We start from the raw sequence: 54,111 nt of genomic DNA, 5'->3' as shown, positions 1-54,111 counted from the left end.
TCAACATCATCACCAGCCTCAAATCCCTAAGGGCAACGGCAACATTATCACCTGGATTAAGTACTATAGCGGGCGCGCCGGTTATGATTACAGACTCCATACAGCAATAAAAGCCAATAGCACTATTTTAGTATTATAACTAACTTAGTATTATTTTAGTCATTATGAAATAATTAACTCAATACGACCTACTCACAACTATAGTATTATACCCTAATAAGTGCGGTATATTTTCATTAATATAAATATATGGGTATACTGGGTATACTAATAATACCATAAAGCTTTAAAACTTATGAAAGTATCTAAAGGGCTGTATGACGTCCCGTCTAGGTATTTCTAGATCTGCGTTAATTGCGATAATAGTTGTTGTGGTTGTAGTGGTTGTGGTCGGTGCCGTGTTGGGTTGGTATTACTCAACGGTTAGTCATAAGCCAAGTGCGCCACCGACTCCAACGCCGACCACTGTTGAGTTTTTAACGTGGTGGGGTCCTGAAGATCCCCAGGGCCTGGATTGGATTGCTGGTAATTTCTCGAATTATTACCCAGGATATTCAGTTGAGTACTACTCAATACCTGGCGCTGGTGGTACGAATGCTAAGTACGTAATACTGGGTATGTTGGAAGCGGGCAAACCACCGGCAAGCTTCCAGGCGCACTTCGCACCTGAGGTTCTCTCTTACGTTGAGATTATGCCTCATGGACCGGCAGACTTCGTGAACTTCACACCAATAGCTATACAAACGGGCTTATTAAGTAAGGGCGTGACCGAGGCCGTACTTGCGGGTATGTTTAATGGAACGATGTTCGCATTGCCGACAAATGTTCATAGAGGCGGCATGCTCTACTTCAATCCACAGGTTTTGGCTGAGTATGGTTTGCCTATCCCGACTACCATTGAGCAGCTTGCCAATGAGACACTGTACCTCGCATCCCACGGCATGACCTGTATTTGGATTATTCCTGGTGGTGATGGTGGCTGGGATCAACTCAACCTTTGGGAGTACATATTCCTTGGTTTGGCTGGTGAGAAGTACGGGCCTGCCACGGCGGCTCAATTAATGAATGAATTCCTGTACGGCACACTAAACCTTAATGACCCAGCAATAGCAAGCCTAATAAATGAGACAGACCAATACTACCTACTATTCACGAAGTACGACTGCCCAGGATGGCAAACAATGACGTGGTCATCAGCCTAGCTACATAATACAGGGCAAGGCAGCATTTCAAGTAAATGGCAACTGGGTAACCGAGTATGCATATATTTGGTATCACACAATAACCTACCCGGCAATACCGCCATACACATCATGGACAAACATAACACTAATGGAGGAACCATTCCCAGGAACACAGGGTATTTACGTATTAGTGATAGACTCTGTCGCAGTACCTGCTTATGAGAATCCGTACGAGAGCGCCGCTATTAAATTGGCAGAGTTTTGGGATTCATACATAGGTATGGAGATCTGGACCTCAAGCGGCAAGGGTGTAATTATTTGGAGCAACGGCACCGACTTCTACCCAACGCCAGCCCAGTGGTATGATTACGAGCAATTAATATCAACACCACCTAACCAATTCACAATCGCCCCCAGTGATGGTGGTTTGTTTGATGATGTATTTAGTAATCTAAATACGTATGTTTCAAGTCTTCAGCAGGTTGGTGCCAGTTATATACCAACATTCAATAGCTTTTTGGTCTCTGCAGAGCAGGAGACATACAATGAGTGGATGGCTGCTGTTAAACTCGGCGTAGCTACATGGGCTACCCAGGACACCCATTCGCCAACTACCTACCACCATGGGTCAACCCAACAACATACCACTACCAACCATACACACCCTGGTGGCAAACAAGCGGCTAATGACCTAACTATACCTATAAAACTTAAAAATAAAAATCCCTTATTTTTATCAATGTCAAAACAATCACTAATAATGGCAATACCAACATTATTCTTTGGAGGTTTAATCGTGTTTCTACTAATATGGAACTTCATACTATCACTCGAAAACTGGTCACTATTTAATCCAACCCCAAAATTCACGGGCCCGCAATCATATCTATACCTATTCACTCAAAACTTCTTTTATACATCAGCACAACACACTCTACTCTTTACCGTTGGGCTTGTGGCTATTGGCGATATACTCGGTTTATTACTTGCCGCCCTGCTTTATTTCCTACCCAATAATGCACAGCGAGCCGTGTACTTATCAATATTTATTTATCCGATAGCAATACCACCGACCGCAACCGCCTTGGTTTGGTTGTGGCTATTCAATCCGCAGATTGGTGTAGATTGGTTATTGGCAAAGCTTAGCTTACCAGTAATACCTTGGTTTGCAACGCCATTAAACACTCAACTAGCTCTAGTATTAGTTGAGGTATGGGCTTATACGGGTTTAGCCGTACTCTTTTACTTAGCCTCATTCCTAAGTGTGGATAAGTCAATAATCGAGGCCGCGAGATTAGATGGCGCATCCAGCTTTAACCTACTATTTAGAGTATTGCTGCCAAACTCAATGAATGGTTTTATAATATCCACGGCACTGCTATTCCTATTTTCGCTTAGGATATTTGATATTCCATTCATAATGAGCGGTTCAGCAACAAGCCCAACATTAATGACGCTGGTAACATACATCTATTATTTATATGCCTACTCTGAGTATTTCTCAGCAGCAGCCGCATTAGCCACTCTCGTTGCTATAATTGCCGCTATTGTGATTATACCATACGCATTACTCGGACTTAAGAGGTGGGTATTCAGGAGGTGAGTGGTATGAACAATAAGTATGTCATCAGGGTTATTAAGTATGCCGTACTTCAAATAGTGACGGCCATATTCGTCATCTTATGGTTATTACCATTGTACGCCATGATAGTTGGCGGCTTCAAATCAAACATGGAGGCTGCCTCAGCCCCAATTCTATTGCCGCCCACGCAATTCTCGACGGAGGCTATTACTTTGATTGGGTTGGCTTCGGTACATTAATTGGGCTTGAGTTTCCCATGATACGTCAATTACTAATCACTGTACCAGTGGCGTTGGCCTCTGTGATTTTAGGTAGCATGGGTGCCTACTTTTTCTATATGCAGATGGAGAGGAGACCGTGGGTTAGTAATGTTGGTTTCTCAATAATTTCACTAGCCACATTTCTACCTGCCAGACGTTGACCGTACCGCTAATAGAATTGACATCATCGTTAGGTATATACCAGACGTATTGGGGCCTCGCCTTTGCGTACTTCATATTCTACTTACCAATGTCAGCGCTTCTAATGTCGATATTCCTACCTGTCGTACCTAATTACTTAATAGAGAGCGCCAGGCTCGATGGTGCCCGTGATTGGTCCATATTCTGGCACGTAATATTCCCATTGATTCTGCCAGGGTTCTTATCAACATTGATATTCGTATTCCTCATGGTGTGGCAGGACTTCTTCACGCCATTAATAATAGCCACAAGGCCAAGTCTATACATGTTACCGGTGGCCGCTAGGCAATATGTTGGAGGTTACGCAATACTTTACAATAGATCATTTGCGGCTGGAGTCATAACATCATTAGTACCGCTTATCATATTTGCCTTCCTGGGCAGGTACTTTATAAGAGGATTAGCAGCACTCGGTGGTGGCGCTAAGGGCGTTTAATGAATATAGAGTTGAAGGTTTACTAATTAAAATAGGTAAAAACATTTCACCCACGAAAAATTTAAAGTAAAGTATCAACGTAATAAATTTAGCACTATGGTTACTGTTAGAATGGAGGGACTGACGAAGTACTTTAAAAAGGGAAAGAATATAGTTAAAGCTGTAGATCATATAACCTATAAAATAAGCGACGGAATAGCCTTTGGCATTCTCGGTCCAAGTGGTCATGGAAAAACAACGTTACTGAGATTAATAGCTGGTCTTGAGATACCCACAGACGGTTATGTTTACTTCGATGATGAACCTATGTCGGCGCCAGGTAAAATAGTTGTTGAACCTGAGAGGAGGAATGTTGCCATGGTCTTCCAAAACTGGCTTTGTATCCTAACATGACGGTTTACGATAATATAGCCTTTCCGTTAAAAATGGCTAAAATGAGTAAGCACGAAATAGATAAGAGGGTTCGCGAAATCGCCGAGGAACTTGAACTTACACGAGTCCTTAATCATTACCCAAAGGAGATATCGGGTGGGCAAATGCAAAGGACAGCGTTGGCGAGGGCTTGGTGAAGAATCCTAAGATTTTGCTTTTGGACGAGCCGTTTAGTAATTTAGATGCAGCGTTGAGAGATAGTGCAAGGGCCTTGGTAAGGAGGATACAAAAGGAACGTAAATTAACAACAATAATAGTGTCTCACGACCCTGCCGATATATTCTCAATAGCCGATGCAGCTGGTGTGATAATAAATGGAAAGTTCGCCCAAATAGGGAATCCAGCCGATATCTACAATACGCCAGCTACGACACTAATAGCAACACTCAGCGGTGACATAAACCTACTCTCTGCTAAGGTAGTTGAGGACATAGCACTTATAGCCAATCTAAAAATACCGCTAAATAAAGGATTGATTAATTATAATGAGGTTATAATCGGCCTTAGGCTGATGAGATGAAATTACTTACAGAACCGCAGGATATACGTGGTTTCATTGATGTTGGTAGGGTAAGGGTTAAGGTATCAAGCTATACCCTAGGTGTTTTTAGAATAGTGGTGTCTCCAATATCTGATGAAAACATAAACCTCATAGTGGTGTCCGATGAACCAATAGAACCGGGTAGGGAGGTCCACCTGCTCATTAAGCCTGATAAAATAAAGATCTTTAATAAGGAGGAGAAGTTAATATATCCCGAACTAAAGAATATAGTGACGGCATAGCTAATGCAGAACAACAGAACTTTAATCATAGTTAACAATCCTGGTCTCACGCCCGCCCATAGGCAGGAATTAATGAGTAAGTTACGGTCGATAGGACTTAGGATAATCAATATAAGGGTGGCGAGTAATCATATCGAGATAGATTTATACATAAACAATAACGATACAACCACAGAAAAAAATACAAGCGCTCGGTTTCATCATTAAAGAAACAATAAATATAAATGAGGAAAACGAAGAATTAAATGAGGAATACGCCATTAGGAAGTACGCCGAGTTATTCAATGAGGAGAGGTTTTGGGAGGCCCATGAGGTGCTCGAAAAAAAATCTGGCGTAGGAATAAGGATGAGGGTATACGGGGATTAATAATATTGGCGGCGGCTTCGTGAAGCTCCAGGAAAACAACCTAGAGGCGTTTAAGAGGTTAATCACTAGGGCGAGGGAGTTGATCACAAAAAAACCAAATACCCTACATAAATAAGGAGAAGTTACTAAGAAAGGTGAATAATGCCCTGCTGGTAACGAAGCCCTTCAAGATCGAGAAAGAGGACTTAGAATCGATACAAAAAGCTTAAAACCTAAAGTGGCGTGTCTCAAATCGCGGCCGTAGTCTAGCCTGGTCTAGGATGGCGGCCTGCCGAGCCGCAGAACCCGGGTTCGAATCCGCGGCCGCACCAAAATACCTTTCCGTTACTCATTACTCGTTTACAAGCCAGTGGGTGATCATGATTAAACTAGGATGGTTGATTACCAACTCATCGCCCTCGAGGAAATCGGCAATGAGCAACTCATGCTAATCCTTGAATTACTTAATTAAGTAATTCAAGGAATTATTCCGTGAGCAATTCCTGGTGCCTAAAGTAATTCATTAAGAATGTACTCCAGCCCAGGGATCCTGGGCTATTCGCAATCCTCTCATTCAAGACTGTTTAATCAGTAGTGATGATGGTTCCAGAGCGCCGGTGCTCCAGTGCTCCGGAGCACCAGTGCCCATGCATGTAAGCCGGTAATTACGGGTATTATCCAACGCCTAATAGGCTTAATTAAGCCCCAGGCGGGCTTGGCGCTGATGGATGAGCTAGAATTGAGCCTACTCCTGGAGAGCCTCAAGCGAGGCTTTGTGATCAAGGGTAGGACTGTCGCCAAGCTCGGTAGGCAGTGCGTGATTACGCTCCCGACTGAGTATAATGAGTTGTGGGGGTACTTAAATGAAAAGGGCGTAAGGATTACGGTGATCATTAAGATTGAGACTGTGGGTGGGTCAGGCTCAGTATAGTTATTTAAGGCCTGGGGCCAGCCAAGTATTGGGGTTGCCTATGGGCGTCCTGAGGGTGATTGGCTTGGTATTCCTCGGGCTATTCCTACTCGCCCTAGCCCTAGTCATAGGGGCTGGAATACTATTCCTAATAACCCACACGCACCAAATCCAAACCACAAACCAAACGAGCCCACAATCACCACAATACCCAACCACTGGCCTAGCCCTGTCCCAGAACTACCCAGCCGGCCTAGTATACCTCGGGCCAAACACCACAGCACTCACCGCCTACTACTGCGTGAACACAGCAATACCAAACACCTACTCAATACAACTCAACGCCCAATTGAGTAATGGGTACTGGATACAGGACGTGTACTCGACAATGGCGTATGAGGTGAATGGGGTTTGGGAGCCAGGCTTTGGCGAGGATGTTTGGTCGCCACCAGGGAACTGTGTTACGGAGAGTAATGGTGTAATATCATGCCAATCAAGCCTAGTATCCCTCTATAGTGTTGTTGTTTATGGAGCCACTTGCGGGTGGCTCATCATAGCCATTAAGAATGGCATCGCCTATTTTGGATACAGCCTTGACGGTCTCAACGCCCACTGGTACTACACCTACCCAGTGGGTAATGCCACGATTGTGCCTAACCTAGGTACTCAACTCGTAGTTGGTGGCTATGGTAATGGTGAGTGGGTGAACTTCACGAACGCCAATATTGTACTAGCCCTCTACTACTGGAATGGCACTACTTGGCTTCCAGCCCCGAGCACTGCCTATAGTATGGTTGCGAGGAACCTCCCACCACAGTGGGTAAATCCCAATACGGCAAATACTGAGGAGGCAGTATACAATGCCTGGGTGTATTGGGACAATGGTAGGGCCATCGTCTCATGGCCCGAGCCGGTCAATCAAACGCCTCAAGTCCCAAGCCCTGGCTTCACTCCTTGAGGATGGAAGAAAAGAGGGGTTTGATTTTAAACGCCCCTGGCGAGCCCAGGGGTGCCTACCAACCGAGGCTTATTGGTGATGGCACTGGGTATAGGTTGCCGGGCTTCAACAAGTCCTGAGTGATTGAGTTACTTGTCGGGGTAACGACCCATATTGTTTGCCCACCTGGATTACCACTATAAGTCGTCACGTAATTACTCGGTACAGTCACTGTACTGCCAGGGCTCGCCTGTACTGGCTGGTACGAGCCGTAGACGCCGTAGGCCTGTGACGCTTGCCCCAATTGATTGCCGGTATTGGCGATGTCATACCCAGCAGCGTAGGTGGTCTCGCCAGCACTCATAAGCCCATTGTCAATGACACCGAGGGCATGAAGAGTAGTGTGACCTGCATACGGCCCTTGTACGAGATATGCGTGAGGGAGACCCTGCTATACTCAATGTTGTGCAATTATACTTTATTACGGGGCCCTGTCCATATGAGTCTAGGAACTCGCTTGAGGATGGGCTAAGGAGGATACTTAATGAACTTGGGGTAAAACGTCCAGGTATTAGTTGGGATTTTTTTAAGGGGTCTCGTTAGGAATGCTGATTTGCTCGAGGTTGTGAGCAATGCAGGTGATGAAGGTGCTAATGCAAGGTGTGTGGTTTATCAATAAGCTACGATGCGTGTCTTCGATAGATTCACGTAGTGTGTCCTTGGGAGTGCCCTATGTACATATATTTAAGGAAGTTATTGGTGTGGAGATGCTGGGCTTGAACATAGGTTTTTAATAATATGTATTTTTCCGCAATTGCGTGAAAATACTGGAGATAACCCGCGACGAGGTACCTAAGGACCCATTGATTATTGTGCCGATTGGTCCATCGAACAGCATGGACCCCATCTGCCCTTAGGTACTGACTCCATAATCGCTGATTATGTCGCTAATGAGATAGAAAGTAGAATACCAGATAGGGGCTTGCTTTACCCATTGATAGCGGTTGGTTCCTCAATGGAGCACGCAGGGTTTGCGGGGACACGTGGGTTCATTTTGAAAACTTAGTTCATTATCTTCTTGACTTTATCGAGAGTGTTTCCGCGTGGGGACCTATTGGCGTTGTTTTTGTTAATGGGCATGGTGGTAATGTCGATGCGTTGAATATCGTGGTCAAGGAATGGAATTACTCAAGGGTTAGGCCTAGGGTTTATCATTACTACCTATTCAATAGGCGTGTTATTGAATATATAATGAGGTATTTCCCATCCTTCGGCCACGCAGATGCAGTTGAGTCATCATTAATCGCTGCAATAAATAAGGACCTTATTAGGTGGGATAGGATCATTGATACCGAGGTTGGTGGTAACATAAACGTTTTCAGAACTATTGACGTTAGTAAGACGGGCATTATTGGTTCATTGCGTAGGGACCTCGTAAGGCCTGAGATTGGTTCTGAGATACTTAGGTTCATGGTTAATGACTTGCTTGGTCAGATTCGAGTTATTTACGGTATTACAATTAGCAATGAGAGTGGTAATGCCTAAAACGGTGTAATCATTATACCCAACAACACATTTTTAACAATCATGCATTAAATATAGGCTTAGTCAACGAAGTAATTAATGACAGCATTAATTGAGAAATTCCTGAAAGTATTCGCGAGGAGGGGTAGGTCGATAATACTCGCTTATGATCACGGTATCGAACATGGGCCAACGGACTTCCTCGATAATCCAGACTCCGCAGACCCTGGGTACATACTTAAACTGGCGCGTGAGGCTGGGTTTGACGGTGTTGTTTTCCAGAGGGGTATTGCGGAGAAGTACTATGATGGTAGTGTACCACTTATTGTTAAGTTGAATGGTAAGACGAACCTATACAATGGTGAACCAATATCAGTGGCTAACTGCACTGTTGAGGAGGCCGTAAGTCTAGGCGCATCTGCCGTGGGTTACACGATATATCCAGGTAGTGGTTATGAATGGAAGATGTTTGAGGAATTGGCTAGGATAAAGAGGGAGGCTGTTAAGTTCGACATGCCACTGATTGTCTGGTCATACCCAAGGGTGGTAAGGTCACGAACGAAACGGCGCCGGAGATTGTGGCCTATGCGGCCAGGGTAGCCCTTGAGCTCGGTGCCGATGCAATGAAAATAAAGTACACTGGTGATCCGAAGACCTTTGCCTGGGCCGTTAAGGTTGCTGGTAAGGTCCCAGTGTTAATGTCGGGTGGCCCTAAGACGAAGACTGAGGAGGAGTTCCTGAGGCAGGTTGAGGGTGTTCTTGAGGCCGGTGCCGTTGGTATTGCGGTTGGTAGGAATGTGTGGCAGAGAAGGGATGTGTTAAAGTTCGCTAGGGTTCTTTCGGAGATCGTGTATGGAGGTAAGAAGGTTGTTGAGGCGTTGGGTGAGGTTAAATGAAGGTGGGTATCCTCACTGGGGGTGGTGACGCGCCGGGGCTCAACATAGCCGTGTACACACTGACTAAGTTATTGGAGGGTAGGCACGAGGTTTATGCAATATTCCATGGCTGGAGGGGAATACTGGATAAGGAGGTTAGGAGGGTCAGGTCTAAGGACCTAATAGACACCGCGTTTACTGGTGGTACATTCATTAGGACCTCAAGGACGAACCCCTTCAAGGATGAAACTAGGGCTGAGACCTTTGCTAAAAATCTCAGGGAACTTGGCCTAGACGTGATCGTGGCGATTGGCGGCGATGACACGCTGAGCGCCGCTGCCCAGACGCAGGCGAGGGGTTTGGCTAACGTGGTTGGTATTCCGAAGACCATCGATAATGATGTTTACGGTACGGATTACACAATCGGCTTTGACACGGCAGTTAACGAAGCCATTAGAGTTACTGAGTCCTTCAAGACAACGTTGGTTTCGCATGAGAGAGTTGGTGTTGTTGAGGTTATGGGTAGGGAGCTGGTTGGATAGCCCTATTTACTGGGTTGCCACGATGGCGGACTTCGTCTTAATACCCGAGAGGCCAGTTGATTGGGATATCGTGGCCAGCAGGATTAAGGAGATTTACGGGGATAGGAGGTGGGCCTTGGTAATTGTTTCTGAGGGTATTAAGGAATACGGTGGCCCCAGGGATGAGTTTGGGCACTCGAGACTTGGCGGCGTTGGTAATGAGTTGTCTCAGTATATAGAGAAGGTTACGGGTATTGAGACTAGGGCTGTGATTCCAGGCCACATAATTAGGGGTGCGCCGCCGACGGCGTTTGATAGGGTATTGGCTGTTAGGTTCGCCACGGAGGCCTTTAATGCAATTGAAAGTGGTGACTTCGGAAAGATGGTGGCCTATAGGGACGGTGATATAGTCAGGGTACCAATAACCGAGGTACTGGGTAAGAATAGGTTAGTTAGTGGTTATTGGATGAAGCTTTATGAGACGTATTGGGGAACTTAAGCGCATTGTCTTTTCCTCATTATGTAAGTCTTCAAATACTCAGCATGACTCCAAACAAGTGGGGTTACTGAAACGGGCAATCCCCTGAATGGGTCAACCTGCTCAGGTAGTAGGTTCGTTGATGTCCTAACCCTGTTAACCCACGATATGAATTCCCTAGCCCTATAGCAATCACCCTTGGCCATGTAGTACTGGGCAACCCAGAGCGTGGTTATTATCCATGGATTACCGGGAATACCGCTGTAGTCGCCGGGAACCCTTTGGTAGTAATCACCCTCATAACGGGCGATACCTCCTATGGGCTTAACCCAAAGCCTATCCACAATAACCTTGACACTGCTCTCGAGCATTGGCTCATACACGTCGAACGCGTTAAAGAGGAATACACCCATTATGCTTGCATCGACTGTCCTGTCAACCTCCGTTATCTTGCCATCATCAATCCTGACAGACCTATAAAACACGCCCCTCTCCTTATCGAATAGGTAGTTCCTGATTGCTTCTCGAATCTCCATGGCAGTCTCCTCCCACTTACTGGCGCTCTCATACTCACCAAGCATCTTAGCCAAGTTGCTGGCCGCGAGTAGTCCTGCGTATACTGAAGCCACCGTATACGTATGCACACCGAGCCTCTCCTCCCATAGGTCGTAGGATTCGAGGGGTAATTTCAGCTTCTCATCCCTAAAATTAGTCATGAAGTTGGCGGCCCTGGTTATCACATCATAGACCTCCCTAAGTAAGTCGTAATCCCTCGTCCTCTGGAAGTAATGCCAGAAGGCGTAAATCACGGTTGCTGTCTCATCCTCCTGAATATTAAGTGACTTCCTACTTCTGGCAGTCCATGGGTGCCAGGTAGAACCCCAGGTACCACTTGGATTATACTTCTGGAATAGGAAGCCCTCGCGACCAAAGAGCTTAAACACTAAGGAATAAAACTTCTTCGTGAACGTGTAGTAACCCGCCATGTCAAGGGCCATGGCTGCAAATGCCGCGTCCCTAGGCCATAGGTAACCATATGTGTCCAGATTAAACTTTATTATTGATGTATCCAGTGAGGCGGGTATTGAACCGTTAGTACCAACATGGCCGAGTAGAACTACAATACTTTGCGAGGCTAATTCATCATCGCCGTACTCCGAGGCCACATTACTCCAGTAATTTACTGACCTGCGAAAGTAGGTCTCCACGTTATTCCTATCCCTAAGTTCAATTATCATCCTCATAACCCTCTCGTAATTATCACCTGCCACTATGAAGTAGTAAAACTCGGGACTCGCTATGGATATTGCGGAGGCCACGGAGCCCTGGGCTATTGGGTTCTTACTAAGTACGCCATCCTCACAGTCGGGGAGTACTACATTGAGGTCCCTCCTACCCGTGGTGTACTCATAGATTGGGTTAGTTGATGCTATGCCAAACCACGTAGTTCCCTTATAATGGAACACGGCATCTAATGATGGATCATAGAATGCAGTATCCCCCGCCTCATAATCGTTCAGCTTGAAATCGTGATAAAAGATTACCCTGACGAATCCAAGTCCCTTAATCGATACATGCCTAGCAAGTACTGGCTGCGGTATTAATACCGTATCCTCCATGTGTATTTTAAGCCCATCCCACTGGGCGTGAAGCTCAGCCTTTGAGCCTGACAACATAATCTCCTTATTACCGATGCCCTCAAGCCACGTGAATTTACCATCATGCCAAATACCAATCTTAAACCTGCCGCCGAAGGAGTGGTGATGATGCTGGCCAAGTAGTGGGTAGTAAACGTCCCTCATGTAGTAATTCTCATCGTATAATACAGCTAACGAGCCATTACTAAGGAACACTGTCCTCATACACTTAGTGTTGTGTTTAGGAAAATAATTAAGCATTATTCAGGAGTTCGACAGTAAATCATTACCGAAGGCATAACTTGTGAAATTAATGTTTCGCTTTGGGCCTGAAGAACCGCCGTGATTATATAACTACAGCGACTCTTCATATCCAAGGCATCACATTTTACTTAAAAATAAGATAGCCTATCCCTATCGATGTACCAATATGTCTTATTACCGACATCGCTTATCACGACCCCGAGCCTTCCAAGTTCGTTCCTAATCTCATCGGCTATATCGAACATTTTCTTAGCCCTTAATTGAGCCCTGATTCTTATCAACGTATCTATTAATGAGATGAGTGATGGTGGTAACCTTGTCCTGTTTAATATTCCGAGAATGTTTGCCAAATCACTGAAGGCCGTTAATGCATTGGTTAGGGCGTTCTTTGAGAAGTGCTGTGTGTTGTAGATGACTGTGGACGTAATGTATCTGGCGAAGTCCATGAGCGCCGCAACGGCGCCGCTTGTGTTTATGTCGTTGTTCATGGACTCCTCGAAGGAATTAACGAAGCCATTAACCCTACTTAGTAATTCAGCGTCCTTGTCGCCCACGTCGGGGGCCTCATTTATGACCTCGGTGAGCATGTCATAGGCCGCGTATACGCTCATTAATGAATTCCTGACCTGGTCCAGGGCGTCTGGGTCGAAGTCCATCGGCTTCCTGTACTGGGTCATGGCGTAGTAAAGCCTCAGTACCTCACCGTCATGTTTCCTCAATACGTCCATAATAGGTATGATGTTACCGAGGGACTTACTCATCTTCTGGCCTCTAATCATCACTAGACCAACGTGTATCCAGTACCTAGCGAAGTAGTCAATTCCGAAGTAAACCCTGGCAATGGCGATCTCATTCTCGTGGTGCGGGAATATTAGGTCCTGCCCACCGCCATGTATGTCGAAGGGTACGCCAAGGTACTTACTGGACATGACCACACACTCTAGGTGCCAGCCAGGCCTACCTGGGCTCCATGGGCTATTCCACCAGGGCTCACCCTCGCTCCACGATTTCCAAAGCGCGAAGTCCAGTGGGTTCCTCTTACCAGGCTCGGGCTCAACCCTGGCACCCGCTATTAACTCCTCGATTTTCTGCCCTGAGAACTCGCCATACCTAGGTACCTTGGTTATGTCGAAGTACACGGAACCGTCAGGGCTCACGTAGGCCAGGTTCTTACTCACTAACTCCTGAATCCACCTTAGCATGTCGTTTATGTTCTCGGTGACCCTTGGGTATGCATACGCCCTCTTTACGTATAGCCTATCCATTGCGTCAAAGAACTCCTTAATGTACCTACTGGGTACCTCATACCACCTATTAATTAAGTCACCACCAAACTCCTGCCTAGCCCTGTTGATTATCTTATCGTCAATGTCCGTGAAGTTAGTCACAAACCTAACCTCAACACCTAGGTACTCCAGGTACCTCCTAAATATGTCGTAGAACACGAATGTCCTCGCATGCCCAACGTGCATTGAGTCGTACGGCGTTAGCCCACACACGTATATCCTGGCCAGGCCTGGTCGTAGTAATGCTATTTTCTCAAAGTTCCTGGAAGCAGTGTTGTAGGCCATTATTGGCAATTCCCTCGAGTTTACATACATGCCCTTGCCGGGCAAATAATGATCACCAAGCACAGTTACTATTAGTATTAATAAGCATAACTTGGTGAAGAAAAATTATTTTTACCTTACACAGTAATTAACTAATGCAAATGACTGCCGAGGAGTTGACGGTTCTCCTAATACTTAAGAAATATGGAAGAATGGGTAGGTACTCGCTGAGCGCCATTTCGGGCATGGGCGAGGGCGTTGTAAGGCGTGTATTGAGTGAGCTTAAGGGTCAGGGCGCGATTAGGGTTATGAGAGGTGGGCTGAATTAACAGGTAAGGGTGAGGAGATACTTACTAGGTTGTTACGTGATCTCGGTATTGACGAGATAAAGGAGGTTACAAAGTTCTCCCAGGTATTTAAGTGCGAGTGTAGGAGGTGCTACGCATCAGTAATTAGCCGTAGTATTAATGAGGATTCCATCATAAGGCTTAGGGACATTGCGATAAAGAATGGCTCCGACGCAGTGTTATTCCTTAAATACGTGTGCCCGCAAAATAGGTTCCTAATACTCAAGCTTAATAACTACCTCGATGAATTGTCGCAAGAGGCCTCCATGGAATTAAGCAAGTTAGATAGCATTTCATGCAATAAGTATGCAATTGTACTATGCGGTAACGAGAATTACCAGGTAATAAGGTCGTTAATAAACACGGTCATCAATGTTTAATATTTTACCTACGCAGTCGCCATTACCCTTTGCGATTCGTATTGTTTAACTAGGTTTTCGATAGCATTTACCAATTCCTGCTCGTAGTCAATAAGCTTCTTATACTCCTCATTCCTAACCTCCATCCTAAGCCTAGGCAGCCTCTTAACCGTATCCAACTCCCTAAGTGCTGAGGCAGGTACTCCACGGTTAATCGCCTCAAGCCCCTTCCTATAGAACGTTATAATGAGCCTAAGAAGCCAGTACTGCTTTGGCGGTAATGACCTAACATCAACCGGGTGATAAGCATCCTGCTTTAGGAAACCCTCCCTAATTATGAATGCGGCATTTAACAAGTGCTTCTCCTGCTCACTAAGTGCCTCAGTACCGAGTATCCTAACAACCTCCTGAAGCTCGGCCTCCCTGGTCAGTATCCTCACGGCCTCGTCCCTAAGCTCCCTCCAGTCAGGCGCCACATTCTTCTGGTACCACTCAGCCACCGTATCGACGTACCTACTGAAGCCATTAACCAATTAATGGCTGGGTAATGCCTCGAGTAGGCAAGCTTAGCGTCCAAAGGCCAGAAGGCCCCTACGAATCTAAGTGTGTGGCTTGTGACCGGTTCCGTGAAGTCACCACCAGGTGGTGAGACCGAGGCAGCTATCGTAACCGAACCCAACCTATTACCCTTACCAAGAGTCACAACCCTACCAGATCTCTCATAGAACTCAGCTAACCTGGTTGGCAAATACGCTGGGAACCCCTCCTCACTGGGCATCTCGCCGATCCTCAGGGCGACCTCCCTCATTGCCTCAGCCCACCTACTTGTTGAGTCAGCCATTAGGAATGAGTCATAGCCTGATCCCTGAAGTACTCGGCAATGGTGACGCCCATGTATATGCTCGCCTCCCTAGCCGCCACGGGCATATTGGACGTATTCACTATGATCGTTGTCCTCTCCATCAATGGTCTGCCCGTGTTAGGGTCAACGAGCTTGAGCAACCCCTGTAGCGCATCCGCGGCCTCGTTTCCACGCTCACCACAGAGCACCGGAAACACTAACCTAGCCTCACTATACATTGCCAGCGTCCTTATTGTTACGGTCTTACCACTGCCGAATGGCCCAGGAATCGCGGCCGCACCACCAATGGCTATTGGGAATAAAGTGTCTACGGTCCTAATACCCGTTATCAATGGCTCAACTGGCGGCAGCTTTTCCCTAAATGGCCTTGGCCTCCTCACGGGCCATTTATGCCACATCTTGACCTTCACCGTGCCCTCCTTGGTCTCCACCTCTGCAATCACGTCTTCGATTGTGTACCCACCCTCAGGGGCTACGTACTTAACAACACCGCCGATCCTATATATCGGTGGATAGAGGATCCTATGCTCAACAAGTGGCGTTTCTGGGACAACGCCGAGTATGTCGCCGACCTCAACCTCATCGCCAACCTTAACCTTTGGTATCCACTTCCACTTCTTACTGAGATCCAGTGGCGGTGCCTTCTCATAGTTGATACCCCTCGCAACAAAGGGTCTCTTCGTTAGGTCAAATATTAATGGCAGTGGTCTCTGAACGCCATCATAAACCCTATTTAGTATGCCGGGACCAAGCCACGCACTAAGTGGTTCCCCAGTCCTAGTGACTGGTTCGCCAGGTTTCAGACCCGTAGTTTCCTCATAGACCTGGATAAAAGCCATGTCACCTTGGATCCTAACTACCTCGCCGAAGAGGCCGAGCTCGCCAACAAAGACTAATTCATAGAGTAGTGCTCCAGGCAATTCAGCCTTAACAACAGGCCCACTTATGTAGACAATCCTACCCTTGCTCGATGACACGGTAATGCTAGAACTCATAGTATTTAAAATTAATTCTACATCATTAATGGCTCATCCTGATGATGCTAGACGCGCCAGTAAGGTCTTTATTTGATGCTCCATAAGCCCGAGCCTAGAGTCGAGCGTTGCATCGACCCTGACCGACCCATCCATCGAAGAAACAACCGCACCCAATATGTCCTCATTCGTCGTATTTACAACGGCATTAAGGCCGAGCTCTGATATTAACTCCCTAGTGATGCTCTCATCAGCCTTGCTTACCATTATCATTAATTCCCTCGAACCGATTATTGATACTGCCCATAATATTGAATTTTTAAGAAATCTCTTATAATCATTAGTGCCTCTCATTGACTTAATCCTATCCCTAATCCTCCTAACAACCTCGTCGTATGCACCCTCAAGAATTCCAAGTTTTTCCTTTTTCTCCTTCATCATCTCGTCATAAAGCCTATATTCCCTTTCCATGTTCAGTTCCTTATCAATATTCTCAAGAGCACTTGAGTACTTGTTAATAACAGCCTTGACACCATCAAGTAGCTCGGCCTCAGCCTAAGCCTAGCATTATTACTCCACTCATTGATCTCGTTCTCGAGTCGTGTAATAATACCGTTAATCAATCGCTCAGTAAGTTCCTGCTCAGACACGTGGCAAGGTTATTTTACGAATTTAAAAATTTTCCTTTCCTTCCCTTAAGAATTAATTTACGGCCATTAACCAAGTACGTGCAATTGCCAATGCTTACATAAAACCAGCAATCCTCCTTAATAATAACCTTTATAGAATTCGTCAATGTCAATACCTTAATAGTCTTGGTGGTCTCATCAATAACAACACCGCTAATGCCGTTTAGAGACTCATTCCTGCAGTTGATGGTCTCTATAAACCTGAATAATAATGGCTTACTCATTCACCCGCCTTAACCGACCTCCTAGCCTCCTCATTCATTATGGTCAATATTCTGGCGATGGCCCTCCTAACGGTCCTAACCCTGCCAGGGTTTTCCAGGGTACCACGCTCCTTCTGCGTCTGCAGCTTAAGCAGTTCATTCCTTAAGTCATTGAGTAGCTTAGCCCTATCCTCAGGCTTCATGTTCCTAATGGTCTTCGCATTAAGTCTCTGCCTGCTCGCCACCCTCACCACCCTGTACCTGCTGTGCCTGGGCCTCGGCAGTTACCTCCCTGCTCGGCGGTTTTATTTGGAACTCATCGCTAAACCTAATTGGTGGCGTTATCCTAACCTCAATACCGTAAAGGCCCGGCTTCAGTAGTACCTGGCCAACGAACCTCTGAACCTTGGTCCTCGAATCATAACCATTCTTGTAAATAACTCCATACACGTACTTCTCAAACCTTGACCTCTCACTCGTCAACTTGCCACTAATCGTTACCTCGGCACCCTTTGCGCCGCCATCCATTATCTGCCTAATGGCTATCATACCGGCCCTCCTGAACTTAACGCCCTTGGTCATTGCCCAGGCAATCCTATTGGCGATGATCTTGGGGTTAAGCTCTGGGTTCTGTATCGGGGTTACGTCGATTATTGGGTTCTCAACCTCAAGCTTCCTACTGAGTAGCTCCGTCAATTCCTTGACAATAACGCCCTTCCTACCAATTATCCTATTTGGCCTCTCGGCATAGATAATTATCCTAGTACCAAGCGGGGTCTTCAGTACGTCAGAGTCAACGTAGCCCTGCTTAGCCAGTCTATAGTTTAGGAATTCCTTAACCATCCACTCCTTAATCTTATCCTGCAGTATCTTCTTATATACGGGAATCCTCCTCTGCGCTTGACTCATTCAGGTAAACCAACAACCCTATGCCTATTTAAGATTTTTGTCATTCATTAGCCCTAGATAGGCTCAAAACCGGCGATATCCGTCATGGAACCCCTCCTCTCATTCTCAGGCCTAAACACGGGCCTAACCTTAAGCCCAACCCTAACGTTACCTGGCTCAACATTAATTATGTAGTGAACAAGGCCGCCAGTGACCCCTGGGAACTCTATGAAGCCAATGATCACAGGCTTAGGCAACTTATTTCCGTATGAGTCCTCGTAGACCACGGTGTAGGTCCTAACAACACCCACAGGCGCTATCTCAACTAATTCCTTAATCTCGGCAAAATCATGCTGACAAAAGGCCTTTGGGGGCATTAATAACCTACCACAAACTGGGCATTTACCGGCGAGCAATTTACCGGCCTTAAGGCCTCAAGGAACTTAGTACCTATTGGACCGGCCGTATACCTATAACCCTGCTCGATTGTATGGAGCCAATGCCTAATATCCCTATTAACATTTATCTTCTCGAAGGACATGCCCATCACCTCACAGGCTCGAAGCACTCAATATCAAGAACAGAGCCCGCCCTTTGATTAGCCGGCTTCCACCGAGCCTTAACCCTCATGCCAAATACCTTCATTGACTTAACATCCTCAGGGTCAACACATAGGTAATGCATTATGCCGGGGAACCTATGCTCACTAAACTCCTTGCCAGGCACGTCGAGCTTAATTACACCAACAACCCTAGGCTCCTTAAGCGGCTCCCTCGTAGCACTTATGTAACTAACCACTGCAGTAATTACTGTGCCCTCATCCTTAACCTCAACCCAACCATCCACAGGCTTGAAGCAGTACGGGCAGTACATCTTTGGCGGCACAAACACGTGACCACAGCTGCTGCAGTACGTGCCGTAAATCTTACCATTCTTTAAACCCTCAAGAAACCTTGAATAGGCAGTGCCGGCGGTTACATTGTATTGAAATGACTTAGTCCACACCTCATGAGGGTAGTTCTTAATGTCGCTCTCCTTAATCGGCGTACCCCCTACCATAGCTTAGGTAATTAATAAGGCTGTATTTAAGGATCACCCTAACATCACAAAGGCCTTATAAATTACTGATGATGCCGGTATACGGTGATGAGGAGGCATTTGCCTGATAAATGATTGACCGCCGGAAATGCTGATTAATGACTTGGGAAAGCTCTCATTACGTAATTAATGGCGTCGTTGCGAATATCAACCATCCTAATAGGTAGTTCATTAATTCTAACCCTCCTAACCATCACAATCGTTGCTATGGCACTAGCTATCATACTGGCATAGCCACCCACCCTGGCCTTAATCCTAGGCATTAATATTGATAATTCCTGGTCAAGCTCCACAATATCCTCATCACTAAGAAAGCCATTACTCCTTAGGTAATTAATGAACCATGAATACACACCATCTAGAATGAGCTCCCTCCTGATACCGTGCTTAGTACCTACATCATTGGCAATGCCGTATGGATCAAGCAAAAACACAACACTATTTATTGGCAATCCTCTTCTAATTACATTGATTATGCAGGAGACCTTACTATCCATTTCCCTAGTCATATCCACAGTGGTTGGGTAACAACGCAGGAACAGCTCCGAGTATGCTTTATCGATTTCAACGGGTGAACCAGCCACGTAACCCACTGTACCTAAGTCCCACCTGGGCATCGCAAGGCCTACGACCCTACCCATTACTTGGATTGAGTGTTAGAACTTAAAAAGTAAGTTAGTTAGGGTTCTCACGACTATGAGCGCTGTGGCCAAGGCATTGACTAAGATCGTGGTATGCCCACTATGTGATTACATGGGTGAGGATGTTAATAAGGTAGTTGATGCAATAATCAAGGCGTCGCCAAGGCCCAGGCTGAAGTGCCCAAAGTGCGGTGCTGAGTTGATGCAAACTCCTTCGTCACCCACATGCGCAGGCATGGCAGGGTCGGCGGTAAAACAATAACATGTGATATATGTGGCGCGAAATTGAGTGGTGAAGGGGCATTCCTTAGGCACATTAAGGAGCACTTGATAGTTTCGGTTAGGCGTAATGGGATGGATGTTTACTACTGCCTCGTGTGCGGTCAGGAATTCATAACGAAGAACTCCGCGATAACGCACCTAATCAAGAGGCATGGTCTCGAGTGATTACGTGTGAGCTTACTTTGGGACTTCATAATTACGTTACTGATTATTTGGCCTCCGTACGTCGCCAATGCAACGCCCGTAATTGCCAGTAAGGTGTTTAGGCGTAGGACGCCCATAGATCTTGGTAGGAATTTCATTGATGGGAGAAGGCTTTTTGGTGATGGGAAGACTTATGAGGGTTTCATCACGGGTCTATTGGCTGGTTTCGTAATTGGTGAGTTTACGTACATCATGGTAACCAGGGCTGTAAATATCGCCTCAGAACTCCCAAACTCATTGGCTGTATTCGTAATGTGCATTGCGGCTTTACTGGGTGACTTGCTCGGGGCGTTCATTAAGAGGAGGCTTGGCTTGCCCCGTGGGGCACCGGCGCCATTGCTTGACCAACTTGACTTCCTACTGGCGGCATTGCTGGCTTTATGGCTCGTTCAACCAAGCGCCTTAAAGGTGATTTACGTGGTGATTGCCGTATTGATAACGCCGCCGATACACTTAGCCACAAACACAATAGCTTACCTCCTAGGGCTTAAGAGGGAGCCTTGGTGATGATGTAATTAACTTTAAAAGATGCCTTATAGATTGAGAACGCGTGCGTGCAGTAGTACTTGGTGATGAACACACGGTCTATACCTTCAGGTTACTTGGGTTTGAGGGTAGGGTAGTTGGTGAAAGCGAGAATATACTATCAGTGATTAGTGAGTTAAGTCTTGAGGAGGGTGTTGGCGCGATATTGATAACGAGTAACCTCGTGGATAGGGTTAGGGAGGACTTCGATAAGATGAGGATGAAGATGAGGAAGCCCATGCTCATTGAAATACCGTCATTTAAGGAAATGAGGTTTAAGGAGGTAAATTACCTGGCAATTCTCCGAAGTGTCCTTGGGATTTAGTGAATCATCAATATTAACGCAAGTATCAGGTAGGCCACAATCGTTACTGCCATGGCCCCAAGAGACAAAAACCTAAACCTATGCATGTAGTTATTATTCCTCAGAAGCATTATTGATGCGTATGTGAGCATGATATCCGTTATCAACACACCTATCGATAAAACTAATCCGTAAGGTTCCTTGGTATCGTAAATGATTATTAATGGTGATATGAAAACGGCAATTAACGTGAATACTACCGCCAGAACCAATGCTGTTCTGACCCCGTGAACATTGGCCACAGTCCTGACACCAGCCCTGACATCACCCGCAACATCAATGGCGCCCTTAACCAACTCCCTACATCGTGGCCAGGAAGGAAACCATGAGGAGCAGATAGGGTAGGTTGAGTGTTGGTGGTGTTGATGTGGCTGCGTATAATCCATATATGAATGTTAGTGATGACGTTAACGCCACAAGGAGATTGTTCACGACAATGACCCTCTTCAACCCATAATTATAGGAAAAACCAAGTACTATAGCCATGATTAGTATGACGATACTCCAAACCATTAGGTGGCCGAGCGCAATACCCAGCGCATTCAATAGCACTGCAATAGTTACGGATAATAGTGATAATACCCAGGCTTCCTTAATGGTGACCTCGCCACGTACAAGTGGTGCGTCCGGCCTATTGATCTTATCCTCCTCAATATTGTAAATGTCATTTGTTGCGAAGAGAAATACCTCCGTAAGTAACGATGAGAGGAAGAGTAGCACCATGGCCACGCTGCTCCTACCACCGGCTACTACGTATGACGCAATGGTGATTAGGCTTGTTAATATTCCATGCTCAATCCTGGAAAGCCTAATAAGTGCCCTTAGGTTCACGGTATACGCCAAAGAGAACCAGCTTATTAAGTTAGACCGTATTAAAACGAGGGTGAGTAGACATACTGTATTCCAAACATCTCGGCGATGTCCTTATCGATTGCCGCAACATCCTCTGTACTAACCTCCTTAATGTCGTACTTGCCCAATGCGGATACCAGCATCTGCATCTCCTCCTTAACAGCCTCTATGTAGTTTAGAACGCCCCCCTCGCCCTTAACCATCGCCGCTATGAGGAACGGCCTAGCCATGTAAGCGCCGCTGGCTCCCAGGGCCATGGCCTTAACCACATGCGAACCATTGTAGAGCCTGCCGGCGAGTAATAGGGATATGTCCGTTATACCTAGCCTCCTGGCATCACGTACCTTCTTAAGAGCCACTATGGTTGGGTAGCCCAGGTCCTTCATGGCCACTGAAGCGCCATCCCAGTACCTCCCTCCTTTCCATCAATAACCACGGCGTGGGCGCCCTCCTCATGGGCTATGCTAATGACTCTATCCACGTCCCTATATGGGCCAAGCTTGATCCAAATCCTCGCCCTTGGGTATGCCGTCTTCATGAACCTAATCATACCCTGAGTATGTCCTCAGTGTACGTGCCAGGCACTGAGTACCTGGTTATGAACTTATCCTTAACCTTCTCAGGATCCACCTCAAAGTGGTACTTAGCCTTAAGCCTAATTGCCTCCTCCCTCGGGATCTTAATTACACCGCCAAGTCCAGGCTTTGCCCCCTGCCCCATCTTAATCTCGAAACCAACGAGACCCTCCTCTATGTACGGCTCAACATCCTTATCACTATACACCTTATTCCAAAGCTCATCATACGCATCCTCCACGTTCTGCTGAATAATAACCCCACCATACTTATCAACATTCGTTAAGTACGCCATCAACCTCTCCTTAAAGCTTGGGTGACCCCTCGTGTACCTCCTCGAGTAGCCCCTAACCGTGGCTACGTTCTCCCCAATACCCATGACAATACCCGCCTTAGCCGCTGCCCTGGCGATCTCAAGGCTAAACTTACTGGCCACTGCCGTGGAGCCCATTGAACCGACGACTATGGGCATGGAAACCTTAAAACCACCCAATGAACCTTCTAGGTTCACGTCCATGAAAGTGGGCTCCCGAAGAAGCTCAGCCATCTTCTCAAGCCTTTTTGGCGTAAATGCCGGTGGCAGTAATATTATTGAGTTATCCAGGGTCTTAACCCTTGGAAATCCCCTCTTATCGTAAACCCCTGAACCAAGCAACGCCGATCCATACGTAGCCACCTCCCCAAATGGGTAAACTGCACCGCGACCCTTAAGAGCCTTAAGAGCGATCTCATCGAATGGGTAATCCTCAATAAACTCCTTAAGGCCTCTAATCGACACCCAATAAGCCCTAAGTCTTACGATTAATCGGGCAATGTCAATTATCATTGAACAGCAATGCCCTGATTTATGTTTAAATACTTGTTTGTCTAGATAACAATATAATTCGGAATTAAATAGTAATATTAATTATAGATTTCAGAGATTTCTAGTTGATATAATTCATACTTATTGGAATATTAAGTTAACTGAAAATGACTGCTTCACGACCAACATAAAATAATTATTAACATTAGTGACTACTTCCTTAAAGAAACAATGCTTTTAAGCTCGGGTATTACCTATTGAATTATGGCAGTAATTAAGGCATTTATAAGACGACTAGTCACAAAATGGGGCCTTAGCTCTGACGGATATTCAATGACGTACCTGACCTTGGTCTCGTTATTATCCATTAACCGGGCATCCTATTGGTCAATACCGAGTAATATGAGAGCCTCTATGGTGCATTGTCTATGGTTATGAAACTACGCTATCCATACCAAAACCCCGTTGATGCGCTGCTTAATTACCTGAAAGTACGCCCTCACGATACGTTCCTAATCAACGAACATGGCCTATCATTAACGTATGAGAATCTTTATAAATCGTCAGCCAAATTAGCCAACTCCTTAGACATACTTGATGTTGGTTATGGGGATAAGGTTGCCGTAGTTATGAACAATAGTATCGAGGCCGTAATCTCATTATTTGCAGTATGGATGCTTGGCGCATCGGCAGTTCTCATAGACCCATTAACCATATCTGAGGATCTTGATTACCAACTAGGTGATTCGGTTCCTAAGGTCGTCATTACCGATAAATCGGTCATTGAGAGGAAGATCGCCGTTTTATCCAAGTATAGGGTTGTTGGTGTTGGCGTCTCTGGACAGGGTGTATTAAGCTTTCAGGAACTACTAGGCAGTGGTTCCATAACAGGCTTTAGGCCGGCTGAGGTTAGGGGTGATGATGTTGGATTAATCTATTACTATGCGGGTATTGCTGGAAGAACAATGCAGGTTTGGCATACGTACTTTAGCCTATATTCAGGGCCTTACGCGTTTGGTGAGGCGATAGGACTAAGCCCCAAGGACTCTGTACTTGTAGTTGCCCAGCTATCCCACATACTCGGTCTTACTGGCTCATGTCGGCCTTCGTGAGGGGGGCCAAGGCCGTTATTGCCAAGTACTTCGATGCCAAGGACACGCCTGAGTTAATACGTAGGTATGGAATAACCGTGTTTGCAGGTGTGCCTTTAATGTTTGACCAGATACTTAATAATCCAGTACTTAATAATAAGGACTTAAGCCCCAATGCATTATCGTCATTGAGGCTAACCCTCTCGGCAGCTGCGCCATTACCACCAGCGACCCAGTTAGGGTTTTACCAGAGGTTTGGTGTGCCGCTTGTGCAGTTCTACGGCTTAACTGAGGCGTACGTACTCACAGTACAGCCGATCAAATATAAGGATGTGACTGGCATGGTTGGCTCGGCAATACCAGGCGCCGAGTTAAAGATTGTTGACCTAAACGACCCATCCAAGGAGTTGGGCGTGGGCAGTGTTGGTGAGTTGGCGGCAAGGGCTCCCTGGGTGATGAAGGGTTACTCGGACCCTGATGACACGAGGAAGGCCTTTCATAATGGTTGGTTATTGACCGGTGACTTAATGGTTATGGATGATGAGGACTTACTTTACTTCAGGGGCGTTAAGAAGATGATGATTAAGTACAAGGGTTACCCAATATTCCCACGGGACCTGGAGATAATATTGATGAAGCACCCAGCCGTTAAGGAGACCTACGTAACCGGTGAGCAAGCCAAGGACCCAAGCATTGGTCAATTACCCATGGCCTACGTAGTACTGCATGATGAATATAGGGTAAGGTGTCTGAAAAGGAATTGATTGATTTCGTAAATTCCAGAGTAGCGTTTTATAAGAAGCTTAGGAGGGTTTACTTCGTAGATAGGCTACCCATTAAGTAATCATTATGGCATTGAATTAAAAATTAAATTGAAAATTACTGTCCCCTCCAAATAACTTCACCAATGTCATTAGGAACCTTATAACCAGGTAATTTACCGAGGCATCCCTAAACTCGCCACTCCTTAACATTCTGAGGAATGCCTTAACACTATCCTTCTCAAGCCTATCAATGGGTATTGCGAAGTCATAACTCTCCCAACCAAGTGGTATGAAGTCGAGACCATACATAGCCGCTGCCGCCCTAATGCCAACGCCGGCATCAGCCTTACCCTGGGCCACGGCCGCCGCGACTGCCGTGTGCGTCTTAACCTCATAGTAATAACCATTCACCTTCCTCACTAACTCCTCGAACTTAACACCCATCTTACTCGCTACCTCCTTCAACTTCAGGTCTAGTAGAAATCTTGTGCCAGCGCCCCTATTCCTATTAACAATCCTCACATCACCTCTTAGCAAGTCCTCAACACTCCTTATGTTCTTGGGATTGCCCCTGGGCACTATCAATCCCTGCTCCCTGAGATAACCCCTAATTAAAACGGCATTATTAACACTGTACTTAACCATGTACGGCACATTGTATTGACCAGTTTCCTCATCAATGAGGTGCAGACCAGCCACATCAGCCTCACCGCGCTTAACAGCGTACAGCCCACCCATCGAACCAACATTGATTACCCTAGCCCTAACAAAGCCCGGCAGCATTGGTATTAACACGTCAAGTCCAAGGTCATGACTACCAATTATGTATAGGTTAGCCGGCATATACTGATGAGTGAATAGGACCACCTCCACCTCATCACCACTCTCCAGGTACTCCACGGTTTCGGGAATGGCTATGTAACCATCAGCGAAGGCCAACGTGCTTATGGCGCCTGACTCAGCAGGTAATGGGTAGGCCACTATCCCATGACCCGTATCAACTAGGCTAACTGGGTAAAGAGCCTCCTACCCTTCGCGCCATCAGCCTAATAGCCAACTTAGCCTTAACCCTGACCTCATCAACACCCGTGCACAGCATCCTAGCCAGTATCGGCTTAACTATTATGTTGAATATCATCAACGCCGAACTTGGGTATCCAGGTAGGCCAATAACCAACTTATTATCCCGTGACACGGCAACTACGGTGGGTTTACCAGGCTTTACCTTGAGGCCATGGATTATTATGCCCGGCGGCCCTATCTCATCGAGTACCCTATACGTTAGGTCCGCAAGCCCTGCGGAGGTTCCTCCTGACAGAAGCACTAGGTCGCTTATGCTCAATGCCCTATTCACTGCATCTCTCATCTCATTAATGTTATCCCTAACAATACCCATGATCATCGGTTCGGCGCCCATTGATCTAACGGCGTGGGCTATCGTATACGTGTTTATATCATAAATCTTACCACGACCTAACTCCTTACCTGGACTAATCAATTCATTACCCGTGGATATTACCGCAACCCTAGGCCTCCTAAACACCTCAACCCTGTCAATACCAACGGCCGCAAGCAGGCCGACCTCCCTCTCCCTAATTACGGTGCACCTCCTAAGTATTAACTCGCCAATCATCACGTCAGAGCCCGCAGACATCACATTCTCACCAGGCGTTACTGAGCGGTATATCACCAATTCATCACCACTACGTTTCGTATACTCAACCATAACTACCGCATTGGCGCCAGGGGGCATTGGGGCACCAGTCGCTATTTCAACCGCCTCGCCATGATTAACCTGCGGTAGTTCCTCAGCCCCTGTCTCAACATCACCAACGACTTTCAATCTGGCTGGGTTGAGTTCATCGGCTCCAAACGTATCCTCAGCCCTAACCGCGAATCCGTCCATCGTAGCCCTATCGAATGGTGGTACATCAATACGCGAGTACACGTCCTTCGCCAAGACCCTCCCATAACTCTCCTCAATACTTACAACCTCGGCTCCCAGCGGCTCAATCTTAACTGTGTTAAATACCTTACTTAATGCCTCCTCAGGTGTTAGTAATTCATGAAATATTATTCTCTTACTAACCTCAGTCATTGGGCTTTATCATAATGCAGTACTTTAATAACTTATTAGTCCACTGAAATTAATTGAATTATGCATTAATTGCGCTATTAGATGGGTATTTAAGTGGGCAGTCGTGATCACGTGGTGATGAGCAGGTTAACGGGCGCATGGCTAGTACTAATGCTTATTTTCTCAGTAATAGGCTTGTTTGCATCGTCTGTGGTTATATATACGTATTATTACCTACGTGAATTACCACCACTCTGTACAGCATTCAAATCCCCATTCCCAGGAATAACCATTGACTGCGAAAGAGTACTCTCAAGTAAGTACTCAGACATAGGCGGGGTACCGCTTGATCTACTCGCGGCCATTTGGTTTGTAGTAAACATAATACTTGTGATAATGTATGATCTAGGTCCAGTTAACCTGGTATCATTGTCCATAAACACCCTATTTTACTGGAGATTTCTCGGCATAGTCATAGTACCATACCTAATATTTACCGAGACCTACCTACTCCATGCCCTATGCATCTACTGCACAGTGATGCATGCAATGATAATAATAGACTTTACCATAATAACAATATTCTTCACCAGAGTAAGGGGTAAAACTATTGGGCATTCATGATCAATGACTTAATATGTCCGGTATCGCCATGAGCATCTCCCTAACATCCCTGTAGGAATACGTAGGCTTAACATTGGATAGATCAATATCCCACACATCCATTACATATCTTAACCTCCTTTCCCAATCACCTACAAAAACCGTCATTAAGCCAAATGAAGCGGGATAGTAAACATCGAAAAGTGGGTTATCACCAATCATTACCTGGGCCCCATTAAAGAATTCGCGGCAATTCTTAATACAACCGACCAGGTCTGGCGTCCTAATGCCATCAATGAACCTAGAAAACCCTAACTCCTCAATAACCACTGATTGATACTTATACAACCCATTGGTTGCAATAACTACTTCATGCCCCAGATCCCTAATTAACCTTAGCAATTCCAAGGAACCATCAAATGGCTTGAAATCGCGCACGTGCTTCATCAATACGTCGCTCACGTTGATATCTATGGATACCCCGAATCTACGGGCAACCTCAGCAAATATGTGATCCCAATCAAAAGCCTTATTGTGAATTTTCTCATTAACTCCTTGTTCAAGTCTTTCGCGGCCCTGTAAATAATCCTCCAATCCACGTTGGCTTTACCAGCTATCCTCATACTAATTTCCTGGAACACGGGGTCCCACGCCTCGAGGGGCAACAAGGTACCATCTAGGTCAATAAGAACAAGCACAAGCTCTTGGTTAACTCCAGGCCCTTTAAGAAAAATATCCCTGGTTTCACTCCGTTTCATGGTAATTGAACGAGGCTTTTCATTGTGATTCTTTATTAAAGTGATTAGTGCATAGGCCTGTGATGGCCATGAAAGGTGAGGTCTCAATAAGGGAGGTAGAAATAATATCGTTTGTTACCCTACTGGCGCTAACTCTAGTACTAACTATGGTCTTAACGGCACACCCACTACTGGCCTCTGGGTCGACTAACTCCACGAATTCCACAGTAAGTGTTAATGCAACGACCATAAGTAATGCTACTGTAACCAACGTAACCACATGCCCACCCGGCCTACTCACAGCCGTGCAGGCCAACCTGTACATTGACGACATGTGGTTAATGAGGACTGGCGCCAACATGAGCAGTCTCAATACCACATCACTTATCGCAACCAATACCACAGGCCTTAATGAGACCACCATAAACGGCACATTCACAGGATCCAATACGACTACGTTGAATATGACCACGTCCAACATAACGGGCTTCAACTTAACACCTGCAGCACTGCAGAATATTACTAATTACTATGTTAGTAAGGGTGAGTGCCTACTGGCACTTCAATTCCTCGTGCACCTTAGGCACTACTTAGTCCATGAGTACGTGCTTGAGAAGCACGCCGAGATAATTAATAGAACACTAACCTTTAGGTTGATGTTACTCAATGAGACACTAACAAGGCTGGAGCAGCAGGGGTTATTAAATAGTACACAGGCAAGCGAGGTCTATAGTCTGTTGAGTCAGTTGAGAGGTGCTATAGTCAGTGGCAACTACTCAGAGGCAGCTGCACTACTTAGTGAGTATAAGTCATTAATTAGTAATGTAACCAGCCAGTACTATGAGGAGCAGAAGATCGCTTCGCCAACAGGGTTGATCATGAACTTGAGCACTATTTAATGCAGATAATAAGTGGTTCCATGACGCTAAATGACACCTTAAACCAATTGGCCATGCTTGATCATGAGCTAGGTACTTTGACGAATATCACTGGTCTTAATATAACAAGCGTTAAGGAGCTTCATGAGCTATATAAGGAGCTTAAGGCAATATACCATTAATTCAGGGTAACGAGACTGCCCAAGCACAAATACTACAGCTGCTTAAGCATGGTAAGGGATTCAATGACTGGCTCAATATGACCCAGCAATTTAACCAGGAAGCAATGGGTTGCAGTCACATGGCCATGGGCAGCAGGGCAAGGGACAGGGCAAGGGCCAGAATGGAAAAGGAGGCGGCCAGAAGGGACAGCATGGTAATGGCAACGGCTAAATAAGATGAATAAGGCTTTCGTACTGCCCCTGTTAAATCATCACTAAAATTAAATTTTTGTTTTCAAAACTTCCGTTTACTCTCTTTTTATTACCATATGAATAAATAAAGTTTTTAAATCGTGCTGCTTATTAGCACTCAGTGATGATTGAAGCATTAATTACGGTATTCATTTACCTATTGAGCAACGGCTCATTGGTAAGTATAAATGCAACAACGGTACAGAATACTGTCTTATTAAATATAACATTGCCCGTAAGGCCCTTGGGCCCAATAATTGTTGAGAATTCTAGTGGCTCAACAGTATCCGCAATATTCATAGGGAATAACCTGGTAATACCTGTATTTGGAAATGGTTCATTCGTAATTGAGTACGTACCCTACGTAACGCAGACGCCCAGTGGTTACTTGGTTATTAATATATCATCACCGTATGTGATAAACCTCTTCGTGAACAATAACGTACTCATAACGCAATTACCGGTGAACTTAATAATGAACTTTACAAAGGCTAGCAATGGAATATTTCTTCAACTAGCACCAGGTAATTACTCAATAGGTTTCATACCAGAATCACCAATGCCCAATAGGACCATAGTTACTCCAATTGGCACAAGCAACACAACCTCCGCATCCACTATCACCAATGCATCAGGGCCCACCACAACTACGGGCAAGGCTGTTTCATCATTTAACCTAGGTTCCATGCTCTATTACATAGTTATTGCGGTAACTGTGGCCGCGGCTGCATTGATTGCTTACCTATTCGTGGTTAGACATAGGGGTCCTGAGGTGAATCCTGTAATTGTCGAGGGATTGAACCCAACCGATAAGGAGGTCCTTAAGGCATTGATTGAAATGGGCGGTGAGGCTTACCAAGCTGATCTCCAGAGGAAGTTAAGCATCCCTAAAGCAACGCTTTGGAGGGCAATTAAGAGACTTGAGAATGCGGGATATATCCAGGTCATTAAGGAGGGTAGGGTTAACAAGGTCAAGCTCATAAAAAGGGCTAAGCTCGATTAATCCTCCCTAAGCACCAATACCCTGTGATTATTCCTAGACCTGAGCGTATCAAGAGCCTCGGTGGCCAGTTTCATGGCAACCTTGCCATTACGCGCAATGCCAACACCTATCCTTGCATTTACCAGACTGGCCAAAGGCCTTATGTCCTCCTCCCTAATTATTGGTTGTATTATTGAGACAATGTTATCGCCACCCAGATAAAGCGTAATACCACCATACGGGGCTAGGTAAAGCCTTACTTGGTTGACAACGCCCCACACATGCTCATATAATTGGTAACTCGAGGTCCATGCGGTACTTGATGTCGAGTCAATGAGGTCAATGTGCGCAATAGCCACAATTCCATCATCACTACCATTAACCAGTGATTCACCAGGGCCTGCCTTAATGGCAAGCCTGAACGCCTCCCTCTCGGCAACCCTAGGATTAACATCTGCGTATGAACCACTCGACAAAGGCACAGGACTATAATTACTAAGTTCCCTGAGTATACTCGTTAATTCGCCATTACCTAAACCGTTAGTTATTGCAAGTAGGTAATCATACCTAAGTGGGTGGGCCCAGGCATTAGCCTAGAGAATACATTGATTAGTTCATTATGTAATTGGGACTGGACCCTCTGAATAATGTGTTCCCTATCTGGGCCGAGGCTCTCAGTCCACTCCCTGTACCCAATTAACCTGATTATTGTTACTTGAACCAAAGGTTTAACACCGAGACCGAGCTTAAACCTTTAGTTTAAAAACATAACCCTCAAATGGGTAGGAATACTTAAAATAATGTGATTGAACAATGTAGTTAATGAGCCTAAGGGTAATTACATTTGATGCTTACAACACATTGATAAACTACGGCAAGGAATTAATTGAGGAAATAGCCATGAACATAACCAAGTACCTTAAGTCGCTGGATATTGAGGCTCACTTCGACCATGTCTACGAGATTTACATGGGACTTGATAGGGAGATTAGGCTCAGGAGGGTTGTTGAGATGGCGTATGTACCGCCAATGGACAATGTCAGGACATTCCTTGAGAGGTTAGCCCGTAAATACGGGATTGAACTTAATGAGAAGATGGTTATGGACGTAGCGAACATAATAGCCAACACATTACTTGAATCAAAAAAAATGTAACGCCAAATGAAGATGCACAGTACGTGCTTATGGAAATGAAGAGTGATGGATTTATGATAGGACTAATATCTAATGTAATATTCTGGAGTAGCACAGTGACCAGGAAACTACTTGATAAATTTGGCTTGAGTAGGTTCATTGATGTGCAGGTATATGCTGATGAGGTTGGTAGGGCTAAGCCACACCCAACCATCTTCGAACGCGCATACTCACTGCTCACACACGGTGTTGAACCTGACGTGGCGATACACGTTGGTGATGGGTTTAAAGAGGACCTACTGGGCGCCATGCTTGATGACATAATTGGTGTTTACATAGACAGGGCCGGTACACTGATTAGTAGTGGAAGCCCTGCCGAACTCATTAGGTGTAAGGCCTACGCGATTAGGAAGTTGAAGGAAACGCTACTAGTGCCTCATCTAGTTTCTGGCTGTTCATGATGTGTAGTGAAGAAAATAATTTAACTAGTAAAGTCAGGAGTGAAAGGTGTGTCAGTGCCATTCAGATGCATGCCAAGTTGCGGCTACTGCTGCACAATATCACCAGTGACGGTATTCCCACATGAAGTAATAATACTGAGTAAATTAGCTGAGGAACTGGACGTGAAGGACCTAAACTTTAAGCCTGGCTATGTGGTGACGGACATCAAGAACGGCGTTAGGGTGGCGTTGTCATACCTAATGCAGTTAAATAGTAGGGGCATGTGCCCATTCCTAAACCCAGAGGATAAAACCTGTAAGGTTCACTCGCTCTATAAACCACTCACTTGCAGGTCCTTCCCATACCTGCCTAGGGTGATTAGGTACATAATAGACCCGGAGCTGAGACTCGTTGACTTCAACGTGGAGTTCGTCGTATCCACACTATGCCCAGTCATTAAGAATAATTATACGCAGGATGAACTAGAGGCTATGATAAGTAACGTCAGGATAGCCATTAAGGTAATGCCCAGGGAAGTTGCCGCAGCCGAGGAAGCAATAAAGGTCAGGAAACTCTACGCCGACGCACTAACCACCCTGTGGAGAGCAGGATACATCGAGTTAAGAGGAAGCGAAGGAAACAACACCAACTGGCCCATAGTCAACGCCTTTGAGTACATAAGACAATTCATACCCCACATAACCCTAGACAAATTTGTACCAAATATTTCACAGGTAATGAAGAGAGCTAATTTGTAATCGAATATTCGATATCGATTTAGAGAAAGATTTATATGTAAGGTATAGAACGACTTACGCGACCATTATGGAAGTAGCTATTAAGGCGATAAACTTAACGAAACGCTATGGAAACTTCACCGCGGTTTATCATATAAACTTCGAGGTATATTATGGAGAGGTCTTTGGATTTCTTGGGCCAAATGGTGCAGGTAAAACGACAACGATAAAGATGCTAACCACAGTAACTAGGCCGACCGAGGGAACTGCAATAATTAATGGCTATGACGTGATTAAGCAGCCAGCTAAGGTTAGGGAAAGTATAGGCGTGGTACCTCAGGAGTATACTGCTGATGAGGATTTGACGGGTTGGGAGAATTTAATGCTTATTGCAGCTTTATACGGCATACCCAAGAGGGAGGCTAGGGAGAGGGCTGCTGAGTTGCTTGATATGGTGGAGCTTTCTTATGCGGCTGATAGGAAGGTTGAGACGTACTCAGGAGGCATGAGGAGGAGGTTGGAGATTGCCATGGGCCTTATTAATAGGCCTGCCATATTGTTCCTTGACGAGCCGACCCTTGGCCTTGATGCTCAGACGAGGGCTGCGATTTGGGATTACGTGTATAGGCTTAGGAGGCAGTATGGCACGACTATATTCATGACCACGCATTACCTGGAGGAGGCTGATAGGTATGCCGAGAGGGTTGCAATCATCGATCATGGTAAGATACTCGCCATTGGCACACCGAAGGAGCTTAAGGAGAAGGTTGGTGGCGACGTGATAACGATTGAGGTTAATGGAGATGTTGATACTGCCAGGAAGGTTATTGAGGGCATTGATGGCGTTAGTGGGGTTACTGTTAATGGTAACACAATAACCTTTAAGATTAGGAATGGTAATACAGCGGCCCCAATAATACTTGAGGCCCTTAATAAGCTTAGTATTAGGGCTACGAGTATAACGATTAAGGAGCCCACGATGGATGAGGTATTCCTGGAATTCACGGGTAGGAGACTTAGGGATGAGGAGGGTAGTTCAGAGGAGTTTATGAGGTTTAGGAGGACTGTGGCTAGGGCTAGGAGGTGATGAGCATGGCCGTGAAACTACACCCACTGCATGGACTTTGGGCGTTAACAAATAGGGAGTTGGCTAAGTGGTATAAGGCACCCGTCATATTGATAATATCGCTGATACAACCAATCGTCTGGCTGGCGTTCTTCGGTAAGTCCATGAACTTTGCAACAATGTTTACAAGTGGACTTAATATACCTGGGTTAAACATACCCAAGCAGGTAATTGATGAGATTGCGTCCGAGATCCTAAAGGCGAACTTCGGGACCACGGACTACTTCTCATTCCTGGCGGTGGGCATGCTCTCCTTCATAACACTATTCACATCATTACAGAGTGGCATGAGTATTGTGTGGGATAGGAGACTTGGGGTCCTAAGCAAGTTACTGACTACGCCAGTGCCTAGGGGCAATATCGTGATGGCTAAGGTCCTGAACTCCATGATTAGGTCCCTGGTCCAAGCAACAATAGTACTAATAATAGCGATACTACTCGGTATGAGCCTAAACCCAAGCCTAAACCCGCTAGACATACTAGGTGCCTATGCAGCGCTTGCCCTAATGTCCATGGCTTCGCATCACTATTCGTGACGCTAGCCCTAAGGTCAACCTCCTGGGAGTCTCAGATGGCGATAATGAATCTACTGAACATGCCGCTGATGTTCGCGAGCAATTCCTTCTACCCAGTTAAGTCAATGCCCTGGTGGTTAAAGCCCATTGCCTATGTGAACCCATTGACTTATGTAAACGACATCAATAGGCAATTATTACTTGGCGTGACTGGGTATAACTTATTGCTTGATTTCACATACCTAATAGCCTTCGCGGCAATATTCTCGATAATGGGAATCATGCTTTCCTGGAGGTATTTAAGCGAAGCATGATTTTGAACGAAGTTAAAAGTGCTTGTTACCTTGAGTATGTCCCCATGTACTCTGCCGTACCTATTATACTATTCTTTATAATCCTTAAAACCTCATCCTTAGACGCCTCTGCTTGATATTGGGTACAGTATTTAATGCGTATAATCTAAAGAAGTACCTGTGCTGGCCGTGGCCCCTTGGTGGGCATGGACCGCCATAGCCAACCCTGCCGAAGTCGTTAATACCCTGCACGCCGATTCCCTCAACTACTGGGGTCTTCGGTACGTTCTCAGGTAGGTCAGTCCTATCGGGTGGTATATTGTATAGAACCCAGTGGGTGAATGTACCTATTGGTGCGTCTGGGTCCTCCATTATTAGAACCAAGGACTTAGTACCTGGTGGTGCGCTTGACCATTGTAATGGCGGGCTTACATCAACGTCATCGCACGTGTACTTCCTTGGGATTCTCTCACCATACTTAAAGGCGGGGCTTGTTAACGTAAATGACATACAAATTACTATTGATCTATGACCGAATTATTAAGTATTATGTTGATTCTCATTCTAATGTGTTAAGTAGTGAATTAATTTAATAGGGGTGGGTATATAGATTATTGATGGTTAAGGTCAACCTGCGAAGTCAGGAGAGGTACGGAGGTGTCTTAAACGCACCGCACAGGGCTTTCCTGAGGTCCATAGGCTTTTCGGATGAGGACATTGGTAAGCCATTGGTCGCTGTTGTTGCCGCATGGAGTGAGGCTGGGCCGTGTAATATACATACACTTCAATTGGCCGTCCACGTTAAGGAGGGCGTGCGTAGGGGTGGTGGCTCGCCGCTTACTGTGCCGACGATAGTCGTTAATGATAATATTGGGATGGGTACTGAGGGTATGAGGTATAGCCTGGTGAGTAGGGAGGTCATTGCTGATACGATAGAGGCTCAGGTTAATGCGCATGCGTTTGATGGTTTCGTTGGTATTGGCGGTTGTGATAAGACGACACCTGGAATCCTAATGGCTATGGCTAGGTTAAACATACCCGCTGTTTACCTATACGGTGGGACGGCGGAGCCTGGTTTTTACGGCAATCTTAAACTCACAATTGAGGATGTTCACGAGGCAATAGGCGCTTACCTCGCGGGTAAGATTACGGAGGATGAGCTTTATGAAATAGAAAAGAGGGCCCACCCAACCTATGGAACCTGCGCAGGCATGTTCACGGCAAACACCATGGCTGCGATAGCCGAGGCACTGGGCATGGCATTACCGGGGAGTGCCTCACCACCGGCCACATCAGCTAGAAGAGTTATGTATGCGGTTGAGAGCGGCGTTGCACTAATGAATGCAATGGAACTCGGTATTAAGCCTAGGGACGTCATGACATACGAGGCCTTTGAGAATGCCATAACGGTATTAATGGCGATGGGTGGGTCAACAAACGCCATACTACACCTACTCGCCATAGCGTATGAGGCTGGGGTTAAGTTGACACTCGATGACATTGACAGTATATCTAGGAGGACACCGTACATAGCGAGTTTAAGACCTGGCGGTGATTACGTGATGGCCGACCTCGACACCGTCGGTGGCGTCCCACTAGTTATGTTGAAGCTACTAAAGGCGGGTCTGCTCAATGGTAAGGTACTTACAATAACGGGTAAGACAATGGAGGAGAATCTAAAGAATTACAAGTTCCCAAATGTACCGCATGACCACATAGTTAGGGACGTGAACAACCCAATAAAGCCCTGGGGCGGCATTAGAATACTCAAGGGCTCATTGGCGCCTGAGGGTGCCGTGATTAAGGTCGCTGCCACGGAGTTAATGAGGTTTGAGGGTAGGGCAAGACCGTTCAATAGTGAGGAGGAGGCGTTCCAGGCAATTAGGAGGGGTGAGGTTAGGCCGGGTGATGTGGTTGTAATTAGGTATGAGGGTCCTAAGGGTGGTCCTGGAATGCCGGAGATGCTTAGGGTCACGGCAGCTCTGGTAGGGGCTGGGTTGGGTAAGGACGTAGCGTTGGTCACTGACGGCAGGTTCAGCGGTGCTACCCGCGGCTTCATGGTTGGCCACGTAGCTCCCGAGGCAGCCGTTGGAGGCCGATAGCCGTTGTTGAGGATGGTGATAGAATACTCATTGATGTAGAGAATGGACGCCTAGATTTGCTGGTGCCTGAGGAGGAGATTAAGAGGAGGTTGAAGAATTGGCAATCACCGTCGCCTAGGTACACGAGGGGATTACTGGCTAAGTACGCATCGTTGGTCACATCAGCGTCAATGGGCGCCGTGACCCTACCAAGGCTTTAACGGGTAATTAATTGCTTAATTACGTTTTCAACACCCTCATTTTTAATCACCCAGTGATTAAACCTTATTATCACCTTAATCACGTCATCACCATCGTCAAGCCTAGCCACGCCATTATAGGCCAACTGCTTATTAAACCTGAGGTATAATTTACCATCACCGAACCTACTGCTCAGTGTGACTAGTATTATCTCACTATCCAATTGATCGATCTCCCTAAATATATACTGCGTAGTACGTAGTGCCTCCTCACCTTTTAATTGTATCTTTACCGTATTTATGTCATTACCGAAATGCCCTTGCCCTCCACTTCTTATTATACTCACTACATCCCTGTACTCAGGTGGTATTAAGTTAAGTAGTGCCTTCACAACCTTGAGTTCGCTCTCCGTTGCGTGTATATGCGTACTAAGCTCGACATGCTCCACCGGGTTCATCCTAGTGAGCACCTAACTATCCTTATTCTAATCTCATTAATATTCCTTAGTCAGGACTATCCTAGGGACCCTACAATGCGTTGAATTCCTTAAATCTCTCAACTCCTCATTACTTATACCGTCAGACCACGCCTCCGTGACCATGTACATATCCTCATCCTTAACACCCCTAATCATAGCGCACATGTGCAATGCACAAACCTTGACATAGACGTACCTGGCATGAAGCACTTCCTTAAGCTCGTTGGCTAGCCTTGCCGTAAACCTCTCCTGGAGCATGGGCCTTGCCGCGAGCCACTTAACATACCTAGCCACCTTACTCAGGCCAGGCACCTCACTGTTAAGCGGTTCGTAAACCACGGTTACTGTTCCAATGACCGGTAGCATGTGGTGTTCACACAGTGATATGAACCTAATATCATTAATTGATATACGAACAACATACTCATTACCCTCCATAGGGAAGAACTTAACCTTGGGCGGTGGTTCCCTTAGACCTCGTGTCAACTCGAGAAGTGCGTTCATGAACCTCCTGGGTGTTTCCCTTAAGCCAGGCCTGTTTGGATCATCGCCTAGGAACTCTATTAACCTACTCACGTACTTCTCCATCTCCATTAATTCATCGTGATCACTATGCACAAGAACAGCCGAAATAATACCTCTATTTAAGGTAAACACCCATGCCCATTAAAAATAATTATTAATGGATCCTCCTCATAATCATTGATATAAGTATTATAAACAACACAATAACAATCGGTAATACTGAGTAATAACTGGCGTATTCACCACTAATCTGTTGCATTAAACCAACGGCATCTGACAATACCACTTCGCGCATCAATGCAATAAACCCTGAGTAATTACCAGTAATAATGGCCGTTCTTATTTTGCTCACTATGTCATAAACAGTATTCATTTTCATTGCATTAGATGATGCATCATTAACAGCATTGCCACCCAGCGGTGCACTGCCCTGGGCCGCAGTCATGTTTACGAGCTGTAATAAATACTGCGTGTTTACAATCGATGGCATGTTTATCACGAACGTCTCCTCCACCGTCACGTCAATATCAGCATTCGTATTATTAATGCTTAGATACGTAAGGTATTGCCTGGCTAGAGCCGTTAGTACTGCCTTTTTAACCTCATCACTCATGATGCCGCTCTCAATCTCACCTTCATATCTGCTTACCTGTGTCATGTATGACAATGCCCTTGTTTGATATGACGATAGGTTTATGTACGTGATTAATAATTGATTGGTCAGGTTTGTTAACTCACTATGGAGCATGTAGAGCTCTCTCGATATACTAATTATCAATACCTCACTCTCATTGGCAGCTGATATCGCGTAATTCAAACCATTCACTGCCTGGTTGACCTGGACCTGTGTTGACGTTAACTCGCTCTGTACCGTACCGAGTCCATTATATACCTGATTAAGCGCCGTTAATAAATTCTCGAGTTGATTTATTATCATTATTGCATTATTTATCTCATTAATTAACGTTGCATTGTTGGTGGAACTCTCTATCTGGGTTAAGTCCTGCTTCAGCATATTCAATGCATTGATATAGCTCTGTTCATTGCTCACAATAGGACTTAATAATCCCCTCATCTGGGAGATCACGTTAGCTTCCGTACCCAGTACCTGCCCCTCCGTTGAAAGGGCCACCTTGAGCTCGATCAATTGAGCCTGAAGGAGTCCTTCCACCATTAATGTTGAGTTTATTATATATGCTGAAGCACCAAGCACTTGTGACGTCTCATTGAGTAGGCTTATTAACTGTAGGAATTGCGCCGTGTAATTGCCCTCTAGCCCGGAGGAGTTTGTTAATGATTCCGTGAAACTCCTTAATTGATTAAGTGTGTTATTTAGGTTAGTGATCGCCTCATTTAGGGAACTTACTGACTCATTCAAATCAATACTTGCCTGAACGGTTATTGGATTAATCCTGACGCTGTGCCATGGCCCCATATCCTCAACAAGCATGTTTAATGAGAAGGGTGTGGAGTTTTCGGTATTGAATATCCAATAATTAACCTCATAACCAAGTATGTTCTGGGATAAAGTTGGCGTTATATTATATTCATAAAATAACCCTGATTGTCTAGTCAGGGTCACAGTGGTCATTATAGGAAATGGAAGTAAATTGGTTACATTTAATGAGAGATTAACCTCAGTACCAACGCCGCCATTAATTATTGTTGAATTAATGCCTGAGTTATTAACAAGGACTTGGTAATTCAGTGATGCTATTGGCAACAATGTGTAGACCGGCTTGAATCTTAAATCAAGAGTCTCCTCCGAATAGGGCTGTACTGTGATGACCCAAGTAACGGTGTTACCGTTTATTGAAGTTGCTTGCGGCGATACATATATTATATTTGAGTACGGTAATACCGTCATTGTTACATTAAGTGATACTGGGTTGGGTTCATTATTGTAAAGCACCAGGTAATACTCGATGTAGTAATTCGTGGCCTGATTATTGGGGTTTAGGTATGTTACGTAATTAATGGTGAAATACGCGTTTAATGAGTCATTTGCATATATAGTAATACTCATCATTAATAAAACCATGATTGCCAAGATTGGTACCAATTTGTACTTAATATTCATCGATAAAAACACTAGGCATAATTAATTAAACCTAATTCCCTATATAGGCCCAATAAAACTATTTACTAGGTTCCTTTTCCTTTCTATCTCACTTAAATCCTGACCCAGCCTCCTCAACCTCCTCTCCTCAAGATCGAGTATCCTAAGATACGACTTAATCACGGCCACCTGATCAACCCTTAGCCTACTGAACTCCTCCTTAATCCTTGCAAGGTCACTCTCACTCATTATCCTACCACCCCTAAGGTAAATGATCCTATGACCTATTGCCGCAACCTCCATGTTATGCGTGGCAATCACGAAGGTGACGCCTACGGCCTTATTCAATAACTTAATTAGGTCCAGGATCATGTACGAACTGGCAAGGTCTATGGACCCTGTCGGCTCATCCATAATCACAAATGATGGGTCATTAGCCAGAGCCCTGGCGATGGCAACCCTCTGCTGCTGGCCGCCACTTAATTGATTAGGCTTATTATTCGCAAACTCACCGACACCAACAAGGTCTAAAAGCAGCCTGGCCTTCTCCCTAGCCTCGTCCTTCGTGTACCTACCCGTTAATAGCATTGGTAGCATCACATTCTCAAGGGCAGTTAATTGCGAAACCAGGTTATACTGTTGAAATACGAAACCCAGTCTCTCAAGCCTGAACTTCGATAAATACTTCTCATCTATGTTAGTAACGTCAATGCCGTCAATAATGACCTGCCCACTAGACGGCTTATCAAGTGTACCCATTATGTTCATCAACGTGGTCTTACCAGACCCGCTGGGCCCCATTATGATTGCTATTTCCCTACCCCTGATTGTTAGGTTCACATTAATTAATGCATCAACATAAACACTACTACTCAGGTAATACCTCTTACTGACATTAACGAGCCTAACGACCTCCTCATTGCTCCTCACGGGGAATGGTATTTAATACTGGTTAAAATCCTTATTGAGAATGATATCGAGGAGTCGCCTATCAATATTAATAATTATGGCCTGGCTGGTTCTTATGATTTACCTAGCCCATTACTCATTCCGTGTATTTAATGTACTAACATACGATGAGATGCAGTTAATGCCGGATAACGTAGAGCCGGTGATTGTCGACAACCTAGTTAATAAGTACATAGGTACTTCCAACGAGACAACACTGGTTGTTGTAGTCAAGTTGAACAGCAACAGTACAATGGGCATTAAAGACCACTTAAATTACGTAAATAGTATTATTAGGGAGGTTGATGCACCAAACATAACAATTACTGATTTATTAACGGTATATAATGACGCATACACGATATATAATGAAACAATAAATAACGTCACTGCCGAAATAATTAATAACGAAACCGGCAGTGTATGGAGTCTCTATTGGTCATTAAATAATGAATGCTCATCAATAATACGGCTGAATAGAGAGTATTATTCCATGGTTTATAACCTTAGTAACGATATTAGCGGCAAGTTTAACGCAACAATAGATTATGCGCAGCTCCTTTATTATGAAATTGAGGACTATTACCTGGAAAAATACCCAAACGCATCATTAACTACATTATTTTATTTAACGACAAAAGACTACGAAATTAAGTACGGGCGTTATGACAATTACATAAATGAACTAGCCAATAGAACACTTACTCAATTAATTAGTAATATTGGCAATGGGCCATCGCCGTATAAATTAGTTTCAGAAAATATAACGGGTATCCTACTAATGAATTACGAGTACATAATTCAGCAGGAGTATCCAGGAATTAACATAGGCAATATAACTGGGTATGCATACGACGTGCTGCTTAATAATGATATTAATTATACGGACCTTAGGATTGCCGTATTAATAGGGCCAAACACGGACATGAAACTACTAAGGCTCTTACTAATACAAGAGTATATAAACGACACATCCACCATATTGACGCCATACATCTATCAATTAACATGCAGCAATGATACATCGGTAGTAAATACGGTATTGAATGAAATAAGAAGTAGCGTAACCAACGCATTAATGCAGGAGCATCCGCCGCCAAGCATTCTCGATTTACCTGACAACCTAACCCAGAAGTTTCTAAATGATACGTACACCGTAGCCTTCATCTCACTACCGAGCAATTACGAGGACACAATTTATGACCTACTAACAAAGAAGGACTGGGTATACCCAGTGAGCACTGATGTTATTCTATACGAACTTCAGGAGATGGTCACAAACGATGTAAATATCATCGATAAGACCACGGCAGCCTCGTGTTCGTAACAATGATTGCAATGCTCGGTACCCTGGTGGGCCCGGTCATGTCATTGACAATACTTGGCCTAACATACCTAGCATCCCTCGGGCTACTCTACAACTGGGCAATACACTTCAAGCTTTACTACCTAACCGTTTACATGATAGCCCCAGTAATATTTGGCATAGGTGTCGATTACAGCATGCTCATGCTTAGTAGGTACTTAGAGGAGAGGATCAGGGAACGTGATAAGAATAAAGCATTGAGTATTGTTTTATCCCGCATTAGACCAACAATACTAGCCAGTGCGTCGGTTGTTGGACTTGGGCTTGGCAGCTTCGCAATATCGAGGTATGGCTACATACAGGACATCGGCATTGGATTCATAATTGCCGTGGCATTCACGGTAATGGCAACCGCGGTAATACTGCCCGAATTCATGAGGTTACTTGGCGATGGCGTTCTATGGCCCATGGGATTGAGGCAAAGTCCGTTGAGTTGAGGACAGCCTTTCTCTCAAGGATGGCCAAGTTCGCCGTTGATAGGCCGAGGTTAGTCGTGACCATATTCCTGGCAATCACTGCCTTAGCCCTCACATACTTATTGCTAAACATTAGGATAACCACAGACCCCGTGCAAGTCATGCCTAATACGCCGGCTAAGGTTGGGCTTAGCCTATTAATCAATTATTTCAGGAATTATGATTATTCAACAGCATACTTGGTGATTTATGGCAATAAGTCAGCCGCTTTGGCGTTGCTCAATGCCATTAAGGGACAGGACTATGTAATAAACGCAGCCCTATCATACAATGGGTCAGACATGTATATAATAACCGCCACGGTTAACCAACAATCATTATCCGACAAACTTATACCAATATACCTAAGCCTAAGGGAGGTGGCTAATGAGGTGGCTAGGGAGTACGGGTCCAAGGTATTGATTGGAGGGTCACCTGCGGATAAGTATTACTTCGTGCTTGGCTTTGAGCGTGAGTATTACGGTCTCATAATCTACGTAATGATAGCCATAAACATTGTTATACTCACAATTTATATGAGATCCGTAATGATACCACTAAGACTCGTAGCCACGGTCCTCATGAGCATCACCTGGTCCTTGGCGCTAACGATATTTGTATTTCAGGAATTAATGGGGATACAGACCTATTGGTTAATGCCGGTGATTTTAATATCACTATTGCTGAGTGTTGGTACTGACTATGACCTATTCATAGTCAGCAGATTCAGGGAGGAGATTAGCAATGGATTAAGTGATAAGGACGCTATAGTCAGGGCCGTTGAGGTTACGGGGCCCGTGGTAACGGGCGCAGCCTTGGTGCTGGCCATGGCCTTTGCCTCCCTGGCACTATCAAGCATCTACATACTCAAGCAAGTAGCCCTCGCGGTGGCTTCATCGGTAATCATCGATTCATTCATAGTCAGGCCGCTACTCGTGCCGGCTATAATAGTTCTGCTTGGTAAGTGGAATTGGTGGCCATTTTACAATAAGTCTATAGGGGCCATTTCCTCCACCTCCGAACCTTAAGCCAAAACCAGTTACTTCTCATGAAAAGTAGGACTATGAAGTCTCCTCATTCATAATTTAATTATGTAGAAATGAATTTAAAGGATCACGTTGATTATTACCTATAGGGAGTACCTACATTGTTTACCTGCTGGCTTGTACGTCTTGAGGATGGAACAAGATATAGAATACCTCTTAATCTAATAATGAGGGGTTCACGAAACCCCATATTCATCATCAAGATACCTCCCTATAGAGTACATGATGCAGCAATGGGGCTAATAAACAGTGGGTTTAGAAAAACAATGTTGTCAGTAAATAAGGGCGAGGTGTATAGCTTAGTAATGAGAATTCATGGGCCATGGGAAATCCACACGAGGATCTTCAGTGATGGGGTGATAGAGACCGAGATCGAAGTTAGTAGGGAGTATCTGCAGCATATCATTGGTCCTAGGTTCAATATCGTCTATGAGGTTTATGACGCACTAAGGCATTTTGTGAGAGAAAGAAGGGTATGTATTAAGCCGTTGGGCCGGTGCATTAGTGATGTTATTGAGAATATGAGAATACAGCTGGAGGCGCCTAGGGCTTTAATTCCCTGGAAGCCTATTATTGTAATCTCGTCAGTGGCACTTATACCAATTATAGGTAGGTTCTCTTTTCTTCACTTTCTACACGTGAATAATCATTCAAATTAGTCACGGTAAGCATGATATAATTGTAACAGTATTTATTTAAGTCTAATGCATAAGTAGCATTATTTCAATTACTTAACATTTATATTTATTCAATTACTAATAAATATAATGGACGCATCAGGACCGAGTACGATAGTTGGTATACCAGGTAGTGCTGATGTGAAGGAGATTGTCAGTTATATTGCCCGCATAATAACATCGGCCCTGGAGGTAAAGTCAAGCGACTGCCTATTGAAGAATTACGGTACAATAACCCTGAACGCAATGAACCAAGTGCTTAAGTTATTCCCAGAACTATCTACCGAGTTCAACATATTGGCGAGCAAGTTCAAGGAGATCCAGGAGGCCAGTAGAAAACTCGTAGGGATTAAGGACCCAGCACAGTACGCGGATGCCGTATTGACGATATTCACTACATACAATGTCGACCCAGGACTTTATGGAGTATTTGCGGCGCTGCAGGCAATGGAGGCGGCAAAGATCTGCAGTGATTCCGATGCAAAGTTCTTCCTAGTAAGGACATTATTAGCCAGCTCACTCCCAAATAATTTGTATAGGCTGCTGCTTGATTACCTAAGCCTAGACCACAATTTCCCAATAAACCTACTTAAGGCACTACTCGAGAAGTACAATAGTGAAACCAGGGGTTAATTATATTTGATTTATACGTTAAATTTTTCCCTAATCTATAATTCTATTAAATGCTATAGTTGATTTTTCTTCTTTCTACTGCTAATACTTAAATACCCCTTACTACGGCCTCTAATGATGAGCACAGGTAATACCGACGTGAAGGAGGAGATAAAGAAGACCGTCCAATTAATTATAACAAACCTTAACGTGAAACCAAGTGAATGCATACTAAAGAATTACGATACCATAACAAAAAAATGCATTAAGCACATTGCTCAAGATATTCCCTGAACTATCAAATGACATTAACGCATTAATAAGCAAGTTTGCCGAGATTCAGGAAAATATTAAGAAGCTCATAGGCACAACAGACATTGGCGAATATGCAGACAGCATACTATCCATATTCGCGGTGTACCGCATTAACCCTGGAATATACGCCGCTTTCACCGCGCTTCAGGCAGCGGAGGCAATAAAGATGTGTGGTGATGCTGACGCGAAATTCTTCGTGGCAAGGACAATACTGGCCGGTGCACTGCCGTATGAATTATACGTACTACTCATTGATTACCTCGGCATGGACCGCGCATTCCCAGTAACGCTCTTTAAGGCATTGCTTGAAACAACAAAATAATCCTAAACGCTAGGTATTAAAATTGATTATTAATTAGATTGTGCAGGTATGATGGCGTCACCGGCGTTCTATTAAGCTTGATCCTAATACCTGTCTTAGCCCTTATCGCCTTCTCAAGGGCCAGGAATGCGCTTGCCAACGCGCCCGTGGTACCAGCCTCACCAATACCGCGAAGTCCGCCGGGCAGTATTGATGGCGTATTCAAACCCTTAGTCAATACCTTATACGTCACGTCAGAAGGACTTGGCAATCCGTAATCAGCAAGCGTCGTATGAAGTGGTGTTCCATCATCACCATATATTGCGCCTTCCCAAAGTACCTGTGCAATTCCCTGGAGTACGCCACCATGAAGCTGTGCCTCGATCTCCTCCTCAAGAAGTGGCTTACCGACGTTATAGGCAGCGTAGTAATCAATTACATTGGCCATCAGTCTCTAGGTCGAAATCGACAACCGCTACGTGAGCGCCTGGCGCAAGTATGGCAATGCTTGGTTTATAATCAACCTCTTCCTCAATAATAATGCCCCTAGACTTAATGGCATCAATCAACGACAGACCCATTGTTGATAATCTCGACGCCACCCTCTCCGCCAATTCAGTAATAGCGGCCGCAACCACGGTAGCGCTCCTACTACCGAATGTGCCAACACCGTAATTAAGGGTCTCCGTATCACCAGGCACAACCTCAATAAGTTCCTCAGGAATCCCAAAGACCTCGGAGGCGTATTTGGTAAATGCTGATACATGGGCATGACCCTGCGGTCGAGATCCTATTATGAGCCTCAACTTACCATTGCCAATCATGCTTTAACACCCTCACCTCCAAACGTGCTCACGTATAGAGCAAAAACAACGATGGAAACGCCCTTATTTGGATACCTACTCCTTAACTCGTAATAACGCTTCGCCGCATCCTCGAGAATTGATTGATAATTGGCGGGATCAATCATAAGACCTAGAGGTGACTTGTAGGTCTCACCGTCCTTGATTATATTCCTCCTCCTAACCTCGACAGTCCATACCGAGTTCATCGGCTAGGTCATCAATTAGGGTCTCATGAATTAACGCGGCCTCGGGCCTGCCCGCGCTCGGTATGGACCTGAGGGCGGTGTGTTTGTGAAGACGCCAATCGCCCTGACCCTGGCAGCGAGCATTTTATAGGGTCCCGTGGATAGGTTAGCTATGAATATTGGCGATGAGGCATTTATCGTGAAGTTATAAGCACCTAAGTTAACGATGACCTCACCCTCAATACCCAGTATTGTCCCATCTCTCTTAGCGTAGAGTCTCATCCTCGACTTAACTCCCCTGCCCTGGGTCGCATTGTTTAGATGCTCGGTCCTTGTCTCGATCCACTTAACAGGTCTTCTTAACTTCATTGAAGCTATTGCAGTAAGTACGTACTCGGGGTAAGCCGGCGTCTTATTACCGAAGGCTCCTCCGATATTTTTAGGCGCCTTAACAACGATCTTATCAATGGGCAATCCAAGAACCTCCGCCAGGTCCGACCTGACCCTAAATGTTGATTGTGTCGATGCGTAAACAAGGAGTTTATCGCCATTATAGTAAGCAATGCATCCCTTGGGCTCCATTGGGTTGGCAACTAGCCTGGCTTGCTCGATTTCCCTCTCAATAACCACGTCCGCGTCCTTAAACACGTTAAGGTTACCGCCCTCTAACACGGTGTCCAGGGAAATATTCGTGCCTATTTCCGGGTGTATTATCTCCTCGTTCTTCATCGCATCATCTATGGTAACCACGGGTTTCAGAGGCTCGTACTCGATAGATATCTCATCAACCACATCCTCAAGTGAGTACCTGGATTCCGTGACCACGGCCGCCACTGGTTGACCGATGAAGTTCACGGTATCGTTAGGTAACACGGGCATTCTGACAATCCTGGCATTGGATGTTGGCATTGCGGGCATTAATAATTTTCCAATAGATTTAGCGGTTAGAAAAAGTAAAGATTTGTTGCTTGGTGAATCAATCTTTAAGACCTTTGCGCGTGCATATGGTGACCTAATTACATGAAGGTAAGCCATATCATCTATTTTAACATCATCTATGTACTGGGAATTCCCCATTACGATGTCTAGGTGCTCCCTCGTTGGCATTTTAAACGCTATAGAATAACGAGAGCTTTTAAAGAGTATGGCCACTCGTTAGATAGATTAGATAGAAAGGTTTTTAAGGATTGAAAAAAAATGTACAATGATGAGTTCCAGTGTAGGCAAGGAGGTTGTGGATGCGCTGGAGGAATTCATGAATAGGGTATTTCCGGATATTGTTGGTGCATTGGTTGTTAGGCGTGATGGATTACCAGTGGCCTTTAAGGTTGGTGGAGAATTTAATGCAAAGGTAGTTAGTGCAATGGTTGCAATAGCCAGAAGCACAATGGATAGGCTAGGCGCAGAGCTAGGCTTGGTGAATCAATAATAAGTGTATCCCAATATACCAGGAATACGTTATTAGTGGCTCCAATAAGCAAGGACTTAATCCTAACTGCAATAGCAAAGCCGGATCCAAACCTAGGGTTAATATTGCTTGAAATAGAGAAATTGAAGGATAAGCTGACAAAGATCCTTGTTGAGTAAGCAAAGTTATTTTAAATAAATACTAATTAATCCTTAATATTGCAATGAATTGTATTATATATAAATAGCACCATCATATTGAGCACTATATCAACCCGCTAAAATAAGCCGGCGGGCGTTAGCACCCAATTAATTGAAGCAATTCCGTTAGTGACTGAATTATGAAATCCGGCCTTACATCTTTATAATTGTTAATCCCAGGATCCACTGCGTTATATCTATTAATAATACCCACACGCATGCCTGCTGCCTTTGCTCCAGGTACGTCAATGCTCACATTATCACCAATATAAATGACTTCGTTACCCCGCATATCGAGGACTTGCAAAGCCTTCATAAATGGTTCTGGGTGTGGCTTGACATGCTTCGTATCATCTCCAGCAATTATTACTAGGTCAAATAATTCGTAAACACCATCCTTGCGTATTCTATCTCTCTTAAGCCCAGCTCGCCATCAGTATTTGTAATTATCCCAAGCCTTAAGCCGCACCTCCTTAATTTAGCCAGGGTCGGTAGGACGTCGGAAAATAACTTACTCCCTGAACGCCATGAGTCCCAGTACGTTTTCACAAGTTCATTAACTTCATGATCACTTAGCCTAATCCCCAATACACTGGCTACTTCCCTAAACCAAACCCTCCTATTAAATTGACCAATAACCTCCATCTGTCTCTCAATATTCATGACTGTATCAAGTACATGTGATTTATTAAGGCCACTCACTAACGACAAAAAAATCAACAACTGCACGCCTTGCGTTATCCCTTGCCTCCCTGGCGTCTATTAACGTATCATCATAGTCAAATAATACGGCATTTACACAAATCACATTATTAGGCGCCATACGTACTAATTAATGTTAATAGCATATAGGCTATATCCTTTATTGAGTCGAGTACGTCATCAATGCCGAATATTAGGCTCATGCTGCTCATGAACTCAACGTAGGTTAATTCCCTTGCATCGGAATACAACTTATCCAGGACTGAGTCCTTTATGTCGTCAACCTCCTCCTCAAGCTTCTGTATGCCCATGACCATGACCCTTATATCACTAAAGCTCTTTTTATCGAGATTATTTATCATTTCAAGGAGCATCCTCAAGGCCTCCTTACCTATTCTAAGCATTTCCAGGAATTCCTCACCTAGGAACTTCCTAACGGGCTCAGTATTGCATAGGTAATACGTACGTCTTAACTCCCTCGATATAACATGGATCCCATCAAGTATATCATCCGATTTATTCAGTATTGTATCCATAATTGATGCCGTAGTTATTGGAACAGCGCTCTGAGTACTGAATCGTTTATTTGCCTAACGATTTCATCACCCTCACGCTCAAGAGCCGCTATTTCCCTCATTCCCTCGGAAACCTTGGTCTTACTAACGCTGTTATTCTCAACGGCGCTCAACACCATATCCTCAAGTATTGCCATGGCCCTCTGGCTAAGCTCAATATGAACCACCAACCTACTCAGGAACTCCCTCTCCCCCACGTAGAGTGGCGATAATATTCTTCCCCAAAAGTCTCTTATAAACCTCGACATTCTCTAGGGCAAAAAGTATGGCCAAGGGTTATATAAACCAATTCCCTATTAGTTCAGTGTGATGAGGATGAACCCAGCAGATCGATGATGCTGGAACGCCGCTGCTGATTATGCCCTGACAATGACCAGGTAGAACTTACCAATCTGCTTGCATATGGCAGGTACTTGACCAATCCTTAGGGCCACTATGCACGGCTCACCACTAATCTTGGTACTTATGTCCAGTAGATACTTGTCATCAACCTTGGCCTTACTAAAACCGCCACTTACTGGGTATATGGCCAAGAAATCCTGGCCCAAGTACTTAAACTGCATTTCCATGCCGTAAACCTCGTAATAATGACTTCCAGTCGACCCCATCTCCCTAACCCTTAACCTAATCGTTACTGGGTTTCCCTGGGTATCCGTTGTTTTATAAATGACGTATGAACCATCCCTCTCGAACATCGCCCAATCCCTACCGGCTAAGTACACTATTGCATGTATATTAACGGGTACAGTCACGACCCTCGTCACCATGTATATTGCTTGAACGACATCGTTAAGGCCAAGCATGAGTACCCCCATAATCGGCTTTGCTTATTGCCTTTTTAACCTTAACTTTTCTTGAGTGTAGAAATTCTAACGTAGGAAGTAATTCTCGTACTCCTTAACATACTGAACACTCTCCCTAACACTTAGGAACAACTTCTTAACATACTCAACATCCTCCTTGGTAATTTCCTTGTGACCAACCTCCTGAGCCCTCAACTGGGCAGGCGCCAACAACTGTATTGCGTACCTAAGGCTCTCCTCTGTACCTACCTTCGTCAGCTCTTCAAGTGCATCATTGGCTAACGAAACCTTCTCCTCCCTCGCCCTAATCTTTATGATCTCCCTAACTTCATCAGCCGTGTAAGGCTTGGTCCTAATTATGATCAGCCTATCAAGCATGTCAAGAGGAACACCATGCGGCGACTCGACATCCGTGCCCCTAATCTTCGTTATACCCCTATTGGTGGCTAGGATGAGTATTGGACTTAACTCACTCTCCATGGCCCTACTCAAGTAGGCCCAGGTCTCAATATCGAGCATGTGGACATCATCGATAAACAGTACACCAGGCACAAGCTCACCCTTCCCATCATTTATCAACTTTAACACGAACTCATCAACGGCCTTCCTAACCTCATTGGGGATTTCTCGTTCCTCAGCCGCAAAGCCAAATATCATGGCGCTGAGCAATCCCTGCTGCCTAGCCTGGTATATGTCCAAGTCATTGAGCGTGAAGAACCTCGTGATCTCCTTCTCCTTATATACGGGGCCCTTAGGAACCTCAATCTTCTTCTTGACGTAAATATCGTAAGTCTCACCACCCTCACCCTTACCCTGAACAAACACCCTACCAGTCTCCTCATCAATCCAAATAACATCACCCTCCTCAACACCAAGCTCGATTAACTGCTCAGCGATCTCCGCAGGACCCTAAGTCTCTTCTCCTCGTCCTTCGTGGCCAGGGTTATGGCGGCACTCCTAGGTATTTGGGCGTATGGGTTGTATGGGTGTTTACCGTATTGAATATCGATGCTCTTGACAACACCCTCGTACACCCTACGCCACTCCCTAATCCTAACACCAATGGCGCTCCTAAGGGCCCTCGTCAGGAATTCCGTCTTCTTAACCTCCATACTATAGACCTCAGCAGCGCTTATCTGCACAAACGGCGTGTCAGGACCAAGCTCCCTGGCAATGCCTATGGCGAGCGCAGTCTTACCGGTGCCCGGTGGACCGACAATTAATACGCCCTTACCACCAAACTTACCGGCCTTAATCATCTTAACAACGTAGTAAGCCGCTTCCCTAGCCTCGACCTGGCCAACGAAGCCATCGGCCGAGAACTGCACCTTACCATCCCTAACGCCTAAACCCTTGATGTGACTATGTAGTCCAACCCTCTCGAAGGTTGGCTTCACCTCCTCAATCCTTATCTGGGACATAGCAATTAACGAAGTTAAAATATATAGCCTTTAAACCTTTCAGCATGGAATTAACGATAATGATTAATTAACCGAAAGGATTTACCTACCCACATGCATTAATAATGCTTCATCATTAATTGGCATATGTACGTTATCAATGCCGTACTTAACCTTCAGCCTCTCAAGGAATTGAAGAGCCTTTATCGCATCCGTATGAACGAGGAGAACCTTAGTATCTGGCTGAAGTGATTAATGAATGCTTCCAACTCAGCCCTACCACTATGTGAACTGAAGTCAAACCAATAAAGCCTTGCTTCAAGCACAATCTCGACCTTATCAATGAATGCCCTACCTCTCGTTAATAACTCAAAGCCAGGTGTATCCGGCGCCTGGTAGCTTGGAAGTATCACAGCGTTTCTCCTATCCCTACCCAACTTCTTTAGGTAATAAACAGCGGCGCCTCCCTTCAGCATACCGGCTGGCGAGACTATTATCACGGGCTCCTTGGTTAACGACTTCCTCTGGTAGTCCGTGGTGATTTCAAGGCTATTCTCCACAGCCTTAAGATAAAGCTCGGGATTCGCCAGGTAATGAGGGTACTTAGCCACTATTTGATTGGCGACCCTAGCCAAGCCATCAATTATTATTGGGTAGTCAATACCATTCTTATAAAGCGTTATTAGTATTTCCTGGGCCCTACCGATTGTAAGTACGGGAATTAATACTGAACCACCACCCTCGATAGTCTCCTTAATCACCCTAATGAACTCCTTCTCAACCTCCTCCCTGGGCGGGTGTGTATTTGCTACGTACGTACCCTCCATAATGACCACATCAACGTCCCTAGGCACATTATTAATATCGGCACCACGCAGCAGGTTTGATGGTGATAGGTTAAAGTCACCCGTGAATAGTACCCTGGCACCATTTATCTCCAGTAAGGTTAACATGCTGCCCGGCACATGGCCGGCGTTTATTATCGTAGCCCTAACATCCTTTGATATGTCAACATCCTCACCATAGGTCACGGGTATTGCGTGGTCAAGCACGGCCTTGATCTCCTCATCCTCATAGGGCAGGTAATAACCGCTCAGTTTAATGGCGTCCTTAAACATGATGTCTGCAAGCTCAAGCGTTAATGGTGTGGCATATACAGGCGGTGGCGAGCTGACGTATAGGCTCGGCAGTGCACCACAATGATCTAAGTGGGCGTGGCTTAGGAATACTGCCATTATGTCCCTGGGCCTAACATGACTGGGCATTACGGGTCTATCATTTTCATCAAAGTTAACGCCATAATCGAAGAGGAAACCCTTGTCTGAATTGGCATCCTTAACGAAAATAGCCATTCTACCGACCTCGCCTCCACCACCTAAAACCTTGATTATTAAATCAGTCATTTACTCAAGTAGCCAATAAATAACTGGTTTATGTACTTTGTTATTACAATAAATTAAATTAAGGATTATTTAATTACCATTAATACCCAACGATTCCTCAAACTCCTTCATGACCCTTACCTGCCAGGGCCTTAGATCAACCTCACC

The 54,111-nt window shown here is 45.1% G+C and carries 71 protein-coding genes, 1 tRNA gene and 9 pseudogenes (1 of these 81 cut by a window edge); 42 read left to right on the top strand and 39 right to left on the bottom strand.

From position 1 onward, the window contains the following. Window positions 1-317 precede the first annotated feature (317 nt). The 10 genes and pseudogenes from JCM16159_RS06415 to JCM16159_RS06385 all read left to right on the top strand — a co-directional run bounded on the left by JCM16159_RS06415 (window position 318) and on the right by JCM16159_RS06385 (window position 7,092). Window positions 318-1,202, top strand: coding sequence for an extracellular solute-binding protein (locus JCM16159_RS06415; protein WP_054857289.1), 885 nt, complete (start codon window positions 318-320; stop codon window positions 1,200-1,202). Window positions 1,203-1,923: 721 nt separating this feature from the next. Next, the gene (glcT, locus tag JCM16159_RS18900; protein WP_054857317.1) at window positions 1,924-2,787 is read left to right on the top strand and encodes a glucose ABC transporter permease GlcT; all 864 of its coding nucleotides are present in this window, start codon (window positions 1,924-1,926) and stop codon (window positions 2,785-2,787) included. Continuing rightward, complete coding sequence (locus JCM16159_RS15550; protein ID WP_243666147.1) at window positions 2,769-3,005, top strand: hypothetical protein; 237 nt, start codon at window positions 2,769-2,771, stop codon at window positions 3,003-3,005. Before glcT ends, JCM16159_RS15550 begins: the two co-directional genes overlap by 19 nt. Window positions 3,006-3,022: 17 nt before the next feature. Beyond that, a complete protein-coding gene (locus JCM16159_RS15545; RefSeq protein WP_243666146.1) occupies window positions 3,023-3,187 on the top strand; it encodes a hypothetical protein in 165 nt (54 codons plus the stop codon). Between the two features lie 17 nt (window positions 3,188-3,204). Beyond that, complete coding sequence (locus JCM16159_RS15540; RefSeq protein WP_243666145.1) at window positions 3,205-3,663, top strand: carbohydrate ABC transporter permease; 459 nt, start codon at window positions 3,205-3,207, stop codon at window positions 3,661-3,663. A 96-nt stretch (window positions 3,664-3,759) separates the two neighbouring features. Next, window positions 3,760-4,878 (top strand): annotated as a pseudogene (glcV, locus tag JCM16159_RS18895) (glucose ABC transporter ATP-binding protein GlcV). A gap of 157 nt (window positions 4,879-5,035) precedes the next feature. Continuing rightward, entirely contained in the window at window positions 5,036-5,245 is a 210-nt protein-coding gene (locus JCM16159_RS18890; protein ID WP_367834356.1) for a DUF309 domain-containing protein, read from the top strand. A 234-nt stretch (window positions 5,246-5,479) separates the two neighbouring features. Then, a tRNA-Gly gene (locus tag JCM16159_RS06395) sits at window positions 5,480-5,556 on the top strand. Between the two features lie 293 nt (window positions 5,557-5,849). Then, window positions 5,850-6,155, top strand: a complete 306-nt coding sequence (locus JCM16159_RS06390; RefSeq protein WP_243666142.1) for a hypothetical protein — start codon at window positions 5,850-5,852, stop codon at window positions 6,153-6,155. Between the two features lie 40 nt (window positions 6,156-6,195). Further along, window positions 6,196-7,092: a thermopsin family protease gene (locus tag JCM16159_RS06385; protein ID WP_054857287.1), complete on the top strand. Its 897-nt coding sequence runs from the start codon at window positions 6,196-6,198 to the stop codon at window positions 7,090-7,092. 55 nt (window positions 7,093-7,147) lie between these two features. Here the strand turns inward: JCM16159_RS06385 and JCM16159_RS06380 are convergent, their stop codons facing one another. Further along, complete coding sequence (locus tag JCM16159_RS06380; RefSeq protein WP_054857286.1) at window positions 7,148-7,435, bottom strand: hypothetical protein; 288 nt, start codon at window positions 7,433-7,435, stop codon at window positions 7,148-7,150. Window positions 7,436-7,718: 283 nt separating this feature from the next. Here JCM16159_RS06380 and JCM16159_RS15520 point away from each other — a divergent pair, with 283 nt between their 5' ends. From JCM16159_RS15520 to JCM16159_RS18875, 5 genes and pseudogenes are all read left to right on the top strand, one after another. After that, window positions 7,719-7,865, top strand: a complete 147-nt coding sequence (locus tag JCM16159_RS15520; protein WP_243666141.1) for a hypothetical protein — start codon at window positions 7,719-7,721, stop codon at window positions 7,863-7,865. Between the two features lie 92 nt (window positions 7,866-7,957). Then, window positions 7,958-8,616: pseudogene (locus tag JCM16159_RS15510) on the top strand (creatininase family protein). A 78-nt stretch (window positions 8,617-8,694) separates the two neighbouring features. Then, window positions 8,695-9,491 (top strand): annotated as a pseudogene (locus JCM16159_RS18885) (class I fructose-bisphosphate aldolase). Then, window positions 9,488-10,012 (top strand): 6-phosphofructokinase, encoded by a 525-nt coding sequence (locus tag JCM16159_RS18880; protein ID WP_367834348.1) that lies wholly within the window; start codon window positions 9,488-9,490, stop codon window positions 10,010-10,012. The pseudogene JCM16159_RS18885 and the gene JCM16159_RS18880 overlap by 4 nt, the downstream one beginning before the upstream one ends. After that, window positions 9,963-10,490: a 6-phosphofructokinase gene (locus JCM16159_RS18875; protein WP_367834347.1), complete on the top strand. Its 528-nt coding sequence runs from the start codon at window positions 9,963-9,965 to the stop codon at window positions 10,488-10,490. Before JCM16159_RS18880 ends, JCM16159_RS18875 begins: the two co-directional genes overlap by 50 nt. Here JCM16159_RS18875 and JCM16159_RS06360 read toward each other — a convergent pair. Together JCM16159_RS06360 and cysS are read right to left on the bottom strand one after the other, a co-directional pair. Further along, window positions 10,487-12,331: a glycoside hydrolase family 15 protein gene (locus tag JCM16159_RS06360; protein ID WP_054857285.1), complete on the bottom strand. Its 1,845-nt coding sequence runs from the start codon at window positions 12,329-12,331 to the stop codon at window positions 10,487-10,489. The two genes, JCM16159_RS18875 and JCM16159_RS06360, sit on opposite strands and share 4 nt — an antisense overlap. A gap of 167 nt (window positions 12,332-12,498) precedes the next feature. Next, window positions 12,499-13,971 carry a cysteine--tRNA ligase gene (cysS, locus tag JCM16159_RS06355; protein WP_054857316.1) on the bottom strand — a complete coding sequence of 491 codons (1,473 nt, stop codon included), beginning with the start codon at window positions 13,969-13,971 and terminating at the stop codon, window positions 12,499-12,501. A 104-nt stretch (window positions 13,972-14,075) separates the two neighbouring features. Between cysS and JCM16159_RS15495 the strand changes: the two genes are divergently transcribed. Further along, a complete protein-coding gene (locus JCM16159_RS15495) occupies window positions 14,076-14,249 on the top strand; it encodes a hypothetical protein (RefSeq protein WP_243666138.1) in 174 nt (57 codons plus the stop codon). Between the two features lie 29 nt (window positions 14,250-14,278). After that, window positions 14,279-14,647 carry a hypothetical protein gene (locus JCM16159_RS06350; RefSeq protein ID WP_243666137.1) on the top strand — a complete coding sequence of 123 codons (369 nt, stop codon included), beginning with the start codon at window positions 14,279-14,281 and terminating at the stop codon, window positions 14,645-14,647. Window positions 14,648-14,655: 8 nt separating this feature from the next. Here JCM16159_RS06350 and JCM16159_RS06345 read toward each other — a convergent pair. From JCM16159_RS06345 to JCM16159_RS06310, 10 genes and pseudogenes are all read right to left on the bottom strand, one after another. After that, window positions 14,656-16,483 (bottom strand): annotated as a pseudogene (locus tag JCM16159_RS06345) (V-type ATP synthase subunit A). A 33-nt stretch (window positions 16,484-16,516) separates the two neighbouring features. Beyond that, entirely contained in the window at window positions 16,517-16,951 is a 435-nt protein-coding gene (locus JCM16159_RS06340) for a V-type ATP synthase subunit E (protein WP_367834355.1), read from the bottom strand. Further along, window positions 16,936-17,112 (bottom strand): hypothetical protein, encoded by a 177-nt coding sequence (locus JCM16159_RS15490; RefSeq protein WP_243666136.1) that lies wholly within the window; start codon window positions 17,110-17,112, stop codon window positions 16,936-16,938. Before JCM16159_RS15490 ends, JCM16159_RS06340 begins: the two co-directional genes overlap by 16 nt. A gap of 14 nt (window positions 17,113-17,126) precedes the next feature. Further along, window positions 17,127-17,375 carry a ribonuclease P protein subunit gene (locus JCM16159_RS06335; protein WP_054857284.1) on the bottom strand — a complete coding sequence of 83 codons (249 nt, stop codon included), beginning with the start codon at window positions 17,373-17,375 and terminating at the stop codon, window positions 17,127-17,129. Next, the gene (gene rpmC / locus JCM16159_RS06330) at window positions 17,372-17,599 is read right to left on the bottom strand and encodes a 50S ribosomal protein L29 (protein ID WP_054857315.1); all 228 of its coding nucleotides are present in this window, start codon (window positions 17,597-17,599) and stop codon (window positions 17,372-17,374) included. Before rpmC ends, JCM16159_RS06335 begins: the two co-directional genes overlap by 4 nt. Next, window positions 17,577-18,263: a 30S ribosomal protein S3 gene (locus tag JCM16159_RS06325; protein WP_054857283.1), complete on the bottom strand. Its 687-nt coding sequence runs from the start codon at window positions 18,261-18,263 to the stop codon at window positions 17,577-17,579. The genes rpmC and JCM16159_RS06325 overlap by 23 nt, the downstream gene beginning before the upstream one ends. Window positions 18,264-18,316: 53 nt before the next feature. After that, window positions 18,317-18,658 carry a Zn-ribbon domain-containing OB-fold protein gene (locus tag JCM16159_RS06320; RefSeq protein ID WP_243666135.1) on the bottom strand — a complete coding sequence of 114 codons (342 nt, stop codon included), beginning with the start codon at window positions 18,656-18,658 and terminating at the stop codon, window positions 18,317-18,319. Next, window positions 18,619-18,783 (bottom strand): hypothetical protein, encoded by a 165-nt coding sequence (locus tag JCM16159_RS15485; protein WP_243666134.1) that lies wholly within the window; start codon window positions 18,781-18,783, stop codon window positions 18,619-18,621. Before JCM16159_RS15485 ends, JCM16159_RS06320 begins: the two co-directional genes overlap by 40 nt. Before the next feature lie 5 nt (window positions 18,784-18,788). Continuing rightward, window positions 18,789-19,301: a Zn-ribbon domain-containing OB-fold protein gene (locus tag JCM16159_RS06315; protein WP_054857282.1), complete on the bottom strand. Its 513-nt coding sequence runs from the start codon at window positions 19,299-19,301 to the stop codon at window positions 18,789-18,791. 134 nt (window positions 19,302-19,435) lie between these two features. Further along, window positions 19,436-19,981 (bottom strand): hypothetical protein, encoded by a 546-nt coding sequence (locus tag JCM16159_RS06310; protein ID WP_054857281.1) that lies wholly within the window; start codon window positions 19,979-19,981, stop codon window positions 19,436-19,438. Between the two features lie 55 nt (window positions 19,982-20,036). Between JCM16159_RS06310 and JCM16159_RS15480 the strand changes: the two genes are divergently transcribed. Genes JCM16159_RS15480 through JCM16159_RS06295 form a run of 4 tightly spaced genes read left to right on the top strand, consistent with a single transcriptional unit; the run spans window position 20,037 to window position 21,317 of the window. Next, window positions 20,037-20,243 carry a hypothetical protein gene (locus tag JCM16159_RS15480; RefSeq protein WP_243666133.1) on the top strand — a complete coding sequence of 69 codons (207 nt, stop codon included), beginning with the start codon at window positions 20,037-20,039 and terminating at the stop codon, window positions 20,241-20,243. Between the two features lie 23 nt (window positions 20,244-20,266). Further along, window positions 20,267-20,428: a hypothetical protein gene (locus JCM16159_RS15475; protein WP_243666132.1), complete on the top strand. Its 162-nt coding sequence runs from the start codon at window positions 20,267-20,269 to the stop codon at window positions 20,426-20,428. Window positions 20,429-20,434: 6 nt separating this feature from the next. Further along, window positions 20,435-20,974: a CDP-2,3-bis-(O-geranylgeranyl)-sn-glycerol synthase gene (locus JCM16159_RS06300; protein ID WP_054857280.1), complete on the top strand. Its 540-nt coding sequence runs from the start codon at window positions 20,435-20,437 to the stop codon at window positions 20,972-20,974. Window positions 20,975-21,017: 43 nt separating this feature from the next. Further along, window positions 21,018-21,317, top strand: coding sequence for a V-type ATP synthase subunit F (locus JCM16159_RS06295; RefSeq protein ID WP_054853037.1), 300 nt, complete (start codon window positions 21,018-21,020; stop codon window positions 21,315-21,317). On the opposite strand, the gene JCM16159_RS15470 is transcribed toward JCM16159_RS06295, so the two are convergent. The 3 genes and pseudogenes from JCM16159_RS15470 to JCM16159_RS06285 form a co-directional block, all read right to left on the bottom strand. After that, entirely contained in the window at window positions 21,314-21,652 is a 339-nt protein-coding gene (locus JCM16159_RS15470; protein WP_243666131.1) for a hypothetical protein, read from the bottom strand. The genes JCM16159_RS06295 and JCM16159_RS15470 overlap by 4 nt on opposite strands. A gap of 4 nt (window positions 21,653-21,656) precedes the next feature. After that, entirely contained in the window at window positions 21,657-22,187 is a 531-nt protein-coding gene (locus tag JCM16159_RS15465) for a UbiA family prenyltransferase (protein ID WP_243666130.1), read from the bottom strand. 41 nt (window positions 22,188-22,228) lie between these two features. Then, window positions 22,229-23,609 (bottom strand): annotated as a pseudogene (locus JCM16159_RS06285) (glutamate synthase-related protein). Window positions 23,610-24,016: 407 nt separating this feature from the next. On the opposite strand from JCM16159_RS06285, the pseudogene JCM16159_RS18870 reads away from it, so the two are divergent. Both JCM16159_RS18870 and JCM16159_RS18865 read left to right on the top strand, forming a co-directional pair. Continuing rightward, window positions 24,017-25,086, top strand: a pseudogene (locus JCM16159_RS18870) (class I adenylate-forming enzyme family protein); the annotation flags it as partial. Window positions 25,087-25,134: 48 nt separating this feature from the next. Further along, the gene (locus tag JCM16159_RS18865; RefSeq protein ID WP_367834354.1) at window positions 25,135-25,443 is read left to right on the top strand and encodes a hypothetical protein; all 309 of its coding nucleotides are present in this window, start codon (window positions 25,135-25,137) and stop codon (window positions 25,441-25,443) included. Window positions 25,444-25,539: 96 nt separating this feature from the next. On the opposite strand, the gene JCM16159_RS15460 is transcribed toward JCM16159_RS18865, so the two are convergent. Together JCM16159_RS15460 and glp are read right to left on the bottom strand one after the other, a co-directional pair. After that, window positions 25,540-26,424: a substrate-binding domain-containing protein gene (locus JCM16159_RS15460; protein WP_243666128.1), complete on the bottom strand. Its 885-nt coding sequence runs from the start codon at window positions 26,422-26,424 to the stop codon at window positions 25,540-25,542. Between the two features lie 25 nt (window positions 26,425-26,449). Beyond that, window positions 26,450-27,541 carry a gephyrin-like molybdotransferase Glp gene (gene glp, locus JCM16159_RS15455; RefSeq protein WP_243666127.1) on the bottom strand — a complete coding sequence of 364 codons (1,092 nt, stop codon included), beginning with the start codon at window positions 27,539-27,541 and terminating at the stop codon, window positions 26,450-26,452. Window positions 27,542-27,634: 93 nt separating this feature from the next. Here glp and JCM16159_RS06265 point away from each other — a divergent pair, with 93 nt between their 5' ends. Next, complete coding sequence (locus tag JCM16159_RS06265) at window positions 27,635-28,144, top strand: vitamin K epoxide reductase family protein (protein WP_367834346.1); 510 nt, start codon at window positions 27,635-27,637, stop codon at window positions 28,142-28,144. Here the strand turns inward: JCM16159_RS06265 and JCM16159_RS06260 are convergent, their stop codons facing one another. Both JCM16159_RS06260 and JCM16159_RS15450 read right to left on the bottom strand, forming a co-directional pair. Continuing rightward, on the bottom strand, window positions 28,145-28,585 hold the full coding sequence (locus tag JCM16159_RS06260; RefSeq protein ID WP_243666126.1) for an HAD family hydrolase: 441 nt from the start codon (window positions 28,583-28,585) through the stop codon (window positions 28,145-28,147). An 8-nt stretch (window positions 28,586-28,593) separates the two neighbouring features. Then, window positions 28,594-28,881 (bottom strand): hypothetical protein, encoded by a 288-nt coding sequence (locus JCM16159_RS15450; RefSeq protein WP_243666125.1) that lies wholly within the window; start codon window positions 28,879-28,881, stop codon window positions 28,594-28,596. 62 nt (window positions 28,882-28,943) lie between these two features. Between JCM16159_RS15450 and JCM16159_RS06255 the strand changes: the two genes are divergently transcribed. The 3 genes from JCM16159_RS06255 (at window position 28,944) to JCM16159_RS06250 (ending at window position 31,154) form a co-directional block, all read left to right on the top strand. Next, the gene (locus JCM16159_RS06255; RefSeq protein ID WP_243666124.1) at window positions 28,944-29,759 is read left to right on the top strand and encodes a hypothetical protein; all 816 of its coding nucleotides are present in this window, start codon (window positions 28,944-28,946) and stop codon (window positions 29,757-29,759) included. Next, window positions 29,759-29,920 (top strand): hypothetical protein, encoded by a 162-nt coding sequence (locus JCM16159_RS15445; protein ID WP_243666123.1) that lies wholly within the window; start codon window positions 29,759-29,761, stop codon window positions 29,918-29,920. The genes JCM16159_RS06255 and JCM16159_RS15445 overlap by 1 nt, the downstream gene beginning before the upstream one ends. A 355-nt stretch (window positions 29,921-30,275) precedes the next feature. Then, window positions 30,276-31,154: a winged helix-turn-helix transcriptional regulator gene (locus tag JCM16159_RS06250; RefSeq protein ID WP_243666174.1), complete on the top strand. Its 879-nt coding sequence runs from the start codon at window positions 30,276-30,278 to the stop codon at window positions 31,152-31,154. Here the strand turns inward: JCM16159_RS06250 and JCM16159_RS06245 are convergent. After that, window positions 31,151-31,681: a GTP cyclohydrolase IIa gene (locus JCM16159_RS06245; protein WP_367834353.1), complete on the bottom strand. Its 531-nt coding sequence runs from the start codon at window positions 31,679-31,681 to the stop codon at window positions 31,151-31,153. The two genes, JCM16159_RS06250 and JCM16159_RS06245, sit on opposite strands and share 4 nt — an antisense overlap. Further along, entirely contained in the window at window positions 31,678-31,857 is a 180-nt protein-coding gene (locus tag JCM16159_RS18860) for a GTP cyclohydrolase IIa (RefSeq protein WP_367834345.1), read from the bottom strand. The genes JCM16159_RS06245 and JCM16159_RS18860 overlap by 4 nt, the downstream gene beginning before the upstream one ends. Before the next feature lie 98 nt (window positions 31,858-31,955). Here JCM16159_RS18860 and JCM16159_RS15440 point away from each other — a divergent pair, with 98 nt between their 5' ends. The 5 genes and pseudogenes from JCM16159_RS15440 (at window position 31,956) to JCM16159_RS06225 (ending at window position 35,400) form a co-directional block, all read left to right on the top strand. Continuing rightward, the gene (locus tag JCM16159_RS15440) at window positions 31,956-32,288 is read left to right on the top strand and encodes a hypothetical protein (RefSeq protein ID WP_243666122.1); all 333 of its coding nucleotides are present in this window, start codon (window positions 31,956-31,958) and stop codon (window positions 32,286-32,288) included. Between the two features lie 29 nt (window positions 32,289-32,317). Then, entirely contained in the window at window positions 32,318-32,728 is a 411-nt protein-coding gene (locus JCM16159_RS15435) for an HAD family hydrolase (RefSeq protein ID WP_243666173.1), read from the top strand. A 69-nt stretch (window positions 32,729-32,797) separates the two neighbouring features. After that, a complete protein-coding gene (locus JCM16159_RS06235) occupies window positions 32,798-33,466 on the top strand; it encodes a YkgJ family cysteine cluster protein (RefSeq protein WP_054857313.1) in 669 nt (222 codons plus the stop codon). A gap of 64 nt (window positions 33,467-33,530) precedes the next feature. After that, entirely contained in the window at window positions 33,531-34,532 is a 1,002-nt protein-coding gene (locus tag JCM16159_RS06230; RefSeq protein WP_367834352.1) for an ATP-binding cassette domain-containing protein, read from the top strand. Next, window positions 34,532-35,400 (top strand): annotated as a pseudogene (locus JCM16159_RS06225) (ABC transporter permease). The gene JCM16159_RS06230 and the pseudogene JCM16159_RS06225 overlap by 1 nt, the downstream one beginning before the upstream one ends. Before the next feature lie 84 nt (window positions 35,401-35,484). Here JCM16159_RS06225 and JCM16159_RS06220 read toward each other — a convergent pair. After that, window positions 35,485-35,889 (bottom strand): YbhB/YbcL family Raf kinase inhibitor-like protein, encoded by a 405-nt coding sequence (locus tag JCM16159_RS06220; protein WP_243666119.1) that lies wholly within the window; start codon window positions 35,887-35,889, stop codon window positions 35,485-35,487. A gap of 107 nt (window positions 35,890-35,996) precedes the next feature. Between JCM16159_RS06220 and ilvD the strand changes: the two are divergent. After that, window positions 35,997-37,681, top strand: a pseudogene (gene ilvD, locus JCM16159_RS06215) (dihydroxy-acid dehydratase). On the opposite strand, the gene JCM16159_RS06210 reads toward ilvD, so the two are convergent. The 4 genes from JCM16159_RS06210 to JCM16159_RS06195 all read right to left on the bottom strand — a co-directional run bounded on the left by JCM16159_RS06210 (window position 37,678) and on the right by JCM16159_RS06195 (window position 41,653). Next, entirely contained in the window at window positions 37,678-38,130 is a 453-nt protein-coding gene (locus JCM16159_RS06210; RefSeq protein ID WP_243666118.1) for an RNA-binding domain-containing protein, read from the bottom strand. The pseudogene ilvD and the gene JCM16159_RS06210 sit on opposite strands and share 4 nt — an antisense overlap. Window positions 38,131-38,154: 24 nt before the next feature. After that, the gene (gene folE / locus JCM16159_RS06205; RefSeq protein WP_054857311.1) at window positions 38,155-38,733 is read right to left on the bottom strand and encodes a GTP cyclohydrolase I; all 579 of its coding nucleotides are present in this window, start codon (window positions 38,731-38,733) and stop codon (window positions 38,155-38,157) included. An 85-nt stretch (window positions 38,734-38,818) separates the two neighbouring features. Beyond that, entirely contained in the window at window positions 38,819-40,744 is a 1,926-nt protein-coding gene (locus JCM16159_RS06200) for a hypothetical protein (protein ID WP_243666117.1), read from the bottom strand. Window positions 40,745-40,783: 39 nt separating this feature from the next. Beyond that, a complete protein-coding gene (locus JCM16159_RS06195; RefSeq protein ID WP_054857275.1) occupies window positions 40,784-41,653 on the bottom strand; it encodes an ABC transporter ATP-binding protein in 870 nt (289 codons plus the stop codon). 40 nt (window positions 41,654-41,693) lie between these two features. Here JCM16159_RS06195 and JCM16159_RS15425 point away from each other — a divergent pair, with 40 nt between their 5' ends. From JCM16159_RS15425 to JCM16159_RS06175, 7 genes are all read left to right on the top strand, one after another. Further along, window positions 41,694-42,998, top strand: coding sequence for a hypothetical protein (locus JCM16159_RS15425; RefSeq protein WP_243666116.1), 1,305 nt, complete (start codon window positions 41,694-41,696; stop codon window positions 42,996-42,998). Continuing rightward, complete coding sequence (locus tag JCM16159_RS15420) at window positions 42,989-43,474, top strand: MMPL family transporter (protein ID WP_243666115.1); 486 nt, start codon at window positions 42,989-42,991, stop codon at window positions 43,472-43,474. The genes JCM16159_RS15425 and JCM16159_RS15420 overlap by 10 nt, the downstream gene beginning before the upstream one ends. Continuing rightward, a complete protein-coding gene (locus tag JCM16159_RS15415) occupies window positions 43,438-44,520 on the top strand; it encodes an MMPL family transporter (RefSeq protein ID WP_243666114.1) in 1,083 nt (360 codons plus the stop codon). Before JCM16159_RS15420 ends, JCM16159_RS15415 begins: the two co-directional genes overlap by 37 nt. A 185-nt stretch (window positions 44,521-44,705) precedes the next feature. Next, window positions 44,706-45,197, top strand: coding sequence for a hypothetical protein (locus tag JCM16159_RS06185; RefSeq protein WP_243666113.1), 492 nt, complete (start codon window positions 44,706-44,708; stop codon window positions 45,195-45,197). A 108-nt stretch (window positions 45,198-45,305) separates the two neighbouring features. Beyond that, complete coding sequence (locus tag JCM16159_RS06180) at window positions 45,306-45,848, top strand: hypothetical protein (RefSeq protein ID WP_054853023.1); 543 nt, start codon at window positions 45,306-45,308, stop codon at window positions 45,846-45,848. Window positions 45,849-45,962: 114 nt separating this feature from the next. Beyond that, window positions 45,963-46,121 (top strand): hypothetical protein, encoded by a 159-nt coding sequence (locus JCM16159_RS15410; protein ID WP_243666112.1) that lies wholly within the window; start codon window positions 45,963-45,965, stop codon window positions 46,119-46,121. Next, window positions 46,102-46,464, top strand: coding sequence for a hypothetical protein (locus JCM16159_RS06175; RefSeq protein ID WP_243666111.1), 363 nt, complete (start codon window positions 46,102-46,104; stop codon window positions 46,462-46,464). The genes JCM16159_RS15410 and JCM16159_RS06175 overlap by 20 nt, the downstream gene beginning before the upstream one ends. 16 nt (window positions 46,465-46,480) lie before the next feature. Here the strand turns inward: JCM16159_RS06175 and JCM16159_RS15405 are convergent, their stop codons facing one another. The 4 genes from JCM16159_RS15405 to JCM16159_RS15390 are packed head-to-tail and all read right to left on the bottom strand — an operon-like array spanning window position 46,481 to window position 48,580. Beyond that, window positions 46,481-46,891: a molybdopterin cofactor-binding domain-containing protein gene (locus JCM16159_RS15405; RefSeq protein WP_243666110.1), complete on the bottom strand. Its 411-nt coding sequence runs from the start codon at window positions 46,889-46,891 to the stop codon at window positions 46,481-46,483. Then, a complete protein-coding gene (locus tag JCM16159_RS15400; RefSeq protein ID WP_243666109.1) occupies window positions 46,875-47,267 on the bottom strand; it encodes a molybdopterin cofactor-binding domain-containing protein in 393 nt (130 codons plus the stop codon). Before JCM16159_RS15400 ends, JCM16159_RS15405 begins: the two co-directional genes overlap by 17 nt. Beyond that, on the bottom strand, window positions 47,264-47,494 hold the full coding sequence (locus JCM16159_RS15395; protein WP_243666108.1) for a hypothetical protein: 231 nt from the start codon (window positions 47,492-47,494) through the stop codon (window positions 47,264-47,266). Before JCM16159_RS15395 ends, JCM16159_RS15400 begins: the two co-directional genes overlap by 4 nt. 30 nt (window positions 47,495-47,524) lie before the next feature. Continuing rightward, a complete protein-coding gene (locus JCM16159_RS15390) occupies window positions 47,525-48,580 on the bottom strand; it encodes a xanthine dehydrogenase family protein molybdopterin-binding subunit (protein ID WP_243666107.1) in 1,056 nt (351 codons plus the stop codon). A gap of 97 nt (window positions 48,581-48,677) precedes the next feature. On the opposite strand from JCM16159_RS15390, the gene JCM16159_RS06165 reads away from it, so the two are divergent. Then, window positions 48,678-48,902 carry a roadblock/LC7 domain-containing protein gene (locus JCM16159_RS06165; RefSeq protein ID WP_243666106.1) on the top strand — a complete coding sequence of 75 codons (225 nt, stop codon included), beginning with the start codon at window positions 48,678-48,680 and terminating at the stop codon, window positions 48,900-48,902. A gap of 35 nt (window positions 48,903-48,937) precedes the next feature. After that, window positions 48,938-49,060: a hypothetical protein gene (locus tag JCM16159_RS18855; protein WP_367834344.1), complete on the top strand. Its 123-nt coding sequence runs from the start codon at window positions 48,938-48,940 to the stop codon at window positions 49,058-49,060. Window positions 49,061-49,178: 118 nt separating this feature from the next. On the opposite strand, the gene JCM16159_RS06160 is transcribed toward JCM16159_RS18855, so the two are convergent. The 8 genes and pseudogenes from JCM16159_RS06160 to JCM16159_RS06130 all read right to left on the bottom strand — a co-directional run. After that, window positions 49,179-49,445 (bottom strand): HAD family hydrolase, encoded by a 267-nt coding sequence (locus JCM16159_RS06160; protein WP_243666172.1) that lies wholly within the window; start codon window positions 49,443-49,445, stop codon window positions 49,179-49,181. A 5-nt stretch (window positions 49,446-49,450) separates the two neighbouring features. Next, window positions 49,451-49,744 (bottom strand): hypothetical protein, encoded by a 294-nt coding sequence (locus tag JCM16159_RS06155; RefSeq protein WP_054857273.1) that lies wholly within the window; start codon window positions 49,742-49,744, stop codon window positions 49,451-49,453. Window positions 49,745-49,893: 149 nt separating this feature from the next. Continuing rightward, the gene (locus JCM16159_RS15385) at window positions 49,894-50,319 is read right to left on the bottom strand and encodes a DUF47 family protein (RefSeq protein ID WP_243666105.1); all 426 of its coding nucleotides are present in this window, start codon (window positions 50,317-50,319) and stop codon (window positions 49,894-49,896) included. A 14-nt stretch (window positions 50,320-50,333) separates the two neighbouring features. Then, window positions 50,334-50,606, bottom strand: coding sequence for a hypothetical protein (locus tag JCM16159_RS15380; protein WP_243666104.1), 273 nt, complete (start codon window positions 50,604-50,606; stop codon window positions 50,334-50,336). Between the two features lie 108 nt (window positions 50,607-50,714). Then, on the bottom strand, window positions 50,715-51,173 hold the full coding sequence (locus tag JCM16159_RS06145) for a hypothetical protein (protein ID WP_243666103.1): 459 nt from the start codon (window positions 51,171-51,173) through the stop codon (window positions 50,715-50,717). Between the two features lie 54 nt (window positions 51,174-51,227). Continuing rightward, window positions 51,228-52,582: pseudogene (locus JCM16159_RS06140) on the bottom strand (RuvB-like helicase). A 182-nt stretch (window positions 52,583-52,764) separates the two neighbouring features. Continuing rightward, window positions 52,765-53,964, bottom strand: coding sequence for an MBL fold metallo-hydrolase (locus tag JCM16159_RS06135; protein ID WP_367834343.1), 1,200 nt, complete (start codon window positions 53,962-53,964; stop codon window positions 52,765-52,767). A gap of 69 nt (window positions 53,965-54,033) precedes the next feature. Next, window positions 54,034-54,111, bottom strand: partial view of a radical SAM protein gene (locus JCM16159_RS06130; RefSeq protein ID WP_054857272.1) — the 3' portion only. It continues 1,161 nt past the right edge of the window; the window shows 78 of its 1,239 coding nt (coding positions 1,162-1,239); its start codon lies off the right edge, out of view; the stop codon is at window positions 54,034-54,036.

Source organism: Vulcanisaeta sp. JCM 16159, assembly GCF_001316265.1.
GTDB lineage: Archaea > Thermoproteota > Thermoprotei > Thermoproteales > Thermocladiaceae > Vulcanisaeta.
This window is presented reverse-complemented; position numbering and strand designations above follow the sequence as displayed.

Excerpts from the sequence above, each read along its gene's own strand:
- JCM16159_RS06220 (WP_243666119.1), bottom strand. The coding sequence starts at position 35,889 with ATGTCATTTACGTTAACAAGCCCCGCCTTTAAGTATGGTGAGAGAATC.
- JCM16159_RS06315 (WP_054857282.1), bottom strand. The coding sequence starts at position 19,301 with ATGGTAGGGGGTACGCCGATTAAGGAGAGCGACATTAAGAACTACCCT.
- JCM16159_RS15495 (WP_243666138.1), top strand. The coding sequence starts at position 14,076 with ATGCAAATGACTGCCGAGGAGTTGACGGTTCTCCTAATACTTAAGAAA.
- JCM16159_RS06180 (WP_054853023.1), top strand. The coding sequence starts at position 45,306 with ATGGACGCATCAGGACCGAGTACGATAGTTGGTATACCAGGTAGTGCT.
- JCM16159_RS06380 (WP_054857286.1), bottom strand. The coding sequence starts at position 7,435 with ATGAGTGCTGGCGAGACCACCTACGCTGCTGGGTATGACATCGCCAAT.
- cysS (WP_054857316.1), bottom strand. The coding sequence starts at position 13,971 with ATGTATGTAAACTCGAGGGAATTGCCAATAATGGCCTACAACACTGCT.
- JCM16159_RS06255 (WP_243666124.1), top strand. The coding sequence starts at position 28,944 with ATGGCCATGAAAGGTGAGGTCTCAATAAGGGAGGTAGAAATAATATCG.
- JCM16159_RS18875 (WP_367834347.1), top strand. The coding sequence starts at position 9,963 with ATGAGAGAGTTGGTGTTGTTGAGGTTATGGGTAGGGAGCTGGTTGGAT.
- JCM16159_RS15380 (WP_243666104.1), bottom strand. The coding sequence starts at position 50,606 with ATGTCGAGGTTTATAAGAGACTTTTGGGGAAGAATATTATCGCCACTC.
- JCM16159_RS15440 (WP_243666122.1), top strand. The coding sequence starts at position 31,956 with ATGAGCCTAAGGGTAATTACATTTGATGCTTACAACACATTGATAAAC.
- JCM16159_RS06360 (WP_054857285.1), bottom strand. The coding sequence starts at position 12,331 with ATGAGGACAGTGTTCCTTAGTAATGGCTCGTTAGCTGTATTATACGAT.
- JCM16159_RS06325 (WP_054857283.1), bottom strand. The coding sequence starts at position 18,263 with ATGAGTCAAGCGCAGAGGAGGATTCCCGTATATAAGAAGATACTGCAG.
- JCM16159_RS06155 (WP_054857273.1), bottom strand. The coding sequence starts at position 49,744 with ATGAATATTGAGAGACAGATGGAGGTTATTGGTCAATTTAATAGGAGG.
- JCM16159_RS06135 (WP_367834343.1), bottom strand. The coding sequence starts at position 53,964 with ATGACTGATTTAATAATCAAGGTTTTAGGTGGTGGAGGCGAGGTCGGT.
- JCM16159_RS06145 (WP_243666103.1), bottom strand. The coding sequence starts at position 51,173 with ATGGGGGTACTCATGCTTGGCCTTAACGATGTCGTTCAAGCAATATAC.
- JCM16159_RS15385 (WP_243666105.1), bottom strand. The coding sequence starts at position 50,319 with ATGGATACAATACTGAATAAATCGGATGATATACTTGATGGGATCCAT.
- JCM16159_RS15410 (WP_243666112.1), top strand. The coding sequence starts at position 45,963 with ATGATGAGCACAGGTAATACCGACGTGAAGGAGGAGATAAAGAAGACC.
- JCM16159_RS15435 (WP_243666173.1), top strand. The coding sequence starts at position 32,318 with ATGGAAATGAAGAGTGATGGATTTATGATAGGACTAATATCTAATGTA.
- folE (WP_054857311.1), bottom strand. The coding sequence starts at position 38,733 with ATGGAGATGGAGAAGTACGTGAGTAGGTTAATAGAGTTCCTAGGCGAT.
- JCM16159_RS06335 (WP_054857284.1), bottom strand. The coding sequence starts at position 17,375 with ATGAGTAAGCCATTATTATTCAGGTTTATAGAGACCATCAACTGCAGG.
- JCM16159_RS15450 (WP_243666125.1), bottom strand. The coding sequence starts at position 28,881 with ATGAAACGGAGTGAAACCAGGGATATTTTTCTTAAAGGGCCTGGAGTT.
- JCM16159_RS06185 (WP_243666113.1), top strand. The coding sequence starts at position 44,706 with ATGAGGGGTTCACGAAACCCCATATTCATCATCAAGATACCTCCCTAT.
- JCM16159_RS15425 (WP_243666116.1), top strand. The coding sequence starts at position 41,694 with ATGATATCGAGGAGTCGCCTATCAATATTAATAATTATGGCCTGGCTG.
- JCM16159_RS15415 (WP_243666114.1), top strand. The coding sequence starts at position 43,438 with ATGGCCCATGGGATTGAGGCAAAGTCCGTTGAGTTGAGGACAGCCTTT.
- glcT (WP_054857317.1), top strand. The coding sequence starts at position 1,924 with ATGTCAAAACAATCACTAATAATGGCAATACCAACATTATTCTTTGGA.
- JCM16159_RS15445 (WP_243666123.1), top strand. The coding sequence starts at position 29,759 with ATGCAGATAATAAGTGGTTCCATGACGCTAAATGACACCTTAAACCAA.
- JCM16159_RS15485 (WP_243666134.1), bottom strand. The coding sequence starts at position 18,783 with ATGTCCTTCGAGAAGATAAATGTTAATAGGGATATTAGGCATTGGCTC.
- JCM16159_RS06165 (WP_243666106.1), top strand. The coding sequence starts at position 48,678 with ATGATGAGTTCCAGTGTAGGCAAGGAGGTTGTGGATGCGCTGGAGGAA.
- JCM16159_RS15545 (WP_243666146.1), top strand. The coding sequence starts at position 3,023 with ATGATACGTCAATTACTAATCACTGTACCAGTGGCGTTGGCCTCTGTG.
- JCM16159_RS06415 (WP_054857289.1), top strand. The coding sequence starts at position 318 with ATGACGTCCCGTCTAGGTATTTCTAGATCTGCGTTAATTGCGATAATA.
- JCM16159_RS15400 (WP_243666109.1), bottom strand. The coding sequence starts at position 47,267 with ATGATTGGCAATGGTAAGTTGAGGCTCATAATAGGATCTCGACCGCAG.
- JCM16159_RS06310 (WP_054857281.1), bottom strand. The coding sequence starts at position 19,981 with ATGGGTAGGGTCGTAGGCCTTGCGATGCCCAGGTGGGACTTAGGTACA.
- glp (WP_243666127.1), bottom strand. The coding sequence starts at position 27,541 with ATGACTGAGGTTAGTAAGAGAATAATATTTCATGAATTACTAACACCT.
- JCM16159_RS15390 (WP_243666107.1), bottom strand. The coding sequence starts at position 48,580 with ATGCCAACGAGGGAGCACCTAGACATCGTAATGGGGAATTCCCAGTAC.
- JCM16159_RS15395 (WP_243666108.1), bottom strand. The coding sequence starts at position 47,494 with ATGAACTCGGTATGGACTGTCGAGGTTAGGAGGAGGAATATAATCAAG.
- JCM16159_RS06235 (WP_054857313.1), top strand. The coding sequence starts at position 32,798 with ATGCCAAGTTGCGGCTACTGCTGCACAATATCACCAGTGACGGTATTC.
- JCM16159_RS18880 (WP_367834348.1), top strand. The coding sequence starts at position 9,488 with ATGAAGGTGGGTATCCTCACTGGGGGTGGTGACGCGCCGGGGCTCAAC.
- JCM16159_RS15405 (WP_243666110.1), bottom strand. The coding sequence starts at position 46,891 with ATGGCCAATGTAATTGATTACTACGCTGCCTATAACGTCGGTAAGCCA.
- JCM16159_RS06200 (WP_243666117.1), bottom strand. The coding sequence starts at position 40,744 with ATGAATATTAAGTACAAATTGGTACCAATCTTGGCAATCATGGTTTTA.
- JCM16159_RS18865 (WP_367834354.1), top strand. The coding sequence starts at position 25,135 with ATGAAGGGTTACTCGGACCCTGATGACACGAGGAAGGCCTTTCATAAT.
- JCM16159_RS15480 (WP_243666133.1), top strand. The coding sequence starts at position 20,037 with ATGAGCGCTGTGGCCAAGGCATTGACTAAGATCGTGGTATGCCCACTA.
- JCM16159_RS06385 (WP_054857287.1), top strand. The coding sequence starts at position 6,196 with ATGGGCGTCCTGAGGGTGATTGGCTTGGTATTCCTCGGGCTATTCCTA.
- JCM16159_RS06250 (WP_243666174.1), top strand. The coding sequence starts at position 30,276 with ATGATTGAAGCATTAATTACGGTATTCATTTACCTATTGAGCAACGGC.